The 57,671-nt window shown below is 65.6% G+C and carries 45 protein-coding genes (1 of these 45 cut by a window edge); 17 read left to right on the top strand and 28 right to left on the bottom strand.

Features of this window, described 5'->3' with window-relative positions:
* Window positions 1-56 precede the first annotated feature (56 nt).
* Window positions 57-1,400: an aminotransferase class V-fold PLP-dependent enzyme gene (locus tag A7Q26_RS19140; RefSeq protein WP_066862849.1), complete on the top strand. Its 1,344-nt coding sequence runs from the start codon at window positions 57-59 to the stop codon at window positions 1,398-1,400.
* A gap of 108 nt (window positions 1,401-1,508) precedes the next feature.
* On the opposite strand, the gene A7Q26_RS19135 is transcribed toward A7Q26_RS19140, so the two are convergent.
* Genes A7Q26_RS19135 through A7Q26_RS19125 form a run of 3 tightly spaced genes read right to left on the bottom strand, consistent with a single transcriptional unit; the run spans window position 1,509 to window position 5,817 of the window.
* On the bottom strand, window positions 1,509-2,888 hold the full coding sequence (locus A7Q26_RS19135; protein ID WP_084439210.1) for an amidohydrolase family protein: 1,380 nt from the start codon (window positions 2,886-2,888) through the stop codon (window positions 1,509-1,511).
* Window positions 2,885-4,282 carry an amidohydrolase gene (locus A7Q26_RS19130; RefSeq protein WP_066863006.1) on the bottom strand — a complete coding sequence of 466 codons (1,398 nt, stop codon included), beginning with the start codon at window positions 4,280-4,282 and terminating at the stop codon, window positions 2,885-2,887. The genes A7Q26_RS19135 and A7Q26_RS19130 overlap by 4 nt, the downstream gene beginning before the upstream one ends.
* An 11-nt stretch (window positions 4,283-4,293) precedes the next feature.
* Window positions 4,294-5,817, bottom strand: a complete 1,524-nt coding sequence (locus tag A7Q26_RS19125) for a peptide MFS transporter (protein WP_066862846.1) — start codon at window positions 5,815-5,817, stop codon at window positions 4,294-4,296.
* Between the two features lie 153 nt (window positions 5,818-5,970).
* Between A7Q26_RS19125 and A7Q26_RS19120 the strand changes: the two genes are divergently transcribed.
* Both A7Q26_RS19120 and A7Q26_RS19115 read left to right on the top strand, forming a co-directional pair.
* Window positions 5,971-6,549: a nitroreductase family protein gene (locus A7Q26_RS19120; protein WP_066862843.1), complete on the top strand. Its 579-nt coding sequence runs from the start codon at window positions 5,971-5,973 to the stop codon at window positions 6,547-6,549.
* A gap of 71 nt (window positions 6,550-6,620) precedes the next feature.
* On the top strand, window positions 6,621-6,965 hold the full coding sequence (locus tag A7Q26_RS19115) for a GntR family transcriptional regulator (RefSeq protein ID WP_066862839.1): 345 nt from the start codon (window positions 6,621-6,623) through the stop codon (window positions 6,963-6,965).
* Window positions 6,966-6,968: 3 nt separating this feature from the next.
* Here A7Q26_RS19115 and A7Q26_RS19110 read toward each other — a convergent pair whose 3' ends face one another.
* The 8 genes from A7Q26_RS19110 to A7Q26_RS19080 form a co-directional block, all read right to left on the bottom strand.
* Complete coding sequence (locus A7Q26_RS19110; protein ID WP_066862836.1) at window positions 6,969-9,008, bottom strand: tetratricopeptide repeat protein; 2,040 nt, start codon at window positions 9,006-9,008, stop codon at window positions 6,969-6,971.
* A 3-nt stretch (window positions 9,009-9,011) separates the two neighbouring features.
* A complete protein-coding gene (gene prsR / locus A7Q26_RS19105; protein ID WP_066862833.1) occupies window positions 9,012-10,376 on the bottom strand; it encodes a PEP-CTERM-box response regulator transcription factor in 1,365 nt (454 codons plus the stop codon).
* Window positions 10,376-12,439 (bottom strand): XrtA/PEP-CTERM system histidine kinase PrsK, encoded by a 2,064-nt coding sequence (gene prsK, locus A7Q26_RS19100; RefSeq protein ID WP_066862830.1) that lies wholly within the window; start codon window positions 12,437-12,439, stop codon window positions 10,376-10,378. The genes prsR and prsK overlap by 1 nt, the downstream gene beginning before the upstream one ends.
* A gap of 10 nt (window positions 12,440-12,449) precedes the next feature.
* Window positions 12,450-13,838 carry a TIGR03013 family XrtA/PEP-CTERM system glycosyltransferase gene (locus A7Q26_RS19095; protein ID WP_066862829.1) on the bottom strand — a complete coding sequence of 463 codons (1,389 nt, stop codon included), beginning with the start codon at window positions 13,836-13,838 and terminating at the stop codon, window positions 12,450-12,452.
* Between the two features lie 165 nt (window positions 13,839-14,003).
* A complete protein-coding gene (locus tag A7Q26_RS19090) occupies window positions 14,004-14,264 on the bottom strand; it encodes a hypothetical protein (RefSeq protein WP_066862827.1) in 261 nt (86 codons plus the stop codon).
* Window positions 14,265-14,314: 50 nt separating this feature from the next.
* Window positions 14,315-14,950 carry a sigma-70 family RNA polymerase sigma factor gene (locus A7Q26_RS19085; protein WP_066862824.1) on the bottom strand — a complete coding sequence of 212 codons (636 nt, stop codon included), beginning with the start codon at window positions 14,948-14,950 and terminating at the stop codon, window positions 14,315-14,317.
* Window positions 14,951-15,069: 119 nt separating this feature from the next.
* Window positions 15,070-15,201, bottom strand: coding sequence for a hypothetical protein (locus A7Q26_RS26190; RefSeq protein ID WP_269747274.1), 132 nt, complete (start codon window positions 15,199-15,201; stop codon window positions 15,070-15,072).
* A gap of 77 nt (window positions 15,202-15,278) precedes the next feature.
* A complete protein-coding gene (locus A7Q26_RS19080; RefSeq protein WP_066862821.1) occupies window positions 15,279-16,070 on the bottom strand; it encodes a response regulator in 792 nt (263 codons plus the stop codon).
* An 85-nt stretch (window positions 16,071-16,155) separates the two neighbouring features.
* On the opposite strand from A7Q26_RS19080, the gene A7Q26_RS26075 reads away from it, so the two are divergent.
* Both A7Q26_RS26075 and A7Q26_RS19075 read left to right on the top strand, forming a co-directional pair.
* The gene (locus A7Q26_RS26075) at window positions 16,156-16,581 is read left to right on the top strand and encodes a NepR family anti-sigma factor (RefSeq protein ID WP_232313869.1); all 426 of its coding nucleotides are present in this window, start codon (window positions 16,156-16,158) and stop codon (window positions 16,579-16,581) included.
* Window positions 16,582-16,588: 7 nt separating this feature from the next.
* Window positions 16,589-18,175, top strand: a complete 1,587-nt coding sequence (locus A7Q26_RS19075; RefSeq protein WP_443018171.1) for a sensor histidine kinase — start codon at window positions 16,589-16,591, stop codon at window positions 18,173-18,175.
* Between the two features lie 3 nt (window positions 18,176-18,178).
* Here the strand turns inward: A7Q26_RS19075 and tgt are convergent, their stop codons facing one another.
* Entirely contained in the window at window positions 18,179-19,309 is a 1,131-nt protein-coding gene (gene tgt, locus A7Q26_RS19070; RefSeq protein ID WP_066862818.1) for a tRNA guanosine(34) transglycosylase Tgt, read from the bottom strand.
* Between the two features lie 49 nt (window positions 19,310-19,358).
* Window positions 19,359-19,538: a hypothetical protein gene (locus A7Q26_RS19065; protein WP_066862815.1), complete on the bottom strand. Its 180-nt coding sequence runs from the start codon at window positions 19,536-19,538 to the stop codon at window positions 19,359-19,361.
* A 239-nt stretch (window positions 19,539-19,777) separates the two neighbouring features.
* Here A7Q26_RS19065 and A7Q26_RS19060 point away from each other — a divergent pair, with 239 nt between their 5' ends.
* Window positions 19,778-20,728 (top strand): crotonase/enoyl-CoA hydratase family protein, encoded by a 951-nt coding sequence (locus tag A7Q26_RS19060; protein ID WP_066862998.1) that lies wholly within the window; start codon window positions 19,778-19,780, stop codon window positions 20,726-20,728.
* 19 nt (window positions 20,729-20,747) lie between these two features.
* Here A7Q26_RS19060 and A7Q26_RS19055 read toward each other — a convergent pair whose 3' ends face one another.
* Both A7Q26_RS19055 and putA read right to left on the bottom strand, forming a co-directional pair.
* A complete protein-coding gene (locus A7Q26_RS19055) occupies window positions 20,748-22,730 on the bottom strand; it encodes a putative bifunctional diguanylate cyclase/phosphodiesterase (protein ID WP_066862812.1) in 1,983 nt (660 codons plus the stop codon).
* A 136-nt stretch (window positions 22,731-22,866) separates the two neighbouring features.
* Window positions 22,867-26,469: a trifunctional transcriptional regulator/proline dehydrogenase/L-glutamate gamma-semialdehyde dehydrogenase gene (gene putA, locus A7Q26_RS19050; RefSeq protein ID WP_066862809.1), complete on the bottom strand. Its 3,603-nt coding sequence runs from the start codon at window positions 26,467-26,469 to the stop codon at window positions 22,867-22,869.
* Window positions 26,470-26,568: 99 nt separating this feature from the next.
* Here putA and A7Q26_RS19045 point away from each other — a divergent pair, with 99 nt between their 5' ends.
* On the top strand, window positions 26,569-27,060 hold the full coding sequence (locus tag A7Q26_RS19045) for an Lrp/AsnC family transcriptional regulator (RefSeq protein ID WP_066862806.1): 492 nt from the start codon (window positions 26,569-26,571) through the stop codon (window positions 27,058-27,060).
* On the opposite strand, the gene A7Q26_RS19040 is transcribed toward A7Q26_RS19045, so the two are convergent.
* The 9 genes from A7Q26_RS19040 to A7Q26_RS19000 form a co-directional block, all read right to left on the bottom strand.
* Entirely contained in the window at window positions 27,044-28,270 is a 1,227-nt protein-coding gene (locus A7Q26_RS19040) for an SGNH/GDSL hydrolase family protein (RefSeq protein ID WP_066862995.1), read from the bottom strand. The genes A7Q26_RS19045 and A7Q26_RS19040 overlap by 17 nt on opposite strands.
* Window positions 28,271-28,658: 388 nt before the next feature.
* The gene (locus tag A7Q26_RS19035; RefSeq protein WP_066862992.1) at window positions 28,659-31,523 is read right to left on the bottom strand and encodes a TonB-dependent receptor; all 2,865 of its coding nucleotides are present in this window, start codon (window positions 31,521-31,523) and stop codon (window positions 28,659-28,661) included.
* Window positions 31,524-31,662: 139 nt separating this feature from the next.
* Window positions 31,663-34,344, bottom strand: a complete 2,682-nt coding sequence (gene galB, locus A7Q26_RS19030) for a beta-galactosidase GalB (protein WP_066862803.1) — start codon at window positions 34,342-34,344, stop codon at window positions 31,663-31,665.
* Between the two features lie 16 nt (window positions 34,345-34,360).
* The gene (locus A7Q26_RS19025) at window positions 34,361-35,821 is read right to left on the bottom strand and encodes a mannitol dehydrogenase family protein (protein WP_066862800.1); all 1,461 of its coding nucleotides are present in this window, start codon (window positions 35,819-35,821) and stop codon (window positions 34,361-34,363) included.
* Window positions 35,818-37,239: a glucuronate isomerase gene (uxaC, locus tag A7Q26_RS19020; protein WP_066862797.1), complete on the bottom strand. Its 1,422-nt coding sequence runs from the start codon at window positions 37,237-37,239 to the stop codon at window positions 35,818-35,820. The genes A7Q26_RS19025 and uxaC overlap by 4 nt, the downstream gene beginning before the upstream one ends.
* On the bottom strand, window positions 37,236-38,519 hold the full coding sequence (locus A7Q26_RS19015; protein WP_066862794.1) for an MFS transporter: 1,284 nt from the start codon (window positions 38,517-38,519) through the stop codon (window positions 37,236-37,238). Before A7Q26_RS19015 ends, uxaC begins: the two co-directional genes overlap by 4 nt.
* 148 nt (window positions 38,520-38,667) lie before the next feature.
* Window positions 38,668-39,879 carry a D-mannonate dehydratase ManD gene (gene manD / locus A7Q26_RS19010; RefSeq protein ID WP_066862789.1) on the bottom strand — a complete coding sequence of 404 codons (1,212 nt, stop codon included), beginning with the start codon at window positions 39,877-39,879 and terminating at the stop codon, window positions 38,668-38,670.
* A gap of 70 nt (window positions 39,880-39,949) precedes the next feature.
* A complete protein-coding gene (locus A7Q26_RS19005) occupies window positions 39,950-42,319 on the bottom strand; it encodes a glycoside hydrolase family 3 N-terminal domain-containing protein (protein WP_066862786.1) in 2,370 nt (789 codons plus the stop codon).
* Entirely contained in the window at window positions 42,316-44,643 is a 2,328-nt protein-coding gene (locus A7Q26_RS19000; RefSeq protein ID WP_443018173.1) for a glycoside hydrolase family 3 N-terminal domain-containing protein, read from the bottom strand. The genes A7Q26_RS19005 and A7Q26_RS19000 overlap by 4 nt, the downstream gene beginning before the upstream one ends.
* A gap of 192 nt (window positions 44,644-44,835) precedes the next feature.
* Here A7Q26_RS19000 and A7Q26_RS18995 point away from each other — a divergent pair, with 192 nt between their 5' ends.
* Complete coding sequence (locus tag A7Q26_RS18995) at window positions 44,836-46,980, top strand: alpha-glucuronidase family glycosyl hydrolase (protein WP_066862989.1); 2,145 nt, start codon at window positions 44,836-44,838, stop codon at window positions 46,978-46,980.
* Window positions 46,981-47,048: 68 nt separating this feature from the next.
* Window positions 47,049-48,122, top strand: coding sequence for a LacI family DNA-binding transcriptional regulator (locus tag A7Q26_RS18990; protein ID WP_066862781.1), 1,074 nt, complete (start codon window positions 47,049-47,051; stop codon window positions 48,120-48,122).
* Window positions 48,123-48,140: 18 nt separating this feature from the next.
* On the opposite strand, the gene purB is transcribed toward A7Q26_RS18990, so the two are convergent.
* Window positions 48,141-49,457: an adenylosuccinate lyase gene (gene purB / locus A7Q26_RS18985; RefSeq protein WP_066862778.1), complete on the bottom strand. Its 1,317-nt coding sequence runs from the start codon at window positions 49,455-49,457 to the stop codon at window positions 48,141-48,143.
* 275 nt (window positions 49,458-49,732) lie between these two features.
* Here purB and A7Q26_RS18980 point away from each other — a divergent pair, with 275 nt between their 5' ends.
* Window positions 49,733-50,194, top strand: coding sequence for a calcium-binding protein (locus tag A7Q26_RS18980; RefSeq protein WP_066862986.1), 462 nt, complete (start codon window positions 49,733-49,735; stop codon window positions 50,192-50,194).
* Between the two features lie 202 nt (window positions 50,195-50,396).
* On the opposite strand, the gene A7Q26_RS18975 is transcribed toward A7Q26_RS18980, so the two are convergent.
* Window positions 50,397-50,591, bottom strand: a complete 195-nt coding sequence (locus tag A7Q26_RS18975) for a hypothetical protein (protein ID WP_066862775.1) — start codon at window positions 50,589-50,591, stop codon at window positions 50,397-50,399.
* A gap of 165 nt (window positions 50,592-50,756) precedes the next feature.
* On the opposite strand from A7Q26_RS18975, the gene A7Q26_RS18970 reads away from it, so the two are divergent.
* Genes A7Q26_RS18970 through pyrF form a run of 7 tightly spaced genes read left to right on the top strand, consistent with a single transcriptional unit; the run spans window position 50,757 to window position 56,910 of the window.
* A complete protein-coding gene (locus A7Q26_RS18970; protein ID WP_066862983.1) occupies window positions 50,757-51,890 on the top strand; it encodes a fumarylacetoacetate hydrolase family protein in 1,134 nt (377 codons plus the stop codon).
* The gene (locus tag A7Q26_RS18965) at window positions 51,887-52,642 is read left to right on the top strand and encodes an SDR family NAD(P)-dependent oxidoreductase (RefSeq protein ID WP_066862772.1); all 756 of its coding nucleotides are present in this window, start codon (window positions 51,887-51,889) and stop codon (window positions 52,640-52,642) included. The genes A7Q26_RS18970 and A7Q26_RS18965 overlap by 4 nt, the downstream gene beginning before the upstream one ends.
* A 1-nt stretch (window position 52,643) precedes the next feature.
* A complete protein-coding gene (locus A7Q26_RS18960) occupies window positions 52,644-53,534 on the top strand; it encodes an SMP-30/gluconolactonase/LRE family protein (protein WP_066862981.1) in 891 nt (296 codons plus the stop codon).
* 21 nt (window positions 53,535-53,555) lie between these two features.
* On the top strand, window positions 53,556-54,968 hold the full coding sequence (locus A7Q26_RS18955) for a sugar porter family MFS transporter (protein ID WP_066862769.1): 1,413 nt from the start codon (window positions 53,556-53,558) through the stop codon (window positions 54,966-54,968).
* 17 nt (window positions 54,969-54,985) lie between these two features.
* Window positions 54,986-55,855, top strand: a complete 870-nt coding sequence (locus A7Q26_RS18950) for an aldose 1-epimerase (protein WP_084439209.1) — start codon at window positions 54,986-54,988, stop codon at window positions 55,853-55,855.
* A gap of 33 nt (window positions 55,856-55,888) precedes the next feature.
* Window positions 55,889-56,239, top strand: a complete 351-nt coding sequence (locus A7Q26_RS18945; RefSeq protein WP_066862766.1) for a lipopolysaccharide assembly protein LapA domain-containing protein — start codon at window positions 55,889-55,891, stop codon at window positions 56,237-56,239.
* Window positions 56,236-56,910, top strand: coding sequence for an orotidine-5'-phosphate decarboxylase (gene pyrF / locus A7Q26_RS18940; RefSeq protein ID WP_066862763.1), 675 nt, complete (start codon window positions 56,236-56,238; stop codon window positions 56,908-56,910). Before A7Q26_RS18945 ends, pyrF begins: the two co-directional genes overlap by 4 nt.
* 47 nt (window positions 56,911-56,957) lie before the next feature.
* Here the strand turns inward: pyrF and A7Q26_RS18935 are convergent, their stop codons facing one another.
* Window positions 56,958-57,377: an acyl-CoA thioesterase gene (locus A7Q26_RS18935; protein ID WP_066862975.1), complete on the bottom strand. Its 420-nt coding sequence runs from the start codon at window positions 57,375-57,377 to the stop codon at window positions 56,958-56,960.
* A 170-nt stretch (window positions 57,378-57,547) separates the two neighbouring features.
* A protein-coding gene (locus A7Q26_RS18930; RefSeq protein ID WP_066862759.1) for an outer membrane protein crosses the window boundary here: on the bottom strand, window positions 57,548-57,671 show its 3' end. Its footprint extends 530 nt past the window's final position; the window shows 124 of its 654 coding nt (coding positions 531-654); its start codon lies beyond the right edge, outside the window; the stop codon is at window positions 57,548-57,550.

Here is a 57,671-nt window from a genome sequence, read left to right as displayed (position 1 = left end):
GGGTTTTGACTCACTGTTCGTCATGTTATTTCATAACAATCTGGCAGTGGGGCGTGATGATTACGCGGCGAGGCTTACTGGGACGGGCTGGCGGCATTCTTGGGTCGACATTGGGCAGCGGGCTGATGTTGAAAGCCGCTGCGACAGCCTCTCCGATCGGCGGCGATGGCTGGCCAGACGATCCGCCCTTCCGTTTTGCCGGCGACATGACCGATTTCGAGGCGGCACAGCGGGGGTTGCTGCCGCTCTATGACGTCAATCGCGATGTCGCGACCTTTGACGCAGCCTATTATGGTGCGATGACGCGGCCGGTGCAGGCAAGCTATGAGGCCCATTCCCGCTGGGTAAACCAGAATCATGCGCTTTTCCTGCGCAATGGTGCGCCCGGCCATCCGCGCGACGGGGAGTTGGACCGGTCGCGCGCGGCGGTAGCAAGGCTGCTCGGCGCATCGACCGGGGAAATTGCGCTGGCGGGCGGCGGGACCGAGGCGCTCTATGCGCTGATCGCCAACTATGCACTGCTGAAGGCGGGCGATGCAGTGATTTACGCCGATGTCGACTATGACGAGATGCAATATGCCTGCGACTATCTGGAACAAAGCCGGGGCGTGCGGATCGTCCGCTTCAGCCTGCCCGAACCGCACAACGAAGCCAATATCCTGGCGGCTTATGACAGGGTATTGACGGACACCCCACGCGCCAGACTGCTGCTGCTCACGCACCTGTCGAACCGCAACGGGCTGGTGCCGCCGGTGAAGGCGATCGTCGCCATGGCGAGGGCACGCGGGGTAGACGTGATCCTGGACAGCGCGCAGGCGTTGGGACATATCCCCTTCACCGTTGATGATATCGGCGCGGACTTCATTGGCTTTTCGCTGCACAAATGGTTGGCGGCACCGCTGGGCACCGGAGGCATATATATCCGCGAGGAAAGGTTGCGGGACATAGCGCCCTGGCTGGGCAACCGCATCCATGGGCCGGAGGATATTCGCGCGCGCATCCCGACTGGAACCGTCGATTTCGCCGCCCGGCTGACCGTGCCGCGCGCGATCGAGGTGCATGAGGCGATCGGCGCCGAAGCCAAATATCGCCATCTGCTCAGGTTGCGCGACTACTGGATCGATCGGGTCCGCGACATCAGGGGACTGGAAATCCTGCTCCCGGAGACCGCCGGTCGCCATGGAGCGGTGATGGGCTTTCGCCTGCCCGGCATGACCGGACCTGACGATGCGAAAACGGCAGCCAAACTGTTCCTGGAAAAATATGGGCTGCTACTGGTGGCGAAGGCGGGGCTGGCGTCGGGACCGGTGCTGCGCGTTACACCCGCGCTGTTCAACACCAGCGCGGAACTGGACCGGCTGGTCGCGGCGATCCGGGCGGAGCGCGCCCGGTTCGCCTGAAACGCTGAAGTCCGATGCGCGGACGTCAGGATGAAAACGGGCTGGACGCAGTGATCTGGCGCCGGCTCTTCCTCGCGACAAGAGCGGCAGGCCTGCTCCTCTCGCTCTTCACCATTCATAGGCCTTGGGCAGTGCGCCTTCGGTGGGTGTGGCGTAACGGTCGCGCAGCTTGGTCTGGCGGTTTTCGACCGGCTGCTGGACACCGTCGATCCAGACCGCGACCGGGGCGGAAGTCATTTCGAGCGGATCGCCGTCCCAGATCACCACGTCGCCCGCCTTGCCGGGCTTGAGCGAGCCGATCCGGTCGCCCAGACCCATCGCCTCGGCCGGGGCGGAGGTGATGGTGCGCAGCGCCTGGCCCCAGCTGAGCCCGGTCGCGCCGGGCACTTTGGTCAGCGCGACCATATTGCCCGCCTGCTGCGTCGCGTGACGCAGTTGCAGCGCGTCGTCGCCGGTCAGCATCCCCATCGAAACGCTGACGCCAGCCTTCACCATGCGACCGACATTGCTCTGGGTCGCGGCCAGCTTCTCGAAACTGGAGGGCAGGTCTTCCAGGCCCGCGGTGATGACCGGCACCCTGGCGGCCGCGATCCGGGGGGCGACCATCCAGCCTTCGGTCGCGCCGGCGAGAATGAGCTTGAGCGCCGGAAAGTCTTGGCGCAGCGCCAGAACAGCCAATATGTCGCGCGCGCTTTCGGCGTGGACCATGAGCGGCATCGCGCCGGTGACGACCGGCACCAGCGCCTGCGCGTCGACGCGGTTGAGGAGCGCATCCTTCGAGTAGCCGTCATAGGTGGCGGGCGCTTTCGCATAGTCCTGCGCTTGCGCCAGCATCATGCGGAAGGTGAGGATCATCGCCGCGCGGCTACCCCCCGCCTCGACCGCGCCCGCTTCGCCCATTTCGACATATTGGAAGGCGCGCGCCTTGGTGATCGGATCGAGATCGGCGCCCAGATCGACCACTGCACCCTGGCCGGCGAAGATGTTGGTGCCGGTCGCCGGTGCGACCACCGCGCGGGTGATGCCGGCGGTGCGGCTGACAGCGATGGGGTTGGCGAGCGGGTTGATCGCCGGCGCGACGTCGATCGCGGCGGAGAAGGGCGAGCGGGCGCTGGTGTCGTTGGTTTCCTTGACCGCCGGCACTTCGGCGAGGCCGACGCGCGAGAAGCCCGAGACGAGGCCCGGCGTCACCCATTTGCCGGCGGCGTCGATCGTCTTGGCGCCCGGAGGAACCGCAACGCCCGCGCCGGCCGCAACGACCTTGCCGGCGCTGATGACCACCGTGCCGTTCCTGATCGGTTCGGAGCCGTCGCCGATCGCCAGGGTCGCGCCGGTGATGGCGAGGGATTGCGCCAGGGCCGGATGAGAAAACGCCAAGGCCAACACAGCAAGAGCCGTGCGTTTCGAGCCTGGTCGAGAGACTGGAGAACCGGCCTTGGCGCTTATCGACTTCGCGCGAAGCGAACGGAGGTCTTTTGGCACGTTCATTTCACGTCTCCCGCGCCGATCTGGCCCAGTTCGAAGTCGACCACAGGCCGCAGCTTCGGATCGGCGCTGTCATAGAGCAGGGCGCCGTCGATCCAGACCTTTTCGGGGCGCGTATAGGTGCTGAACGGGTTTCCGTTCCACAGGACGACATCGGCCATCTTGCCGACCTTCAGGCTGCCGGTCCGGTCGGCGATGCCCATGGCACGCGCCGGGTTGATGGCGAGCCAGGTCCATGCCGTTTCGTCGGCTATGTCGATGCCCATGCGCCGTCCGGCGCCCAGCGCCTTGGCCGCTTCCTGGTTCAGGCGCTGGATGCCGTCCTGATCGTCGCTATGGACGATCGCGCAGGCGCCCGCCCGATGCACCAGCGGAACATTCTCCCTAATCCCATCATAGGCCTCCATCTTGAAGCCATACCAGTCGCCCCAAAGCGCCGAGCAGATGCCGTTGTCGCGCAGCAGGTCGGCGATCTTGTACGCCTCGACCGCGTGATGGAAGGTCGACACGCGGTAGCCGAATTCCTTGCTCATATCGATGACATTGGCCATCTCGTCCGCGCGGTAGCAATGATTGTGGACCAGGATCTTGCCTTCGAGCACGTCGGCGAGCGTTTCCATCGCGAGATCGCGGGTCTGGTCCTTCCCCGCTGCACGCTTCTTCTGATATTCCCGCGCCTTGATCCAGGTCTGGCGGTTGACCGCCATATTGCCCATGCGGGTGCTGGGTTCGCGGCCCTTGGCGCCATAGACGCGCTTCGGATTTTCACCGCAGGCCATTTTGAGGCCTTGCGGCGCGCCCGGGAATTTCATCCCCTGCATGGTGCGGGCGGGGACATTTTTGAGCGTGACGCTGCGCCCCCCGAACAGGTTGGCGGAACCGGGCAAGATCTGGAGACTGGTGACGCCGCCATTGGCGAGCGCGCGGGTGAAGCCGGCATCCTGCGGCCAGATGCTGTGTTCGGCCCAGACATGGGGCGTGACAGGCGATGTCGCTTCATTGCCGTCGGACAGCGCATCGACGCCGGGCGAAGGATAGTCGCCCAGATGACTGTGGATGTCGATCACGCCGGGGGTCACATATTTGCCGGTGCCGTCGAACACGGCGATGTCGGCCGGGATCGGCGTGTCCGGGCCGCCGATCGCCGTCACCTTGCCATCCGAGAGGAACAGGACGCCATTGTCGATGCGCCCCCCTTCCCCGTCGAAGATGGTCGCGCCACGGATCACCGTCGGACGACCGGGATAGGGCTTGTAGGTGGAAGGATAAGGATTTTCCGGTTCAGCCGATGACGCCTGCGTGGCGGGTGGCGGATCCTTTTCCTTCTTCGCCGCGACCGGCCCCGCGCTGCCCGCCAGCAGCGCCGCAACCAGCAGGAGCCTGCCGCCCTTGCTCATGCCCCGCTCGATCAATGTTTTTCCTCCGAACCGATGCTGTCGAGATGCATCATGCGTTTGACATAGGGCGAAACGAGCAAGACCAGCCCGCCCACGACGACGGCGAACCAGCCGATCCGCGTATAGATGTCCAGCACCTGGGTCACATTCCCCGCCTCGCCGCTGCCGGTCGCGCGGGCGATGAGGCCCGCGATAAAATTGCCCGCCGCCATGGCGAGAAACCAGGTGCCCATGACGAGGCCGACCATCGACGACACCGACAGCCGCGTCATGGCGGACAGGCCGACCGGCGAGAAGCAGAGTTCCGCCATGGTGTGGAAGAGATAGATGAGGAAGACGAAGAGGACGGGGGTGAGATTTTCCCCCGCCATCGCCGCGCCCGCCACCAGCACGAGGAAGCCCGCGCCGCACAGGATGAGGCCTATCCCGAACTTGGCAGGCGAGGACGGCTCCAGCCGGCGCTTGTCGAGGAAGGTCCAGAGCAGCGCGAAGAGCGGGGCAAGCAGAATGATGAAGACCGAATTGACCGACTGGAACAGCGATGCCGGAACATCCCAGCCCAGGATGTTGCGGTCGACATTGCGATCGGTAAAGATATTGAGCGACGAGCCCGTCTGTTCGAACAGCCCCCAGAAAAGCGGGTTGAGCGCAATCAGGAAAAGCGCCGCGAACATGCGATCGCGGTCCACCTTGCCCAGCGTGCCGAGGGTGCGCCAGAGGATGTAGACGACAGTCAGCGCCGAAAAGCCGAGCAGCGCGTAGCCCAGCAATTCGGCATAGCGGATCACGAGCCAGATGCCGACGACTCCCAGCGCCGCGCCGAGATAGATGGTCCATTCCTGGCTGAGTCCCGTCGCCGTGGGCGCGCGCAACTGCTGCGGCGCGGGCGGCTCGCCCTTGCCCAGCAGCCAGGCCTTCAGCCACACGAACATGACGAGGCCGAGCAGCATCCCCACGCCTGCCGCACCGAAGCCCCAACTCCAGCCCCACAGCTCACCGAGCAGGCCGCAGACGATCGGCCCGAGCATCCCGCCCATGTTGATGCCCATGTAGAAGATAGAGAAGGCCGGGTCACGGCGATGGTCGTCGCGCGGATAGAGTTCGCCGACCAGCACGGAGATATTGGCCTTGAGGAAGCCAGTGCCGACGATGATGCTGGCGAGCGCGAGATAGAAGCCGTTGAGAAAGACCGGGTCCTGTCCGCCCGGCCCTTCGGTGACGGCGATCAGGAAATGGCCGATCGCGATAAAAACGCCGCCGACCAGCACCGCCTTGCGCGGACCGAGGAATCGGTCGGACAGATAACCGCCGATGACCGGCGTGATGTAGACCAGCGACGTATAGGCGCCATAGAGAAGATAGGCCTTGTCCTCGCCGAAGAGGAAATGCTTGGTCAGGTAGAAGATCAGGATGGCGCGCATCCCGTAATAGGAAAAGCGTTCCCACATTTCCGCGAAGAACAACAGAAAGAGTCCACGCGGATGGCCAAGCCAGGTCTTGCCCGCTTGCGCCGTTGCCATGTCCGAGGTCGCCATGAGGCCCCTTTTATCTATTTTGTGCGTCGGGCCGCAGCGGCGCCGATCAGGATGGCGCGCAACCTAGGGCGGAACCGATCATCCTGTCAAAAGCCCGGCCCGCAATAGCTCTGCCCTTGCGTTGAGCGCAGCACCGCGCCATCTGTCGCGGCAATGTTCAACGATCTCTCCTCTCCACTCGCCCTGCTCCAGACCCGTCGCTCCGGCAAGCCCCGCGACCTGATCGCGCCCGGTCCCGACGACGCGCAACTCCGGCAGATATTGGAAGTGGCGCTGCGCACCCCGGACCATGGCAAGCTGGCGCCGTGGCGTTTCGTGATCGTGCCGCAGGACCGGCGCGATGCGCTGGCCGCCTTGCTGGAGCAAGCCTATCGCGCCGAAAAGCCCGACGCCGGGCGGCTGGAGATCGAGGCCATGCACCAGTTCGCGCGTCAGGCCCCGACCCTGGTGGTGGCGCTGTCGGCCCCCGTCGCGGGCAGCAAGATACCCGTTGGGGAACAGATATTGTCGGTCGGCGCCGCGATCATGAACCTGCTGCACGGCGCCCATGCGCTAGGCTATGCAGGCGGCTGGCTGACCGGCTGGCCGAGCTATAATGAGGATGTACGCGCGGCCTTCGGTGGCGAGGGCGAGAATATCGCCGGCTTCGTCTTCATCGGGACTCCGGGCCGGCCGCAGGAAGAGCGCCCCCGGCCAGATTATGACGCGATTGTCTCCACTTGGGACAGATAATTACGCAGGCAAAATAATCTGCGTAATGTCGTGACTTGACCCCCGCGGCTGTATTATGGCACTGATGCACCATGGCCGACGACTCCAAACCCGTCTATCTCCGCCTGCGCGAGATCATTGCCGCTTCCATCCTGGATGGGGAATTTTCCGATGGCGACCTGCTTCCGTCGGTGCGGGCCTTCGCAGCGGCGCAGGGCGCCAATCCGCTGACCGTGGCCAAGGCCTATCAAAGCTTTCAGGATGACGAACTGGTGGTCGTGAAGCGCGGCGTCGGCATGTTCGTCGCCGATGGCGCCACCCGCCGCCTGCGCAGTGCGGAGCGCGAGCGTTTCCTGGAGACGGTTTGGCCGCCGGTCGCGGCGCAGATCAAGCGGCTGGGGCTGCGGATCGACGAGCTCGACCTGGCAAAGGCGTAGATTTTACAACGCGGCAAGCGCCGCAAGCACTTCCTGACGCCCGGCGAATCCTGAGACGACTGCTGCGCGATTAAGCGCGAGCTTCGCTTCGCTCTTGCGTCCCGCTGCGGCATAGGCTTGGCCCAGATGCAATTGCAGCGCCGGCACGCCGGGCGCGAGCGTGACCGCCTTTTCAAGCAGATCGATGGCCGCCGGTCCCTTGTCCCCCGTGCGCAAAAGCACCCAGCCCAGCATGTCGGCGGTCATCGGATTGCCGGGCATCAGGCGATAGCCATGGGCGGCATAGGCGCGCGCAGCGGCGCGATCCCCGCTTTCCAGCGCGGCGCGGGCGAGGTCGGCCATCAGTACCGCGTCATTGTCGCCGATTTGCGCACGCAGGATGCGGAGCATCCGCAGTGCGCCGCGCCAGTCCCCCGCCTGAGCCGCGATGCCGGCGGCCAGGCGCAACGCTTCCCCGTCATTGGGATTTTGCGCGAGGAAGAGCTGCACCACCTGGGCGGCGCGCGCGGTATTGCCGGCGCGGCCCCATGCTGCGGCGAGCCGCAAGGCGGCGTCACGGTCGAAGCGGATGTTGGCGGCGGCCTCATAGGCGCGCGCAGCCTCCTGCGGCCCACCGGCAGCGGCGAGCGTATCGCCCAGGACCAGCCATGCGGCGGGTGCACCGGGATTGGCGCGACTGAGCAGGCGAGCGCGATCGACGGCCTCAGCCGCCCGGCCGGTGCTGAGCAGCGCACGGATATAGGGGATATTGTCGCTTGCCGTTGCGGCATTGGCGGGCGGCGGGCCACCGGCAAGCGCTGCGTCGCGGGGACTGGCGAAGGCATCGGCGGTGGCGCGCATCGGCCAGTCGGCGCGGGCGAGCATGTCGGCTGCCATGGCGCGCTGGCCCATGGCCTCCTGCACACGCGCGGCGAGCGTCAGCACATAGGGGTCGGCGTCGCGCTGGGCGACGATCGGCGCCAGCGTCGCGGCTGCGGCTGCGAAGTCACCGTTCAGATAGTGCGCCCGGCCGAGCAGGGTGCGCGCGGTGCGATTGTCCGGCTGCGCACCGACGAGGGGGCCGAGCGCCTCGATCGCCAGCACCGCATTGCCGCCATCCAGATGCAGCACGCCGCGAAGCAGGCGGGTCGCCGGCTCCTCATCGAGGCGTCCGCCCGCGCGTTCCAGCAGAGTGCGCGCGAGATCGCCCTTCCCGGCCCGCGCCGCCATGACCGCCTGTATCATCCAGGCGCGCGGATTGGACGGATCGAGCGCCAGGATGCGGCGCGTCAGGCTGAGCGCCCTGCCCGCCTGCCCCGCGTCGGCGAGCGTCGCGGCATAGGACTCAAGCGCCGGCACCGAATCCGGGTCGTTCGCCAGCGCCCGGTCGAACCAGGGCAAGGCGGCGGTCAGACCATATTGGGCGCGGGTCAGTTCGCCGCGCAGGGTGAGCGCCTTTGCATCGGTGGGCGCGAGCGCCACGGCCCGGTCGGCGGCCTGGATCGCGCCGCCCTGATCGCCGATCGCCAGGTAGAAGCGGCCGAGGTCGATCCAATTTCCGGGGTCGCCGGGAGCCCGCGTCAGAGCGCGTTGCAGCGCCGCGCGCGCACCACCGACATCGCCCAACGCGAGCGACGCGCGTGCAACCATGCGGGCCGCGGCGGCGGCGGAGGCGGCCGGCACGTCCGGCGCCCGCACTTCCCGCAGCGCCGCAGCGGGATCACCCTGAAGCAGCAGCGCCTGCGCCATCACCACGCGACCTTGGGCGGCGGGCCAGCCGAGCGCGCGCGCGCGTTCCGCCTCCGCCAGCGCGCCGGCGCCGTCGCCCAGTTCCGCCAGCGCACGGGCCTGCGCGGCGTGAGCCTGCGCGACACGCCCATTGCCCTTAATCGCGTTCATCAACTCGATCCGGGCGGTACGGGCGTCGCCCCGGTCAAGCGCAGCAAGGCCACGGGCAAGCGCCGCACTGCCGTCGCGCTCATGCACGCGCCACTGCCACAGACCCGCGACGCCGAGCAGGAGCATCGCCGCGCCGGCGAGCAGGACGAGGCGGGAGCGGCGCATGGATCAGCCCTGCATCTGATATTGCTTGAGCAGATCGTAAAGGGTCGGGCGGCTGATCCCCAATATCTTGGCGGCGCCGGAAATATTGCCGTCGGTGCGGGCGATGGCGCGGCGGATGGCGCGGCGATCGGCCATCTCGCGCGCAGCCTTCAGATTGACGACATCGGTGCCTTCGACGCGATCATCGTCCAGATCGAGATCCGCGGCGGTGATCAACTTGCCATCGGCCATGATGATGGCCCGCTTCATGCGATTTTCCAGCTCGCGCACATTACCGGGCCAGGCCCAGGCATCGAGCGCCGCCAATGCGTCTGGCGCCAGCCCCTTGACCTGCGGGTTCATGTCGCGGGCGAAGCGGGTGAGGAAATGACGCGCGAGCAGCGCCGGATCGCCGGGCCGATCGCGAAGCGCGGGGATGCGGACGACGATTTCGGCGAGGCGATAATAAAGATCCTCGCGGAAAGTGCCGGCGGCGATCATCTCGTCCAGATTCTGGTGGGTGGCGCAGACGATGCGGGTGTCGACGGCAATCGGCTGGCGTCCGCCGATCCGCTCGATCACGCGTTCCTGGAGGAAGCGGAGCAGCTTGACCTGAAGCGGCAGCGGGATGTCTCCCACCTCGTCCAAGAAGAGAGTTCCGCCCTGGGCCTGCTCGATCTTGCCCGGCGTGGTCCTGATCGCGCCGGTGAAGGCGCCCTTCTCATGGCCGAACAGTTCCGATTCCAGCAGGGTTTCGGGGATGGCGGCGCAGTTTATGGCGACGAATCCCTCCTTGCGCCGCGGGCTGGCGTCATGCAGTCCCTGCGCCAGCAATTCCTTGCCGGTGCCGCTCGCCCCGAGCAGCAGAACGGACACGTCGGCATGGGCGACGCGCTCGATCGTGCGAGCGACCTTCATCATTTCCGGCGCGCCGGTGATGAGGCGGCCCAGAACCCGGCCATCCTCCGGCGCGGTTTCGGCAAGACGGGCATTTTCCCGCTCCAGCGCATGGACATGGAAGGCGCGCCGGACGATGAGGCCGAGCTCGTCGATGTCCACCGGTTTCTGGTAGAAGTCGTAGGCGCCGCCCGCGATCGCATCCAGCGCGCTTTCGCGCGCGCCATGGCCCGACGCGACGATGATCTTCGTATCCGGTTTGATCCTGAGCATGTCGGCGAGCGTGGCAAACCCCTCGCTCGTGCCGTCCGGGTCGGGCGGCAGGCCCAGGTCCAGCGTCACCACGTCGGGCGTTTCCGACCGCAACATCTCGATCGCTTCCTGACGGTCGCCGGCGATGAAGAGCTGGTAATCCTCATAAGCCCAGCGCAGCTGCCGTTGCAGGCCCGGATCATCCTCGACGATCAGCAATTTGGGGCGGGTATCGCTCATCAGGCGGCCTTTTCCTGTCTGTCTAACCGAGGCGCCAACGGCAGGCGCAGGGTGAAGCGGCTGCCCGCGCCGGGCTGGCTCTCGACTTCGATGCGTCCACCCATCGCCTCTGCCAGGCTGCGGGCCTCGAACGCGCCGAGACCGAAGCCGCCCGCCTTGCTGGAGGAAAAGGGCTTGAACAGGTCGCGCCGGATGAACTCGGCACTCATGCCGCGCCCCCGGTCGACAATCTCCACGATCGCCTGGCGATCGTCGGCGGACAGGCGCAATTCGACCGGACTGTCCGGCAGGCTGGCGTCGATGGCGTTCTGCATCAGATGGGTCACGATCTGCTCAACGCGCACCGGGTCGGCAACCGCCATCGGCGCGGCGCCGCTGACATGCACGGGATGCAGCCGGGCGCGGGTCCGGGCGACCTGATCGAGCAGGTCGCGCAGAGCCATCGGGCGCGGTTCTTCGGGCCGGGCCTTGTTATGCTGCGACAGGCGGGCGAGCATGTCGTTCATCTTGCCGACCGATTCCCTCAGCGTCAGCACCATGTCCGCGCGAAACTCCGGATTGTCTGCATGACGCTCGGCATTGCGGGCGAGCAGGGACAATTGGCTGACGAGATTCTTCACGTCGTGGATGATGAAGGCGAAGCGGCGGTTGAATTCGTCGAAACGCTGCGCGTCGTCCAGCGCCTGTTGCCCCTGCGCCTCGCTGATATAGGTTGCCGCCTGCCGACCGGCCGCACGCAGCATGTCGAAATCCTCCCAGTCGAGACGGCGGTCCACCGGCGGGCGGGCGAGCAAGATCGCACCGATCAACCGGCCATAATGGATGAGCGGGGCCAGCGCCCAGGCGCGCCGGTCCTGGCGCAGCCAGTCGGGCAGGCGATGGGCCTGATCCGCCTTGCCGAGATCGATGATCCAGGCGCTCTCCTCCAGCCGGGCGACCAGATCGGGCGGCAGCGTGGCTGCGTCAGGCAGGTCGCCGCTCCAGTTCCAGTGGGTTTCGAACGACAGACCGCCGCGCTCGTCGCGCAGCAGCAGGATGGCAGCGGGGGAATCGGTGATATCGGCCACCGCCTTCGCCACGCGCTGGCCCAGCGGCGCCGAGTCTTCGCCCGGACGTCCGATCGTCTCCCCGAAACGCATCCATTCGGTGCGATAGTCATAGCGATGCTGGAAGAAATGCTTGGCGACCTGCACCTTCCACAGCGCCCGCATTTGCGGCGAGGGCAGCAGCACCAGCGCGGTGACGGCGGTGAAGAAGACCGCGCCGATTTCCACAAGCCGGGCATAGGGTCCGGCGATCAGCTCGATCAGGAGCGCCGCGGCGGCCACCAGTATGACATAGAGGGCGATGGCGAAGATCGAGAGCGACTGCACTGCGAGCGCGCGCGACAGTTGCAGGCGGCCCGCCATGTCCCGGCGCATCCCGATTGCGATGACCGGCGCGAGCAACGCCATCAACAGGCCGCGCAGGGCGTAAAGTTCGTCCACCCGATGCGGAACCAGATAGCAGAGCAGATAGAGGTTGAGGTCATAGGTCCACATCGCCGCGAGCGCGCCGAACAGCAGAGCCACCCGCCCCCGCTCCCGCAAGGGCCAGGCGGTGTAGAGCTGGTGCACCAGCAGCAGGCCGCTGATCGCCGTCATCATCCGCAGAAACAGCGAGCCGGTGACGAGCGCATGGTGGATGTCGCTGTCCACCGGCAATTGCCGCCAGGTCAGATCGGTGAAGGTCTGGAGCAGTATGAGGCCGGCCGTTGCGGCATAAACCGCCGCGACCGCACCCATCGACCCCGAGCGGCCGACCGGGCCGCGACGGAGCATGATGAACATTGCGAGCAGCCATGCAGCATTACGGATGCTTTCGCCCAGGCCCGACAGCGGCTTCGACACGCCGCCGAAGGAGACGTAGAGCGCCCAGCAGGAGGTGAGCAGCAGCGCACCGGCGAGCATCCGCAGTTCCACGGCCTCCTCCCGACGCCGCAGCAGGAAGATGCCGAGCGCGGCGAACAGCACCGCCGCCAGCGCATGGCCCCAGTCGCCGACAAATTGGAGGAGGACGCCCACGACCCGGCCCTCAGCGCGCGCCGTCGGGCCAGAGGACGACCCGGACGGTCTGGAGGAGAATCAGCAGATCAAGGAAGGGCGTGTAATTTTTGGCGTAGTAAAGATCATATTCCAGCTTGTGCCGGGCATCCTCGATCGACGCGCCATAAGGATAGTTGATCTGCGCCCAGCCGGTGATGCCCGGCTTCACCATGTGGCGTTCGGCATAATAACGCAGATGTTGTTCCAGATCCTCCACGAACTGGCGGCGTTCGGGGCGCGGGCCGACGAAGCTCATCTCGCCCTTGAGGACGGTCCAGGTCTGCGGCAATTCGTCGATCCGCAGCTTGCGCAGCCAGTAGCCCAGGCGCGTGATGCGCGGATCATCCTTTTCGGCCCATACAGCCTGTCCCGCGACTTCGGCGTCCTGGCGCATGGTGCGCAACTTCACGATCCAGAATTCCTGCCCGTAAAGGCCCACGCGCTGCTGGCGGTAGAAGGCCGGCCCCTTGCTGTCGAGCTTTACCAGCAAGGCGGCGAGCAGGATGACGGGGCCGGTGAGCAGCAGCAGCAGGGAACTGGCGACGATGTCGAACAACCGCTTGGCGATGCTGGAAATGCGCCGCCCCGCCGAAAAACCGTCGGAGAAGATCAGCCAGCTCGGATTGACGCTGGCGAGGTCGACGCGACCGGTCTCACGCTCCAGGAAGCTGGACAGGTCATTGACATGGACCCCCGTGGTCTTGATGCGCAGCAGGTCGGACATGGGAATGGCGTTGCGCCGCTCCTCCAGCGCCAGCACCACTTCGCTTGCGTTCAGACGCACGACGAAATCGGACAGATTGTAGACGGCGTTGCGGTTGATCGCTTCCTCGATCACCTGCGGCCCGTCATTCATCGCGATATAGCCGACGACGAGAAAGCCCGACCCCTTGCGACGCTCGAGTTCGCGAATACGGTTGGCGCGGTTCCCCGCGCCCAGAACGACCAGCCGCCGCTTGAACGCCTCTCCGCCCAGCATCGAACCGAGCATCAGGCGCACGACGAACAGCAGTGCCAGCGCGAGGCCCATGGCGTAGAGCGAGTTGGAGCGCCAGAGCGTCATGCCCGGCAGCAGAAAATAGAGGACGGACAGAAAGATCACGCCCAACGAGACGGCGACGAGCAGGCGCGCAAAGGCGAAGCGAATCGATTGCAGCGCTTCGGGACCATAGACGCCCACGGCGATCATCGCGGTCTGGATCGCAACCGCGAAGCTGAGCAGCGGTCCCATGCGAGTGGCGACATGATCGACGGTCATGCCGATTTGCTGCGCGCGCAGTATCCAGCCCGCTTCCGCCGCGCCGACCAGCAGCATGAAATCGAGCATGCCGAGCAGCAATACTGCGTGCGGCACATAATGTTTGAACAGCCTGATCATCGTCGCGCTTGCTTCCCGCCGTCGTCCGACCGCGAATCCTGGTGGCGTCGGATCGCGCCTTACACTGGCTGTAAGGAAATCCGACGCTGCGCATCCTGTCGGAAAATGACGAAAAAAGTCTGAATCAGGCGATAAGGCCGTGAAAAATGGCGGACGATCCGCGATTTAGTTGCGGTTACGCAACGTATCGGCGGCGTTCCGGGCTGCATCGCCAACGACACCCGCAGCATCATCTACGGCGCCCGCCGCCTCCGTAACCTTGTCGGCGCGGCGATCTTCGCGCCGGTCATTGGTCAGGTAAAAGAAAGCAATTGCCAGGAGCAATGCCAGCGCCACCAACGCAAAGACCAGCCCGCTGCCGTGGGACCGCATTGGCGGCTCCCTGCGTCCCTGTGGCTCTTGCGATGCGAAGGGGTCTTCGACCATGTCGCTTCTCTCCTCCTGCGACCATCACGCGCCCTTGTGAAACGCTCCGGTCAATCTTCCGCCGCGCGTCTCTCGGCCCCGCGGCTCAGCCGATCCACATCCTCCATGATTTCGTCCAGCACGTCCGTGTCGGTCGTTTCCTGACTGCGGCGCGATGGCAGGTCGCCATTTTCCAATATCTGCTCCAGCGCCGCGCGACCCCGCGCGACCCGGCTCTTGATCGTACCGACGGCAACGCCGCAGATTTCGGCAGCCTCCTCATAGGCGAAGCCGCCCGCGCCGACCAGGATCAGCGCTTCGCGTTGCGGCTGGGGCAACTGGAGCAGGGCGCGCTGCATGTCGCTCAGTTCGACATGCTTGTCCTGTCCTGCCGGCGCGGCAAGAATGCGGTCGGCCGTCAGATCGTCCCAGTCTCCCCGGAAACGCGAGCGGCGCATCTGCGAGAGATAATGGTTGCGAAGGATGATGAAAGTCCACGCGCGCATGTTGGTGCCCGCCTGGAAGCGCGCCCGCGCGGCCCATGCCTTGAGCAGGGTTTCCTGCACAAGGTCGTCGGCCACATCGCGATTGCCCGACAGAGAGCGACCGAAGGCGCGGAGATGGGGAATGACGGCGGCCAGTTCACGCTTGAAATCCGTGTCCGACAGCGCGGCCCGTTCAACCGCCTCGCCAACGTCTTCATCCATGGGAACAACCCCCGTGCTGGCTGCCGCCCTCGTCGCATGAATCGACGTCGTCAAAGCCATAAGTGTGCCTGTATCCTAAACCGATTGCCGTCAAAACCTAGTGCCCTGAACCTGCCCCGTCACATCCAGAGCAGAAACAGCATCGCTATGACCACCAGGGCTAAAGAAATGCCAAGAACATATCGAACGACATGTTCGGTGGAACCCGCCCGGGCTTTTTCGGTCGCGATGTGCTGTTCATGATCAACCATGGCACGTCTCCCGATCGTTACGGTTATTTAACGCCACCGCCGACCGGGAGTTCCGTTCCCTCCATAAAAGCTGGGGGTCAGGCAGGCGCGGTCGCTTCGTCGAAGAACAGCGCCTGGGAAATCGCCGCCTTCACCGTCGAGCGCTGGAACGGTTTGGTGATGAGGAATGTCGGCTCTGGGCGTTCGCCGGTCAGCAGACGTTCCGGGAAGGCGGTGATGAAGATCACCGGGACCGAAATCTCGGCGAGAATATCCTTCACCGCGTCGATGCCGCTCGAATCGTCGGCGAGCTGGATGTCGGCCAGCACCAGGCCGGGCGTTTCGGCCATGGCTTCGCGCACGGCATCCTCACGCGTCACGGCGATGGCGGTGACTTCATGACCAAGGTCGCGAACGATGGTCTCTATATCCATCGCGATGATCGGTTCATCCTCGATGATGAGAACCTTGGCGCGGGTCTGCGCCTCGATCTCCGAAAGCGCCTCCTCGACCAGCGCCTCTACATCGTTGCTGTCCAGGCTCATGAGATAGGCGACATCGTCGACCGTGAATCCTTCGAGCGCGGTCAGGAGCAGCGCCTGACGCGGCAGCGGGGTCAGACGGCCCAGCCGCGCCTGCGCGATCAACTCCCGCCCGTCGGCGGACGTCAGCGGCACATCGTCGAGATGCGAGGAGGACCAGATGGCGTGAAAGGTCTTGTACAGGCCCAGCCGGGGATCGACTTCGGACGGAAATTCCTCCGGCGCGGCCACGATCGCTTCCAGCGTCGCGCGGACATAGGCGTCACCATGCGCCTGGCTGCCCGTCAGCGCGCGCGCATAGCGCCGCAGAAACGGAAGATGGGGGTGCAGTTTCTGTCCAAGCGACATCGTCAAATCTTCTCCCTGCCCGATAACAGGCTTGCTTCTCCGGCCCGTGGACGGAGGGAGGGGAGGATGGAATGTCCATGCGTCGATGGCAACCCCCCGCCCTGCTCACCGTCATCCGGCCGTCAGCGTCAAAAAAACGCTTCACTCGTCGGAACCATCGAGTAACGGAATTGTTTCGCAGTCATATGGTTTTTTCAACGATATCGTGAGATTTCGCGACTATCATGGGGGTCAGCGAATTGACGTTCCCGCCGATTATCGCGATTACGGGCAGGCTGGCGTGATTGAGATTGCTTCAGAGGGGCAGATTTTGGTTTCTTCGACAACGGAACGACGGTCAGCGGGAGCAGGCGGGAAAGGCGGCGCGAAATCGTCCTCCCCGCGCAAGGGCCGCAAAGCCAGCCCCAAGGATGAAGGCCATGTGTCGCAGGTGCTTCGCACCGTCTATCAGCGCGCGGTGGATGAAGATATTCCCGCCGAAATGCTGGACCTTCTGAGCAAACTGGACTGACGACATCATGATTGGGGGCAGCCTTCCTCCGGCAGCCCTGTCGCTGACGGAACCGCTCTTCCGCTTCCTTCGCTCGACCGGCGTCAAGATGTTCCTCATCCTGACGCTGGCCTTGCTGCCCCTGGGCCTGATCGCCCTGATCGCCTCGCTCCAGGCGATCCGGACCGCCGATCTGGAAAAGGAAGCCTTGCTGCGCGTCGCCGTCACGCAGAGCGCCCGCAAGCTGACCGCGGACCTGCAATCGGACCGCACCGCACTCCAACTCACCATCAACAGCCTCGGCGCGGCCGACACCCTCATCTGCGACCGGCTTGACCTGTTCCTCAAGTCGAACGACCCGGAGGGCGGCCTCTATTATATCTACGACCGGGCCGGCCGGCGGATATGCGGATCGGACCGGGCCGAGCCGGAAGGACTGGACCGGCGCGAGCGCTTTTCCGGTCCCCACGCCCAGATATTGGGCGGCACGCCCTATCTGGTGAGCCGAGTAAAGAGCCGGGACAACCAACTGGTCGGGCTGATCTATTATTCCCGCGTGCATCTGGAAAGCGTCGCCGATCCGGCGACGGCGCTCCAGAACCGGCAGCTCAGCCTGCGCCAGGGCGACCGGCAGCTCATCATCAGCCGTCCGCGCGTATCGCCAGGCGACGGGCGCACCACCAGCCTGTCCGCCCGGCTGGAACCACCCGACATATTGCTGACGATGACGGTGCGCGATCCGCCGGCGACGGTGGCGCGCACCCTGTCGCTTTTCCTGCCACTGGTCATGTGGTTCGCCGCCGCCGCTATCGGCTGGTTCGTGGTCAACCGCTTGCTGATCCGTCCGCTGGTGCTGCTGCGCCGCGCAGTGGCCAGCTACCATCCCGGCGAGGTGCTGGAACCCATGCAGCGCGTGCGGACGCCGGCGCAGGAAATCGTCGCTCTGGGCGAGACATTTCGCGAAATCAGCGAGGATGTCGCCACCCATGAGGCGGAGATGGCGGAAAGCCTGGAAACGCAACGCAAGTTGACGCGCGAAGTCCATCACCGGGTGAAGAACAACCTCCAGATCATCGCCAGCCTGATCAACCTGCACGCCCGGTCGGCGCATGATCCCGAAGCGGTCGAGGCCTATGCGTCGATTCAGCGACGGGTCGATGCCTTGTCGGTCGTCCATCGCAACCACTTTGCCGAGCTGGAGGAAAATCGCGGTGTAGGCGTGCGCCCGCTGATCAGCGAACTGTCCGCCAGCCTGCGGGGAACGGCGCCGACCCAGGCGCGCCGCTTCGGCATCCAGATCGACAGCGACGACCTGCATATCAGCCAGGATGTGGCGGTTCCGGTGGCCTTCCTGGTCACGGAACTTGTCGAACTGGCGATGCGGCTTGACCCGCAGGGCAGGATGCACATTTCGGTGCAGTTGCAACCGGGCAGCGCAGATCGCGGCCTGCTCCATATCCATTCGCCGGCCCTGCGCGCCTCCGAAGACCTGGCCGGCCATATGGAGGATCGCTACGGCCGGGTGCTGACCGGCCTGTCGCGCCAACTGCGCGCGCCGTTAGAGCAGGACGGCGACGCGGGATCGTTCGCGATCGCCATCAATGTGCTTCCCTGACGGTCAGACCCGACGATAATCCCGCCGGAAGTCGGAAGCGAAGCTCGCGAGGCGACCAGCGGCGATGCTGTCGCGCAGACCCTGCATAAGTTCCTGGTAGAAATGGATATTATGTTGGGTCATCAACATCGCCCCCAGCATTTCGCCCGCCTTCACCAGATGATGGAGATAGGCGCGGCTCCAGGTCGCGCAGACGGGGCAGCCGCAGCGCGGATCGAGCGGCCCCATATCCTCCGCGAACTTGGCGTTGCGGATGTTCAGCGGCCCGGCCCAGGTGAAGGCCTGGCCGTTGCGGCCCGATCGGGTCGGCAGGACGCAGTCGAACATGTCGATGCCCCGTTCGACCGCGCCTACGATATCGTCGGGCTTGCCCACCCCCATCAGATAGCGCGGCTTGTCCACCGGCAGCATGTCGGGCGCGAACTCGAGTGTGGCGAACATCGCCTCCTGCCCCTCGCCCACCGCGAGGCCGCCAACGGCATAGCCGTCGAATCCGATTTCGACCAACTTTTCAGCCGAGATACGGCGCAGATTTTCATCGAGCGAGCCTTGCTGGATGCCGAACAGGGCGGCGCGTTCCGCATGGTCGCCGCCGGCGTCGAACCCGTCGCGCGAGCGCTTCGCCCAACGCATCGACCGTTCCATCGACCTGGCCGCCTCCTCATGGGTGCAGCCGTTCTTGGTGCATTCGTCGAAAGCCATGACGATGTCGCTGTCGAGCAGCCGCTGGATCTCCATGGAGCGTTCGGGCGTCAGCATATGCTTCGACCCGTCGATATGGCTGGAAAAGGCGACGCCCTCCTCGCTCATCTTGGTGAGGGCCGACAGGCTCATCACCTGATACCCGCCACTGTCGGTCAGGATCGGCCGGTCCCAGCCCATGAAGCCGTGCAGGCCGCCGAGCCGCGCCATGCGCTCGGCGCCGGGGCGCAGCATGAGATGATAGGTGTTGCCCAGGATGATGTCGGCGCCGGTCGCGCGCACTTCGGCAGGGCGCATCGCCTTGACCGTGGCGGCGGTGCCCACGGGCATGAAGGCGGGAGTGCGGATTTCGCCGCGGCGCATCTGGATCGCGCCGGTGCGCGCCTTGCCGTCGGTGCCGTGGATCGAGAAGGAAAAACGAGGCTTGGTCATCGCCGCCCTCTAGGAGCGAACGCGCCCGCGCACAAGGATCGCGGGGGTATCAACCGGCCCTGCGAACCCCGTCGAACAGCGCCATCGCGTCGATATTGAAACCCCTGACGCGGCGATAGGGACCGATGAAGCGCAGGCAGTCGGCCGAAACGCGCAGCGGCCAGGCAGAGCCGGCCTCATCATGCAGCATCAGCGTGACCTGTTTCCGCGAGGGGGAGCGTCCGTTCATGGAAAAAGCAGTAAGAAACAAAGGTTAACAAAGCCCTTTACCGGCCCCGCCAAGACCTCCGCCAGAGCGACGCTTGTGGCAATTGCGCCACATTATCTCCGATTTGGCGGCATTTGGGGCTGCCCCTTTGCAACAGTTCGGAATAAAAATGGTTAACGCACTATTCAGCCTACGCCGGTTGATTGCATCCTGCCATCCAGCCTGTTCAGTTCATGCTTGATGAAAAAACGGGGGCGCAGATGATTGATTCAGGACGGTTTAATCCTTCACGCGAGGCGTCCGAAATGACCGCGGGCGACTATGCGTCAGAGCGCTTTCCGGCAGACATTTCCGCTGCGGAAACCTTGCTTCCGGACGACAGCGCCCAGTCGACCTTGTTCGATCTGGGTCAGATCGACGTTCGCTGGGATGCGGATCTGGCGACGCTCTGGGCCTTCATGACGCCGATCGAACGGCCCAATTCCAACCTGGGCCTGATTCGCGACACCATGGCCTGGCAGCGCGAGAGCCGCCGCGTGTTCGGCGACAAAGGCGGAATGCTCAAGTTCATGGTGCTGGGATCGCGCTTTCCCGGTGTGTTCAACCTGGGCGGCGACCTGGAGATGTTCGCCGAGTGCATCCAGCGCCGCGACCGCGAGACGCTGCTGAAATATGGCGTCGCCTGCTGCGAGATCGTCGACCGCATCTGGCACTGCAACGACATGAACATCATCAATATCGGCCTGGCCCAGGGGGACGCGCTGGGCGGCGGGCTGGAGGCGCTGATGTGCTTCGACGTCATCATCGCGGAACGGCAGGCCCGTTTCGGCCTGCCCGAAGTGCTGTTCGGACTCTTCCCCGGCATGGGCGCCTATTCCATCCTGCAACGCCGCGTGGGACCGGTGCTGGCGCGGCAGATGATCGCCGATGGACGCATCTACACCGCCGACGAGATGTACGACATGGGTATCGTCACCCAGGTGGTCGAGACCGGCGAAGGCGAAGCCGCGACGGCCCGCTGGATCAGGGACCATATGGCGCATCATGCCGGCTATGTCGGCATCAACCGCGCCGGACGCCGGGTCAATCCGATGACTCTGGCCGAATTGACAGACATCGTCGAGATGTGGACGGAAACGGCGCTGTCGCTGTCGGATCGCGACCTGCGCATGATGCGGCGGCTGGCGGCTGCGCAGACGCGGTTGCGCTGAACAGTGAGGCCACGCCGCTTCAGGCGCGGCGGCGGCGCGTCTGGACGATCGGATCGGGGCGCTCTGCGCCCTCCAGCGGGCCGGCGGCGATCATCTCTGCGATGCGTTCGCTGGGCACGGGGCGGCTGAACAGATAGCCCTGGACATTGGTGAAGCCGGCTTCCCGAGCGTGGTGCAACTGATCCTGCGTCTCGATGCCTTCGGCCACCGTGTCCATCGACAGGTCGCGCGCCAGATTGCCAATGGCGCGCACGATCGCGCGATCCTCTGCATTGGCGCTGACCCCGGCCATGAAGCTCTGATCCACCTTGAGCGTGTCGAACCGATAGGACCGCAGATAGGAGAGCGAGGAATAGCCGGTGCCGAAATCGTCGAGCGCCAGGCGCAGGCCGATGCGCTGCAATTCGCGCAATATCGCATTGGTCTGACCGCTGTCGTCCAGGAAGATCGACTCGGTGACTTCCAGTTCCAGTCGGCGCGCCGACAGCCCTGTTTCCAGCAGCGCCGCGATCACATGATCGGGCAGCTCCTCCGACTTGAGCGATGCGGGGGAGATGTTGATGGCGATCCGCGCCTCGCCCGGCCAAGAGGCGGCGGCAATGCAGGCCTGACGCAGCACCCAGCCGGTCATCGCCTCGATCATGCCGATATTCTCCGCGATCGGGATGAATTCCGAGGGCGGGATCGGGCCGAGCACGGGATGGTCCCAGCGGAGCAGCGCTTCGCAGGCGTCGATTTCCCCGGTCGCCAGGTCGACGATCGGCTGGAACAGCAGCTTCAGTTCGCCAGCGTCGAGCGCGCGGCGCAGGCCCGTCTCGATCTCATGGATGCGGTTGAACCGTTCCTTGAGGGACCAGTTGAAGCTGGCCGAGCGGTTGCGACCTTCGCCCTTGGCTTCGTAGAGCGCGAGATCGGCGTGCTGCATCAGCTCGTCCATGTCGCGCCCGTCCTGCGGCGCGACGGCATAGCCGATCGAGGCTGTCACCTGGAGATGATTGTCGCCCAGGTCGAAGCCATGGGCGAAATAGGTGATGAGTTCCTGGGCGATGCCGGCGGCCGTCACCCGGTCCGTATCGGGGCAGATGATGACGAATTCGTCGCCGCCGAAGCGCGCGATCCGTCCCCTTTCCTGCACGACCTCGTTCAGTCGTTCCGCCACGGCTCGCAACAACTGGTCGCCCACCATATGGCCCAGCGAATCGTTGATTTCCTTGAACCGGTCGAGGTCCATCCACAGGATCGCGACCGCATCGTTGCGCTTCTGGCTGGTCTGGAAGATTTCGCGCAGGCGCATCTGCATCGCCATGCGGTTTTCCAGGCCAGTGAGGCTATCGAACCGGGCGAGCCGCTCGAACTTTTCGGCCAGCAACGACTTGTCGCGCTTGCCCAGCAGCGCCTGGACGACGATGCGATGGGTGGTCGAGCTGATCTCCGCGAGGCCCAGCACCATCATCACCATCGCCACCGACAGGACGCGATAGCCGGTCGATGCTTCGAGCCAGAGGCCGGTGGCCGTGGGGAGCAGGGTCAGGCAGACCTGCCCGATCGCGATCTGGACACGGCCGGCATTTCGGCCGGAAATGCCGCCGGCATAGCCGGTCGCCATGGATACGGTGAGCATGTGGATGACGCTGTTGTCCGATCCGATCAGCGTCACGAAAGCCATGAGGCCCAGCAGCCCGGCATAGGCCCAGGCGCCCAGTTCATAGGCAAGTTCCCAGCCGCGCGAGGCGACGGCCGTGCCACGCACCAGTTGGCGATGGAAGAAGACGGCGGAGATGACGCGCAGCGTGGCGACGATGCAGAGCAAGGTGACGACGCCATGAATCGCCGCGCCGTCGGACAGGCTGGCGACGACCAGTCCCACCGCCACGCCCGTCACCGCACCGATCGTCAGCGAGGCCGGCGACGCATAGAGCGATTCGATCAGGCTGCGACGCACGTCCGCATCCTGCGCCGGTCGCTGCACCCATTTTTCCAGCAATGTCTTCAGGGCGCGCAAATCGGCAGGTCTCCAATTCCACCCGGTCTTCGCATTTTCCCTTTATTTTTTCGTTAACCGGAACGGCAGGGCGAAAAAACCGACACCGAACTGGACAGGTAAAACGACCTCGCCAAGGCTTTACGCGCCGCCTGGTTCACCCAATCATCATCAGGCTGGCATTGCCGCCAGCGGCCGTGGTGTTCACCGACGTCGACTGCTCTTCCAGTAGCCAGTCGAGGCAATAGCCATGGCCATGATCGTCGGCATGGACCGATACGATCGGGCCGGGCAGATCAGCGACGCACTGCGCGGTCGCCGCGATCTTGGCAGCGTCGCCCTCGACCAGCGCGGCGGCATAATGGCCGGTCGCGTCCGTGCCGAAACAGGCTGCAACCTCGGCGGGCAGGCCCGGCGGGATGGTCATGCCCTGCACCACGCCATGATTGCCGGTGGCGAGGACGGCCGCCATCTGGCGGAACAGCCCCTGCCGCGTGGCGGGGCGCAGCAGGATGCGGCCGCGCGGATGCAGCGCGTAGAGATTCCTTTCCCCCACCGGACCGGGCAGCGCCAGTTCGACGCCGAGCGCCGACGCATCGCCGGTGCGGCGGGCCTGGATGGCGGCCTCCCCCTCCCCCTGTGCGTCGAGCCAGTCGGCGAAGGCATGGAGCGGGGAGCGCAGATGGCTGACGCGCTCCGCGAACACCGGGGGGGTGGCGACCAGACGGCCGAGATAGAGCGGCCCGCCCGCCTTCGGCCCGGTCCCCGACAGGCCACAGCCGCCGAAAGGCTGGACGCCGACGATCGCGCCGATCACATTGCGGTTCACATAGATGTTGCCGACCCGCACCCGGCTCGTCACGCGGGCGACCGTCTCGTCCAGCCGGGTATGGAGGCCGAAGGTCAGGCCATAGCCCGTGGCGTTGATCTGATCGACCAGTGCGTCCATCCGGTCGCGCCGGAAGCGCAGGACATGGAGGACGGGACCGAAGACCTCGCGGCTCAGGTCCGCGATGCTGTCGATCTCGATGATCGTCGGCGGGACGAAGGTGCCGTGCCTCGCCTCGGCGGGCAGCACGCTCTGCTCCACCTTGCGACCGAGCGCCGCCATGGCGTCGATATGGGCGTTGATCGCATCGCGCGCTTCAGCGCTGATGACCGGGCCGATATCGACCTTGAGCGCGTCGGTGCGGCCGATCCGCAATTGCGCCAGCGCGCCCTTGAGCATGGTCAGCGTCCGGTCGGCGACATCCTCCTGCAGGCAGAGAATGCGCAGCGCCGAACAGCGCTGGCCCGCGCTGTCGAAGGCAGAGGCGATGACGTCGGCCACCACCTGTTCCGCGAGCGCGGAGGAATCCACGATCATCGCATTCTGGCCGCCGGTCTCGGCGATCAGCGGGATCGGCCTGCCGGCCTGCGACAGGCGGGTCGAAAGCTGGCGCTGAATCAGGCGGGCGACCTCTGTCGAACCGGTGAACATGACGGCGGCGGTCTGCGGCGCGGCCACCAGCGCGGCGCCGATCCGCCCGTCGCCGGGGAGCAGTTGCAGCGCGTCGGCGGGCACGCCGGCTTCGTGCAGCAGGCGGACGGCTTCGGCGGCTATCAGCGGGGTTTCCTCGGCCGGCTTGGCCAGCACCGGATTGCCCGCAACCAGCGCGGCCGCGACCTGACCCGTGAAGATGGCGAGCGGGAAGTTCCAGGGGCTGATGCAGGTCACGGGGCCAAGCGCGACCTGCGCGGGGCCGAAGGTGCTGCGGGCCTGCGCCGCATAGTAGCGCAGGAAGTCGATCGCCTCCCGCACTTCGGCGATCGCATTGGGCAGCGACTTACCGGCTTCGCGGACGATGAGCCCAAGCAGGACCGGCATCCGCGACTGCATCGAGTCGGCGGCGCGATCCAGCGCGGCGGCGCGATCGGCGACCGGGCTGTTGGGCCAGCGCGACGCGGCGGCGCAGATGGCCGCGGCGCGCGCTTCCTCCGCCGTTGCTTCGGTGACGCGCCCCACCACGTCGCGATGATCGGCGGGATTGAACACGGTGTGCGACGGGTGCATGCGGCCTTCCGGCGCGGCGGTCCAGGCGATCGTGGCGCTATGCCGCAACGCTTCGCCCAGGGTGGCGAGCGTCGTTTCATTGCTGAGGTCGAGGCCGTCCGAATTGCGGCGGTCGGGATAGAGATGGGCCGGCAGCGCGATCTGGTCGTGGCGATTGCCGGGATGGGCCATGGCGCGCACGACATCGACCGGGTCGGCGATCATCTCCTCCACCGAGACTTCGGGATCGGCGATGCGGTTGACGAAGCTGCTGTTCGCGCCATTTTCCAGCAGTCGGCGAACGAGATAGGCCAGCAACGTCTCATGCGTGCCCACCGGCGCATAGATGCGGCAGGGGCGGTTCAGCTTGCCCGCGCCCACGACCTGTTCGTAGAGCGGCTCGCCCATGCCGTGCAGGCACTGGAATTCATAGTCGCCGATCGCGAAATCGGGGCCGGCGAGATGGTAGATGGTGGAAAGCGTCTGGGCATTGTGCGTCGCAAATTGCGGGAAGACGGCGTCAGACGCGGCCAATAGCTTTTGCGCGCAGGCGACATAGGCGACGTCGGTATGGACCTTGCGCGTGTAGACCGGAAAATCGGTCAGGCCATCGACCTGTGCGCGCTTGATCTCCGCGTCCCAATAGGCGCCCTTGACCAGCCGCACCATGATGCGGCGATCGGCGCGGCGGGCGAGATCGATGATCCAGTCGATGACGAAGGGGCAGCGCTTGCCATAGCCCTGCACCACGAAGCCAAGGCCGTTCCAGCCGGCAAGGTCGGGATCGGTGGCGAGGCTTTCCAGCAGATCGAGCGAAAGTTCGAGCCGGTCGGCCTCCTCCGCGTCGATGTTGAGGCCGATGTCGTAGCCTTTCGACAATAGCGCCAGCTGCTTCACGGCGGGGAGCAGCTCGCCCATGACACGATCCGCCTGCGCCCGGACATAGCGCGGGTGGAGGGCCGACAGCTTGATCGAGATGCCCGGCCCGGCATAGATGCCGCGCCCGGCCGATGCCTTGCCGATGGCGTGGATCGCCTGTTCATAATCGGCATAATAGCGCTTCGCGTCAGCGGCGGTGGTTGCCGCCTCCCCCAGCATGTCGTAGCTGTAGGCGAAGCCCTTGGCCTCCATGTCCTTCGCGCGCTTCAACGCTTCCCTGATCGTCTCGCCGGTGACGAACTGTTCGCCCATCATCCGCATGGCAAGGTCCACCCCGCGGCGGATGACCGGTTCGCCGGCACGGGCGACGAGGCGGGTCAGCGCCGCGCCCAGGCCGCGATCATCGACGCTGCCGACCAGCTTGCCGGTGACGACCAGCCCCCAGGTGGCGGCGTTGACGAACAGCGACTTGTCGCCGCCCAGATGCGAGCCCCAGTCGCCGTCGGCGATCTTGTCGCGGATCAGCGCGTCGCGCGTCGCGGTGTCGGGGATGCGCAGCAGCGCTTCGGCAAGGCACATCAGGGCGACGCCCTCCTGGCTGGAGAGCGCATATTCCTGCACCAGCCCTTCCACGCCGCTACCCTTGTGATTGGCGCGCAGCGCGGTGACGAGGGTGCGGGCGGTATCCGCAATGGCAGCCCTCGTCGTTTCCGGCAGGGTCGCTGCGGCGATCAGCGGCGCCAGCGCCTCCGCCTCGTCGCGGCGATAGGCGGCAGTGATCGCCTCGCGCAGCGGGGTGGGCTGGCGGATGGCGGGGGCGAAGGCGGCAAAGGGGGGCTGGTCGGTCATGCCGGTCAGAATAATCCAACTTCTTATGTCGTTCCGCCTTATCCAGACCCATGAATCGGACGAAGTGACTTATTACATGGCCCCTGCTAGGCAGATGGCATGGAAAATATGCCAAAATCCGTCGAACTGGATGATTTCGACCGGCGGATCATCGCCGCGCTGGTCGATGACGGCCGCATGACCGTCACCGATCTGGCCGCCCAGGTCGGCCTGTCCAAGACGCCCTGCCAGGTCAGGCTGAAACGCTTGCAGGAGGCAGGCGTCATTCGCGGCTTTCGCGCGATCGTCGATCCGGCAAAACTGGGGATGGACCATATCGCCTTTACCGAGGTGAAGCTGTCCGACACGCGGGAAGCGGCGCTGGGCGAGTTCAACGCGGCGGTGCGGCGCATCCCGGAGGTCGAAGAATGCCATATGCTGGCGAGCAATTTCGACTATCTGCTGAAGGTTCGGACGGCGGACATCCGGCGATACCGCATCGTGCTGGGCGAAAAGATCAGCGCCCTGCCCCATGTCGCCAGCACATCCACCTTCGTCGCGATGGAGACGGTGCTGGAGGCGGGGCACAAGAGGGTCAGTCGAAAAGGCTGAGCGGAATGGCATCCCCCATCGCCCGATAGCCCCCCGGCGAGGGATGGAGCGCATCGCCGCCGTCAAAGGCGGGCAGCAACCGGTCGGGCCGCGCCGGATCGCGGGTCACGCGGTCGAAATCCACTACCGCGTCGAAATGGCCCGGCGTCCTGATCCACGCGTTCACCGCCTGCCGGTCCGCCTCATTGCGGGCATCAGCATGATAATAGCCGTTGCCGACGAAGGGCATGACGGTGGCGCCGATCACCTTCACGCCCCTGCCATGGGCGCGGGCGATGATCTGACGATAGGCGCCGATGATGCGGGCGACATGCGCCTTGTGCGCGCCCTCGCCAACCGGCGCGTCGCGGGTCAGGGTGCCAAGGTCGTTGATCCCTTCCAGCAGGATCAGGTGGGTGACGCCCGGCTGGGCCAGCACGTCGCGGTCCAGCCGCGCCAGCGCATTGGGACCAAGCCCGTCGTCGAGCAGGCGGTTGCCGCCGATCCCTTGGTTGACGACGGCGATATCGCGGCGTTTGGGATCGGCCTGGAGCCGCTCCGCCAGCCGATCGGTCCAGCGATCATTGCCATTGGTGGTGGACCCCTTGCCATCGGTGATGGAATCGCCGAGCGCGACGATCAGCTTCGAGGGTAAGCAGCGTTCGACTTCCAACCCGGCGAGATGGAACCAGTGATCGAAGCTGACGGCCCCAGCCATCGCCGGATCGGTTAGATGATCGCCCGGCAGATGCCAGGAGGTGGCGCGCGAGCCGGGATGCGCGGTCTGTTCCGGCTCGCCATCATAGCGGATCGAGACGGCGATATGATCGAACGCCCTGGCCGGCAGCGCGACCGGATCGGACAGATAGTCGGCGCCGGGCGGGATGATGACCTCCGGCGCGCCGTCGAAGCGGAGCGAGATGAGCGTCGCGGGATCGACCGTCGGCGCGGCAGCGACCTTGGCGCGGGCGATGCTGGCGCCGGCGATGCGGAGCGGCCTGGTGCCGGCCAGGTTGGAGAAGCGGACGCGGAGCCGGTCGCCCGACACGGAGGGACGGACGATCTGGCGCAATGTCCTGTCGGCCAGCGTCCCGGCGGGCAGTTCCGCGTCGCCGGTCGGGCGGAACTGCGACGAGGCCCAGCCCGCCACCCAGGCCGGCGTGCAGGTTCTGGCCTGAGACGGCGCGGCGAGGAGGACAAGCGGCAGACAGAAGAGAAAAGAGAGACGCATCGTCGCCTTCCTTTGCAGGGTCATCAGGGGGTCATGGCCACGAAGTTCACACCGTCGCTGGCTTCGCATTTCCGGGCTTTTCCCTGGAAATGCGGCGGCGGCGCGGCGGCGACAGGCCAGGGACGTCACGGCCACGCGCCCCCGAGGCGCCTTGCGGGTCAGGGCGACGCGACAGCGACGCGCCCCCAGGGTCACGCCGACGCGCCGCCCAGGTCACGGGGCGGGTCGCCGCCGCGTCTATCGGGCCAGCAGAGAGCCAGAATTTGATGGAGCCATGCCGGGTCATGGAACGGGACAGATCAGATAAAATCCAACATTGGAAGCACTGTCCTTTCAAGAAAAAGGGCCGGCGTTGCGGCCGGCCCTGTCAGGTGTCCCTGGGGGAGGATCAGAAATTGGCCCGGATGCCGGCCATGATCGTGCGGCCGGGATAATAGACCGAATAGGCGGCATTATCATATTCGAAGGTGGTGCGGATCGGCTCGTCGGTGATGTTGAGCGCATCGAGCGTCAGGCGCACGCCATTGTTGAGGAAGGGCAGCTGATAGCCGGCCGACAGGTCGAGCTGGCCGCGGGCGTCGGACCGCAGCGACGCATTCTGGATGCCGTTCTGCGGCCGGTTGACCGCAATCGACTTGTCGTTCCAGACATAGTTCAGGCTGACCGACAGCCCGCCATTTTCATAGAAGCCCTGAAGATTGTAGGAATATTTCGACACGCCGGTCGCCACGAGGCCCGACGAGGAGGACTGGTCGAGATAGGTGCCGTTGGCCGAGAAGCCGAGCCCCTTGACCAGGAAGTCGAGCGGCTGGACCCAAGTCAGTTCCAGACCCTTGATCTTGAGATCGCTCAGGTTGACCGGCCGGTTGACGGTGATCGGCAAGTTGCTGACCGAAACCCCCGTCGCCGCCGCGCGATCGTTCAGGGCATTCTGCTGGGTCGACAACAGGCTGTCGAACGGAATGTTGAGCGAGCCGAACGACACTTCGTTCGAGGTGGTGACGGTGAAGCCCTGGATATTCTTCATGAATGCCGAAAGGCCGACATAGCCGATGCCGCCAGTGTAGATTTCACCACCCAGATCGTAATTGTCCGACGTGTAGGGCTTCAGGTCGGGGTTGCCGGCGGTCGCCATCAATGCCGAAGGATCGGAGAATGTGATGCCCGGCAGGATCTGGCCCGCGTCGGGACGGGTCATCGTCCGCGACGCCGACGCGCGCAGCTTGACATTGTCGGCGACATCATAGGTCAGGTTGATCGATGGCAGGAAATTCTCGTACTTGGACCGCGACGTGATATCGACGATGGTGGTGCCGACCTGGCTTGGCCCCACCACTTCCTGATCGGTGCGGGCGTAGCGCATACCGGTGTTGATGTGCAGATCGCGACCCGCGATGGTGGTGACGCCGTTCAGCTCGAAATAGGCCCCCCACACCTTTTCATCCATGTCGCCCGTGGCGCCGCCAGTGACCGCCCCGCGCGTTTCCGGCGCACTGTCGCGATAGCTGGCATAGTTGGTCGCCTGCTTGATGGCATTGAAGTCAGGCACGATGAAGCCGGCTGTCGAAGAGCTTTTGAGATATTGGGGAATCTGGCTGGTGGTGATCGAGCCGGTGGCGCCGGTGCAGCCGGTGCCACAGACGGACAGCTGATAGGGCGAGCTGTTGTCATAGGCGCGGATCGAGCGGGTCGCCTGGTCAAAGGCCGCGCCGACCTTCACGTTGAACAGATCGTCGCCATAGGTGACGTCCAGATGCGCGCCCTTGGTTTCCGTCTTGCGCCGCACCAGCTGGATATTCTGGCGATACCATTGCCAGCTGCCGTTGTTCGGATCGTTCAGGTCGAGATTGGTGGTGATCGACGGGTAATCGCCGCCTGTATTGTCATAATAGACGTCCACGCCCGACTGCGGCGTCGTCTGGAACGCCCAGGTCGGCTGTTCGCGGAAGAAGCGGCTCTTCGAATAGTTGGCGGAAAGATCGACCTTCAGATCGTCGGTCGGCTGCCAGCTGAGGCTGGGGTTGATGTTCCAGAATTTCGTCGTCTGCTTGAACAGGCTGGCTTCGAGGAAGAAGGACGAATTGGCGAAGGTGCCGCTGGTCACAACTCCATTGTCATCGACGGTCAGGTCGATCGGGATCATGCCGCCGGTCGACTGCGCGCTGGTGCCTGGGCCGGAATTGCGGACCTGCCAGTTCATGTTGACCTTGGTATAGTCGCGCTGCGACCTGGCCCAGATGCCGTCCAGGGCAAAGTGCAGTTCGTCACTGGGGCGCCATTCGAGCGACGCCAGGGCCGAGATGCGCGAGCGGGTGCCATCGGTCAGGCTGGGGCGGCCGAGGCGGGGGATGAGCGCGGTGCTCAGCTGGTCGCGGGTCAGGCCCGAGGTCGCGACCACATCGACCGGCTGGCCGGCGACGAGGCCATGGCCCGCGCTGCGCGGAACGACCGACGCCCAGGAGAAATTATTGCCGCCCGGATCGCCGGCACCGAGATTGCCGTCGGTCCAGCCGACCGATTCAAAGCCGTTGACGCGGGTCTTGGTCTTGACCCCGGCGACACCGAGCAGGATGCCGAACGTGTCGGTGGTGTGGCTGGCGACGATCGCGCCGCGCGGGGAAATCTTGTCGTTATTGTCGGTATACTGGCCCTGCGCCACAACGGTGACATGGGTGCCCGGCTTGTCGAAGGGACGCGCGTTGCGCAGGTTGACGGTGCCGGCGATGCCGCCTTCCAGCGTCGAAGGCGACGGGCTCTTGGCGAGGTCGAGACGGGTGAAGAGTTCGGACGGGAAGAAGTCGAGATCGACTTCGCGGTTGGCGCTGCCGCCGTTGGTGCCGCCGTCCGACGCGACCTGAAGCTGCGAGCCGTTGAGCAGGACGCGGGTGAAGCTGGGGCCGAGGCCGCGGATGGCGACCTGCGTGCCTTCGCCGTTGATGTCGCGGTTGAGGCGGACGCCCGGCATCCGGTTCAGCGTTTCCGCAAGGTTTGTGGCGGGCAGCTTGCCGATATCCTCGGCGAAGATGGAGTCGCCGAAGGCGACCGCGTCCTTCTTGGCATTGGTCGCGCTCTGGAGCGATCCGCGGATGCCGGTCACGACGATGTCGGCGACGTCGCTATCCTGCGGGGCGGCGGCGACGGCATCGGCCTGCGGCGCGGCATCCTGCGCGACGACGGCCTGGGCCAGCGTCAGCGAACCGAGCGCCGAAGCGGCGAACAACGCAATACGAAAATGATGGTGGCGTGAAGACATGGTCATTCCCTCTCCCTGAGCGCCGCCCCCGACTCTCCGGTGGGCTCCAACTGGTAGCGCTATCAATTTCACTTCATTAAACGCCGCGTGCTTTTTGTCAAGATATGCGCATGGCGTTTATGGTAACGGTATAGTCCGGTTATCGGCCCCGGCGTGCGGCGGCGATCTCGACCTGCGCGTCTGCCAGCCCGGCGCTGCGGGCGCGCACCACGATACGGCCGGATCGGGCGGGATCGCCCTTCACGATCACCATGGCGAGTCCGTTGAACGCATCCCGCTGATGCGAGGGGAAGGCGGTCATGTCGGTCGGATCGCCATTGTCGGTGGCGACGATCTCGCCCGGCCCCTCGATCGAAAAGTCGATCTTCTGCTTGGCGGCGGGGACGACATGACCGTCCTTGTCCAGTATCTTGAGCGTCACGAAGCTGAGGTCGCGGCCGTCGCTGGCGATGGCGGACCGGTCGGCGGTCAGCGACAGCCTGGCCGCTGCGCCCACCGTGCGGACGGTCTCGGTCGCCCAGGGCTGACCCTTCTTCCAGGTGACGACCTTCACCTCGCCAGGTTCGTAGACGACATAGTCCCAGCGGAAGCGATATTCATAGTCGCGCTTCTTGACCTTGCCCTGCGACTTGCCGTTGACGAACAGTTCCGCCTCGTCCGCAGAGGAGAAGACATGGACGGGGGTGATGTGGCCGACACGATCAGGCCACGTCCAGTGCGGCAGGATATGGGCGAATTTCAGGTCCGGCCGCCAGCGCGCCTGATAGAGCCAGAAACGGTCCTTGGGGAAACCGGCGAGATCGACGATGCCCGAATAGCTGCTGCGCGAGCTATAATAGGGCGTGGGTTCGCCGAGATAGTCGAACCCGGTCCAGACGAATTCGCCCGCGACGTAAGGGTTCTGGTCATCGGCCGCCCAGACGCGATCGGGCGAGGAGCCGAAGTCGGCGGCGTGCATCTCGTAGGCGGACACCTGATGCGTGTCGGGATCGCCGCCCGACCAGGGGCGCACCGGACCGCTGATCGCGCCTGCGACGGGAAACATATATTCGCCACGGCTGGAGAGAGCGGAGGCGCTTTCGGTGGACAGGATGACCTTGTCCGGGAATTTCGCGCGGAAGGCCGGATATTGACCCACTATGCCGCGTATCCCGGCGCCCTGATAGTTGAGGCTGATGACGTCCATTTCGGCGGGCAGCGGCATGTCGGCCTTGGCGAAGTTCATTGCGCTGGTGGCGGGACGGGTCGGGTCTTCCTCATGGGCGATGGCGACCAGTTCGCGGCCGATCTTCGCGCCGGCCTCCCCGTCATATTGTTCGCCGACCTCGTTGCCGATGCTCCACAGGATGATCGAGGGGTGGTTGCGGTCGCGACGCAGCATGGCGCGGGCGTCGGCCTCATGCCAGTCGGGGAAGATCAGGTGGAAATCGTGCGGCGTCTTCTTCTTTTCCCAGCTGTCGAACACTTCGTCCATCACCAGGAAGCCCATCCGGTCGGTGAGTTCGAGCAGTTCGGGCGCCGGCGGATTGTGGCTCATACGCACGGCATTGGCACCCATGTCGCGCAGGATTTCGAGCTGGCGCTCGGCGGCGCGGGCGTTGAAGGCGGCGCCCAGCGCGCCGAGATCATGATGATTGTTGACGCCGCGCAGGGGGATATGCTCGCCATTGACGATCACGCCCTTGTCGGGATCGAACCGGATGTCGCGCACGCCGAAGCGGGTTTCATAGCTGTCGATGACCTTCCCGCCCTGGGTCACGGTGGAGATGGCGAGATAGCGGTTGGGCGCCTGCGTGGGTGGCGGTCCCCAAAGGCGCGGATTCGACAGGATGGTGGAGCCGTTCAGCACCGCCTTCGCCCCGGGGGCGATGGTGGCGGACTGGCGGGCGATGCTGGCGACAGGGCGGCCGATGCGCTTGCCCTTCGCGTCGAGCGCGTAAAGGGCGGTCGCGACCTCGACCTGCGCCTGGGTGTCGCCGTCATTGTCGAGGGTCAGGCTGAGGTCGACAGTCGCCTGCTCCTTGCTGACTCTGGGCGTGCGGACGATGCTGCCCCACTGGCCGACATGAACCTTGTTCGTGGTGGTCAGATAGATGTCGCGATAGAGGCCGCCGCCCGGATACCAGCGCGCCGAGGCGGCCGGATTGTCGAGGCGGATGGCGAGCTGGTTCCTGGCCCCCGGCAACGCATAGGGCGTCAGGTCGAGGCGGAAGCTGTTATAGCCATAAGGCCAGCCGCCGACGAGCTTTCCGTTGAGCCAGACGGTGGCGTAGGACATGGCGCCTTCGACATCGAGGAAGATCGACTGGCCTTTCGCGCTGGCGGGAATGTCGAGCGTCTTGCGATACCAGCCGATGCCCCAGCTGGGCAGGCGACCCATGCCGCCATAGGGGCCTTCGGTGATGAAGGGGCCCGTGATCGCCCAGTCATGCGGCAGGTCGACAGGGGTCCATGCGCTATCGTCGAAATTCGCCTGCACATAGGACACGTCGCCGCCGGGATTGCCTGCGGGGCGGACATGATGCTTGGCCGGATCGTTGATGAAGGGATTGGCGCTGGGAAGGATCCAGGGCTTCAGGACTTTCGCGCCGCTGTCGTCCACCTTCACGGCGGCGTCGGGGCGCGCGTCGGCCAGCTTGCCGTCGCCCGTATCCTCGATCGGTGGGCGCACGTCATAGCGCAGGTCGGTGGTGAGGCCCGCCGGGTCGCCTTTGGTGAAGCGCCAGTCCTTGCTGATGGACATGCTCTCGCGCGGCGACGTGGCGGAGGCGACCGGGGTCAGCAGGCAGGATGCCAGCAGGAGCGTGCGGATGGGCTTCATGGCGCGCCTTTCGCTTTCAGAGCCGGGCGAGCGCCGCGCGCGCGCCTTCGGTTTCGAGGATGGCGAGCCAGCGAACGAGTGCCGCACGGAACGGCGCGCTGGTCGCGAGGTCGGGCGGCACGACCGCGTCGAAGGCGAGAATTGCCGCAACGCGGTCCTCGGTCGATGCGGCTCCGGCGAGTGCGGCGGCGATGGCATCGGCCAGCGGATCGTCCACCTTGTGCGCCGCGCCTTGATCGTCCACGCCCGCCTGCCAGCGGACCCAGGCGGCGACGGCGAGCGACAGGGCGTCGATCCCCTGCCCTGCCGCCAGCCGCGCGGCGATGCTGTGGAGCAGGCGCTGGGGCAGCTTCTGCGAGCCGTCCATCGCGATCTGGCGCGTGCGGTGGCGCAGCGTCGGATTGTCGAAACGAGCCATCAGCTCGCGGCGATAGGCGGCGACGTCCAGCTCCGGCGGGGGCGACAGGGTGGTTTCCGCCTCGTCCCACAGCGCCTCCACGAACCGCCGCGCCTCGGGCAGGGCCAGCACTTCATGGACATGGTCGATGCCAGCGAGGCCGCCCAGATAGGCGATGCCGCTGTGCGATCCGTTGAGGAGGCGCAGCTTGGCTTCCTCCCACGGGGCGACCGCCTGCGTCACCTGAACCCCGGCGCCGAATTCGGGGCGCGGGCCGCAGAAACGGTCCTCGATCACCCATTGCAGGAAGGGCTCGGTCTTGACCATCGCCTGATCCTCGACGCCGATGCGCGCGGTGAGCGTGGCGATGGCCTCCGCCGTGGTCGCCGGGACGATTCGGTCGACCATGGTCTGGGGGAACGCCCCCTCCCCCGCGATCCAGTCGGCCAGCCCGGCGTCATGGCGACGGGCGAGCGCGATCACCGCGTCGCGCAGCCGCGTGCCATTGTGCGGCAGGTTGTCGCAGCTGATCGCAGTGAAGGGCGGCAGGCCCGCCGCGCGGCGCATGGCCAGCGCCGCGACCAGATAGCCGGGCGCGGTCTGCGGGCTTTCCAGCGAGGCGATATCGGCAACGAGTTGCGGGTCGCTTTCTATCAGCGCGCCAGTCGCAGGGTCGAGCTTATAGCCCTTCTCCGTGATGGTCAGCGTCACCATATGGGTGTCGGGCGACGCTAGCGCGGCGAGCAGCGCCTGCGGCTCTTCCGGCGCGACGATGACGCGCTGGACCGCGCCGATCACCCGCGCCTGCTCGGCTGCCCCGTCGCGCACCAACATGGTGTAGAGGCCGTCCTGCGGCGCCATCTGGTCGCGCACGGCGGGCGAGCGCAGCGACGCGGCGGTGATGCCCCAGCGCAGGTCGCCCGCGTTCAGGGCATCGTCGAAGACGACCGCCTGATGCGCGCGATGGAAGGCACCGATGCCGATATGGACGACGCCGCATGTCACGGCGGCGCGGTCATAGGCCGGGCGGACGACATCGGCCGGCAGCCCGGCCAGTGTGGCGGAGGACAGGCGGGTCACAGCTTGTAGGCCGCTTTCACAAGGTCATAGGCCAGCGCGCGCGCGACATCGAACGCCTCATCCTCCTCCAGCCGATGTTCGGCGACAAGCTGGGCGAGCCAGCCGCAATCCATGCGGCGTGCGACGTCATGGCGCGCCGGAATGGAGAGGAAGGCGCGGGTGTCGTCGTTGAAGCCGACCGTATTGTAGAAGCCGGCCGTCTCCGTCGCGCGCTCGCGGAAACGGCGCATCCCTTCGGGACTGTCGTTGAACCACCAGGGCGGTCCCAGCTTGAGCGCGGGATAATGACCCGCCAGCGGCGCGAGCTCGCGCGAATAGACATCCTCGTCCAGGGTGAAGAGGATCAGGGTCAGGCGCGGATCATTGCCATAGAGATCGAGCAGCGGCTTCAATGCCTGCACAAACTCGCCGGCGGTCGGTATGTCCGCCCCCTTGTCCCTGCCGAAGCGCGCGCGCACCGCGTCATTATGGTTGCGGTGGACGCCGGGATGCAGCTGCATCACCATGCCGTCGGCGATCGACATGCGCGCCATTTCGGTCAGCATATGGCCGCGAAACAGCTCCGCTTCCTCGCGCGTCGCCGGGCCGGTCGTCACCCTGGCATAGAGCGCCTCGATCTCCGCGCGCGGCAGGTTCGCCGTGAAGGCGGACGGGTGGCCATGGTCGGTCGAGGTCGCGCCCGCCGCGCGGAAATCGGCACGGCGCTTTTCATGCGCGCGCAGATAGCCCGCGAAGCTGCCGGCATCCTCGCCGGCCATGGCGCAGAAACGCTGCACATTGTCGATGAACTTCGGATCATCCGGGTCGAGCACCGGATCGGGGCGATAGGCGGTGACGACCTTGCCGCCCCAGCCGGATTGCCGGATCGCGCGATGATGGTCGAGCGGATCGAGCGGCCCTTCGGTCGTGGCGATCACTTCGATATTATAGCGTTCGAACAGCGCGCGGGGACGGAAGGCGTCGGTCTTCAGCGCGGCGTCGATGATGTCGTAATAATGATCGGCGGTTTCCGGCTCCAGCCGCACGTCTATGCCGAACGCCTCGGCAAAGACCCAGTCCAGCCACATGCGCGAGGGCGTGCCGCGGAACAGGTGATAGTTGGCCGCGAAGCGATGCCAGATGGCGCGCGGATCGCTTTCGGTCGCACTGCCGTCGATGGTTGGCACGCCCAGTTCGTCCAGCCTCACGCCCTGGCTGTAGAGCATACGGAACACATAATGGTCCGGCACGATCAGCAGGTCGGCGGGATTGGCGAAAGGCTCGTCATAGGCGAACCAGCGCGGATCGGTATGGCCATGGGGGCTGACGATCGGCAGATCCTTGACCGTGGCATAGAGCCTGCGGGCGATGTCGCGCGTGGTCGGGTCCGACGGGAACAGGCGATCAGGGTGAAGGCGAAGCGGTTTGGTCAAGATCATGCTCCTTGGCCGGCTGTGCCACCGGTGGCAACGACCTGATAGCGCGGAATTATGAGATGAATAGTCAAAAGTGCGACGAGATAGGCGCAGGACGCCACCGCGAAGATCGGACCATAGCTGCCGACCGTTTCCAATATGGTGCCGGCGAATTTCGCCATCAGCATCCCGCCGATCGCACCGGCCAGGCCGCCAAGCCCCACGACCGACCCGGCCATCCAGCGCGGGAAGACGTCGCCGGGCAGCGCATAGAGATTGGCGGAAAAGCCCTGATGCCCGGCGCAGGCCAGGCCGATCAGGCCGACCGCCACCCACATGGACGGCGCATGGGTGGCGAACGCGATCGGCACGGCACAGAGGGCCGCGAGCAACATCGCGCTCTTGCGCGCGCGATTGACGCTCCAGCCCCGGCCCATGAAGCGTGAGGAGGCCCAGCCGCCCGCCACCGAACCGACATCGGCCAGAAGATAGACGGCGATCAGCGGCGGACCGAAGTCCAGCATCTTCACGCCATATTGCTTGTTGAAGAAATCGGGCAGCCAGAAGAGGAAGGTCCACCAGACCGGATCGATCAGGAAGCGGCCGGCCATATAGGCCCAGGTCTGGCGATGGCGGAACAGTGTCGCCCATTTGACGGGGCGGCTTTCCTCGACCGGATCGGTTTCGATCCAGGCCAGTTCCTCGGCCGTCAGGCTCTTCTTTTCGCGCGGACGACGGTAGAAGGTCAGCCAGGCGGCGAGCCAGACCACGGTCAGCAGGCCGGTCAGGATGAAGGCCCAGCGCCAGCCCATGGTGACGGCGATGATGGGGACGACCAGAGGCGTCAGGATCGCGCCGACATTCGACCCGGCATTGAAGATGCCGATGGCGAGCGCCCGTTCCTTCTTGGGGAACCATTCATTGGTCGCGGCGATGGCGGCGGGGAACGTCCCCGCCTCCCCGATCGCCAGCGGAATGCGCGCGAACAGCATCCCGGCGGTCGAGGTGAAGAAGATGTGCGCGACATGCCCGAGCGTCCACAAGGACACGGCGATGGCATAGCCCGCCCGCGCGCCGACCCGGTCGATCAGGCGACCGAAAAACACATAGGCGATGCCATAGCCCGCCTGGAACCAGATGGCGAGGTCGGCATAGCCGCGCTCGCTCCAGCCATAGCGGGCCTGAAGATCGGGCTTCAGCGTGGGCAGGACGAGGCGGTCGATATAGCTGAGCACCACCGCCGCGAACAGCAGGCCGCAGACGATCCAGCGGACTTTTCCGGAGGGTTTTGAGATGGTGGTCATAGCCCGCTCCTCCCAGGAGAGGGAAGGGGCCCGCGGCCGCAGGCCGTGGGAAGGGTGAGGAGGAGGTGCAGATCGCCCTCACCCTCCCGCCGCTGCGCGGCTCCTTCCCTCTCCCGTTGGGAGAGGGACAGTAGGCCCAACATATCCATCACCAATTATACATGGTGCCGTCTTCGAGCCGGTTCACCGGCAGGAAGGCGCGCTTATATTCATATTGGGCGGCCAGTTCCTCATCGAGATCGACGCCCAGCCCCGGCTTGTCACCCGGATGCATCATGCCGTCGGCGAATGTATAGGCATGGGGGAAGACCGCGTCCGTCTCCTCAGTGTGGCGCATATATTCCTGGATGCCGAAATTAGGCACGCTGAGGTCGAAATGCAGCGCGGCGGCCATGCACACCGGCGACAGGTCGGTCGCGCCGTGGCAGCCGGTGCGGACCTGATACAGGTCGGCGAGGTTGGCGATCTTGCGCAGGTGGCTGATGCCGCCGGCATGGACCACAGTGGCGCGGATATAGTCGATCAGCTGGTTCTGGATCAGTTCGCGGCAGTCATGGATCGAGTTGAAAATCTCGCCCACGGCCAGCGGCGACGTGGTGTGCTGTCGGATCAGCCTGAAGGCTTCCTGATTTTCCGCCGGGGTCGCATCCTCCAGCCAGAAGGGACGATAGGGTTCGAGATCCTTGCCGAGACGCCCCGCCTCGATCGGGGTCAGGCGGTGGTGGATGTCGTGCAGCAGATGAACGTCCCAGCCCAGCGCCTCGCGCGCGGCCTTGAACAGTTCGGGAACGACCCGCAGATATTTGCTTGTGTTCCAGACATTTTCGGTCGGCAGGTCGGCGTCGGCCGGCTCGTAGAAATATTTGTCCTTCGACACGCCATAGGTCGATGCCATGCCGGGGACGCCGCACTGGAGGCGGATCGCCTTGTAGCCCTGCCGCTGATATTCCAGGGCGACATTCACCGTATCCTCGATCGTCGTGCCGTTGGCATGGCCATAGACCATGACGCCTTCACGACTCGCGCCGCCCAGAAGCTGATAGACCGGCAGGCCCGCTACCTTGCCCTTGATGTCCCAGAGCGCGGTGTCGACGGCGGCGATGGCCGACATGGTGACGGGGCCGCGACGCCAATAGGCGCCCTTGTAGAGATATTGCCAGATATCCTCGATCCGGTGCGCGTCCCGGCCGATCAGGCAGGGAATGACATGATCGGTCAGATAACTGGCGACGGACAGTTCGCGGCCGTTGAGCGTCGCGTCGCCCAGGCCGTAAACGCCTTCATCCGTCTCGATCTTCAAGGTCACGAAATTGCGGCCGGGCGATGTGACGATCACCTTGGCGCCGGTAATGATGGGCATCGGACACTCCGTAAATTGGTAAAGCCAATATCTATGCAATCTGCCTTTTCGTCAATACTGGCCTGACCAATCAGGCGATTTCCAGCGTGACAGACTGGAGCGCGGCGCTGTCCGGCCCGACCATGATGTCGAACAGGCCGGGTTCGACCGCCTCCTCCATGTCGAGATTCCATAAGCTGAAGGCGTCGGGGCCGAGCGCCAGACGCACGGTCCTGCTCTCGCCCGGCGCAAGCGTGATGCGTTCGAAGCCCTTCAATTCCTTGATCGGCCGGGTGACGCTGGCGGTCTGGTCGTGGACATAGAGCTGGACGACTTCGTCCCCTGCCCTTGTCCCCACATTGCGGACATCGACCTCCACCGTGACGGTCCCGCCCACGCCGATGCGCGGCGCGGAGAGACGTGGCTTTCCGATCTCGAACTTCGTGTAGCTAAGGCCATATCCGAAGGGGAAAAGCGGCGAGATATCCTCGAACACATAGCCGCGCCGGGCCGATGGCTTGCGGTTGTAGAAGATCGGGATCTGGCCTGCGTCGCGGGCGACGGTGACGGGCAGCTTGGCGCCGGGGTTGACGTCCCCGAACAGGATGTCGGCCATGGCGGTGCCGCCCTCCTGCCCCGGATACCAGCATTCCAGCAACGCGTTGGCGCCATCGACCACGGCGGGATAGCTGGGCGGCCGTCCGTTGATGGCGCATACGACGACGGGCTTGCCGGTCGCCTTGATCGCCGCGAACAGGTCATTCTGTTCGCCCACCAGATCGAGGCTGGTGCGGTCGCCCAGATGGTTGGCGGCAAAGCCTTCGCGGCTGGTCTGTTCGGTGTCGCCGATGGCGAGGAGGACGATGTCGGCGGTTTTCGCGACCGCGACGGCTTCGGCGATCAGCGCGCGGTTCTTTTCCGGATCGGCGAGGAACACCTCGTCCACCGAGCGATCCTCGCTCTGGGTGATGAAGACGCCCTGGGCATGGACAACCTGCGCCTTGCCGTTCAGCTTCGCCTGCACCCCTTCCAGCAGCGACACGTCCTGGCGCGGGATGGAGGAATAGCCGCCCAGCCGCGCGATGGCGGCGTTGGGACCGATCACCGCGACCCGCTTGTGCGCGCCGGGGGTGAGCGGCAGGATGCCGTCATTCCTCAGCAGGGCGATCGATTTGTGCGCGGCTTTCAGGGCCAGCGCACGCGCCTCCGCATTGCCGGTCAGCGCGTCATAGTCACGACGCGGCCATGGATTTTCGAACAGGCCCGCGCGGAACTTGAGCGTCAACATGCGCGTGCAGGCGATGTCGACCGCTTCGAGGGGCACTTTTCCGCTGCGGACCTGTTCCACGAGCGTCCGATAGGTCATGCCATCGGGCAGCTCGCAATCGACCCCGGCGCGAAGGGCGGCGCGGGCCGATGCCTCCGGGTCGGGCTGGACATGGTGGATGGTGTCGAGTTCGTGGACCGCGCCATAATCGCTGACCACCGCGCCGTCGAAATGCCATTCGCCGCGCAATATGTCGCCAAGCAGCCATGTGTTCTGATGCGAAGGGACGCCGTCGATTTCATTATAGCTGGGCATGACGGCGGCGATGCCGGTGCGCTGCACCACGGCGCGGAAGGGCGGGAAGAAATTTTCGCGCAATTCGCGCTCGCTGATCGGCGCGGGGGCGATATTCTCGCCGCTCTGGGGCTGGCCATGGCCGGTCATATGCTTGAGCGTGGCCATGACCTTGTCCGGGCCGAGTTGCTTGCTCTCGCCCTGGAGGCCGAGCACGGCGGCGACGCCCATTTCGCCGCAGAGATAGGGGTCTTCGCCGAACGTTTCCTCGATCCGGCCCCAGCGCGGATCGCGGGCGATGTCCACCACCGGCGAGAGCGCCAGATGGACGCCGCGCGCACGGACTTCGCGGGCGATGACCGACTGGACATCCCGCATCAATTGGCGGTCGAAACTGCCCGCCAGGCCGATCGCCATCGGGAACATCGTGGCGTCGGTCGCCATGTAACCGTGCAGCGATTCTTCGTGGAAGAGGACCGGGATGCCGAGGCGCGTTTCCTCGATCGCCCATTTCTGGACGGCGGTGACGAAAGCGACCGTGTCGGCAGGCGTGCGCCAGCGCGCGCCGACGCCGCCCGCCTGATTGGAGCCATTGGGCGCGCCGCGTCGGTCCGACGGGCGGGTGATCTGGCCGAATCCGGCGGGATAGGCCTGGCTTGCCTTGCCCGGCGAGAAGGTGAGGTCGTCCATGATGTCGGCCTTGGTCGCCCAGAGCGCGATGATCTGGCCGACCTTCTCCTCCAGCGTCATGCGCGCGAGCAGGTCGCGCACGCGCAGGTCGATGGGCGCGGACGCATCCTTGTAGAGCGGACCGCCCTTCCCCTTTGCGACCGCCGGAGCCGCCGCGAAGAGCGACGTGGAGGCGAGCAGGCCGAGCGCCTGGCGGCGGGCAAGACTCATGGCGTCACCGTCAGCGTGGCGGACTTGAGCGCGACCGAGCTGTTGCCGGTCATGATCTCGAAATCGCCCGGCTCGACCACGCGCTGCATATGGTCGTTCCACATCCACAGGCTTTGCGGGCTGATCGTGAAGGTGACGGTGCGGGTTTCGCCGGGTTTCAGGGTGACGCGCTGGAAGCCTTTCAATTCCTTGATCGGCCGGGTCACGGAGCTGACCTTGTCGCGGATATAGAGCTGGACGACCTCGTCGCCCTCGCGCTGGCCCGTGTTGCGGACATCGACCGAGACCGTCGTCTTGCCGCCCGTGCCGATGCGGGTCGCGGCCAGACGCGGGGCGGACAGGTCGAAGTTCGTGTAGCTGAGGCCGAAGCCGAAGGGATAGAGCGGGTCGGTGGTGTCGAACAGATAGCCGCGCCGCGCCGAGGGCTTGGCATTGTAGAACATCGGCAGTTGCCCGACCGAGCGCGGCACGGTGACGGGCAGCTTGCCGCCGGGGTTAACATCCCCGAACAGCACATCCGCCACGGCATTGCCGCCCTGCTCGCCCAGATACCAGCCTTCGAGGATGGCGTTGGCCTGCTCGCTGACCTTCACGGTCGAGGCCGGACGGCCGTTGATGAGCACGACGGTGATCGGCTTGCCCAGCGCCTTCAGCGCATCGAACAGTTCCTGCTGCTCGCCGACCAGATCCAGGCTGGGTCGGTCGCCCAGATGATTGTCGGCCCAGCCTTCGCGGCTCGACTGTTCGGTGTCGCCCAAGGTCAGGACGATGCGGTCGACATTGCGCGCGGCCTCCACCGCCTGTGCGACCAGCTTGCGGTTTTCGGCGGGATCGGACTTGGTGACGCTGTCTTCCCACCAGTCGTCATTCTCGGTGATCTTCACGCCCTGCGCGAAGACGATGTTGGCTTTGCTACCGACCTTCGCCTTGATCCCGTCGAGGATCGACACCGTATGCGGCGGCTGGCCATAATAGCCGCCCAAACGCGCGACGGCGGCGCTGGGGCCGATGACCGCGATCGTGCCTTCGGGCTTCAGCGGCAGCATCCCGTCATTCTTGAGCAGGGTGATGGAGCGCTGCGCCGCCTTCAGCGCCAGCGCGCGCGCCTCCGCATTGTTGGTGATCTTCTCCGACGCGGCGGCGTCGGCATAGGGATTCTCGAACAGCCCGGCCCGGAATTTCAGTTCCAGCATCCGGCGCACGGCCAGATCGACCTTCGCCTCGCTGACCTTGCCCTCGCGCACCAATTTGCCCAGCGTCGCATAGGAGAGGCCATCGGGCAGGTCGGCGTCCACGCCCGCGTCGAGCGCACGGATCGCGGCCTCCTCCAGATTGGCGGCGATATGGTGGATGCTCATCAGCTGGTCGACCGCCGAATAATCGGACACGACCGCACCCTTGAAGCCCCATTCCTCGCGCAGCACGTCTTCGAGCAGCCAGCGATTGGCATGGCTGGGAACACCGTCGATTTCGTTATAGGAGGCCATGACGGCCTCGATGCCGGTGCGCTTGACCACCTGTTCGAAGGGCGGGAAGAAATTCTCGCGCAGTTCGCGCTCCGATACGGGCGCCGGGCCGACATTGGTGCCGCTTTCGGGCTGGCCATGGCCGGTCAGATGCTTCAGCGTGGCGAACACCTTGCCATCGCGCAGGTCGCGACTGCGGCCGACGCCCTGCAAGCCTTCCACAGCCGCAACGCCCATCTCCCCGACCAGATAGGGATCTTCGCCATAGGTTTCCTCGATCCGGCCCCAGCGCGGATCGCGGGCGATGTCGACCACCGGGGACAGCACCATCGGCACGCCACGGACACGTATTTCCCGCGCGATCACGCTGTTGACCTCGCGCAGCATGTCGGTGTCGAAGGAGGACGCCATGGCGATCGACTGGGGGAAGCTGGTCGCGCCGACGGCCGCATAACCGTGCAGCCCTTCCTCATGGAAGAGGATCGGGATGCCGAGCCGCGTCTGCGTCGTCGCCCATTTTTGCAGGGCGTTGACGAGTGCGACCGTCTGGCGCGGATTGCGTCCTGGTGCGACCCGAGGACTGACGGCACCCTTCGCGTCGGAAGGACGGGTGAAATGACCCATGCCGTTGGGATATTGCGCGGCGAGCTTCGCGGGATCGAGTTGCAGCCGGTCGTCGAAAATCTTGACCTTGTCGAGCCAGACGGTGGTGATCTGCGCGATTTTTTCGTCCAGCGTCATGCGCGAGAGCAGATCGTCCACGCGCGCCTCCACCGGCGCATTGGCGTCCTTGTAGATCGCCCTGGCCGATGCGGCGGCAGTCGGCGCGGCCTGAACCGGCGCGCAGGGCAGCGCCACGCCAAGCGCCAGCGCCGATACGGCGCAGAGGATTTTGCTGCTATGGTTCACGAAACCCCTCTCCATTTTTCCGGTGCGGCGATCTTTATGCTTGCCGCGACCAAACTGATAGCGTTACCATTGCTCGGACAAAGAGACTTGTCAATGCCCGTCGAACGGGCTTTTGACATCGAAGCCAAGGGAGAGGGTCGAGTGATAGCGCGCCTGTTTTGCTGGATGATTGCCGTGACCGGGGCGCTGCTGTCGCCCATGGCGCAGGCCGAGGACGGCTATGATCTGTGGCTGCGCTATGCGCGCGCGGATCAAGCCCGCAGCGCCGATCTGGCGGCCCATGCGACCGCCATCGTCGCCCCCGGCAACAGCCCGACCCTGACCGCCGCCACCGCAGAATTGCAGCGCGGCGTCGCCGGTATGAGCGGCGCGGCGCCCACCCTGTCAGCAATAGTTCAGCAAGGTGCGCTCTGGCTGGCGACCCCCGCCTCCTCCCCTGCCCTGCCGATCCGGACCGAGGGGCTGGGCAACGAAGGCTATGCGATTCGCTCGACCCAAATGGAGGGCAAGGCCGTCACCCTGATCGCTGCGAACAGCGACATCGGCCTGCTCCACGGCGCCTATCACTGGCTGCGGCTGGCGCAGACCGGCGCACGACTCGACGCGATCGACATCCGCAGCGCGCCCAGAATCGGGCTGCGCCTGCTCAACCATTGGGACAATCTGAATGGCACGGTCGAACGCGGCTATGCCGGCGCATCGATCTGGGACTGGTGGCGCCTGCCCGACTGGAAGGGGCCGCGCTATACCGACTATGCCCGCGCAAACGCCTCGATCGGCATCAACGGCACCGTCCTCAACAATGTGAATGCCAAGGCGGACAGCCTGACCGCGCCCTATATCGCCAAGGCGGCGGGGCTGGCCGATGTCTTTCGTCCCTATGGCATCAAGGTCTATCTGTCGGTCAAATGGACCGCGCCGATGGAACTGGATGGCCTGAAGACCGCCGATCCGCTCGATCCGGCGGTCGCCGCCTGGTGGCAGGCGAAGGCGGACGAAATCTACAGGGCGATCCCCGATTTCGGCGGCTTTCTGGTGAAGGCCAACAGCGAGGGCCAGCCAGGGCCGCAGGATTATAACCGCACCCATGCCGATGGCGCGAACATGCTGGCGGCGGCGGTTAAGCCGCATGGCGGCATCGTGATGTGGCGCGCCTTCGTCTATGCCCATGACAATCCCGACGACCGCGCGAAACAGGCATACACCGACTTCAAGCCGCTCGACGGCCGGTTCGCGGACAATGTGATCGTCCAGGTGAAGAATGGCGCGATCGACTTCCAGCCGCGCGAACCCTTCCATCCGCTGTTCGGCGCGATGCCGAAAACGCCGCTGATGATGGAGTTCCAGATCACCAAGGAATATCTGGGCCAGTCGACGCACCTCACCTATCTCGGCACCCTGTTCGAGGAGACGCTGGACGCGGACACTTATGCCAAGGGCAAGGGATCGACGGTCGCCAAGGTCATCGACGGATCGCTGGACGGGCATAAACTGACCGGGATCGCCGGCGTCGCCAATATCGGCGCGGATCGCGACTGGAGCGGGTCGATCTTCAACCAGGCGGACTGGTACGCGTTCGGACGCCTCGCATGGGATACCAGTCTCTCGGCGGAGAGCATCGCGAAGGAATGGGCGGAGATGACCTTCTCCCCCGATCCGAAGGTCGTGCAGCCGGTCGTCACGATGATGATGGGATCGCGGGAGGCGGCGGTGGACTATATGACACCGCTCGGCCTCACCCATGTCATGGATACCGGCCATCATTATGGTCCCGGGCCCTGGGTGTCCGATCTGGCGCGGCCAGAATGGAACCCGGTCTATTATCACAAGGCGGATGCGAACGGCATCGGCTTTGACCGCACGAAGACGGGCAGCAATGCCGTCAGCCAATATGCGCCGCCGGTCGCGAAGATGTGGGGCAATGTCAAGACCACGCCGGAGCGCGACCTGCTCTGGTTCCACCATCTGTCCTGGGATCATCGCCTGCGATCGGGCGAGACGCTGTGGGATGGTCTCGTCCATCGCTATGACCGGGGCGTCGCCTATGTCGCCGACATGCAGACGCGATGGGCGGCGCTCAAGCCCCATGTCGATGCGGAGCGTTTCGCGCAGACGCAGACCTTCCTGACGATCCAGCATCGCGAGGCGCTATGGTGGCGCGACGCCAGCATCGCCTATTTCCAGTCGCTGTCGAAGCGCCCCCTGCCCACCGGATCGGCCGCGCCCGCCCATGACCTGAACTGGTACAAGGCGCAGCGCTTCCCCTATGCGCCGGGGCATAACTGATATTTTGCTTCCATCGGCTGTTGTCGCTACCATTTCGATAACGACATCACCCCGCAGAAGGGCCGACATTGACCGATACGCGAACCTCCCGCCGCCAGCGCAACGCCCCCACCATCAACGATGTCGCCCGCCATGCAGGCGTGTCCCCCATGACGGTGTCGCGCGTCATAAATGGCGAGCAGGTGGTGAAGGCCGAAACCCGCGCCAAGGTGGAGGAGGCGATCAAGGCGCTCAACTATGCGCCCAGCGCCGCCGCGCGCAGCCTGGCGGGGGGGGACGAAACGCGGATCGGCCTGCTCTACAGCAACCCGTCCTCGTCCTACCTCAGCGAGTTCCTGGTCGGCAGCCTGGACCAGGCGAGCCGCAGCGGCATCGACCTGGTGGTCGAGAAATGGGACGAGCAGACATCGGTCCAGTCGGTGGTCGACCATCTGCTGCGTGGGCGGATCGACGGCGTCGTGCTGCCCCCGCCACTCTGCGACCTGGAGGAGATGGTGGAAGCGCTGGCCGCCGCCGATATTCCCGCCGTGGCGGTAGCGACCGGCCGCCCACCATCGGATCTGTCCGCCGTCAGCATCGATGACCGCCAGGCCGCCTATGAAATGACCCGGCATCTGATCGCGCTCGGCCATGCGCGCATCGGCTTCATCAGGGGCAATCCCAACCAGACCGCCAGCGCGCGCCGCTTCGAGGGCTATGTCGCGGCTTTGCAGGAAGCCGGGCTGGCCATAGAGGACGAACTGATCGCGCAGGGCTATTTCACCTACCGGTCAGGACTGGACGCGGCCGAGCATATTTTGTCGCTGATCGATCCGCCGACCGCGATCTTCGCCAGCAACGACGACATGGCCGCCGCGACCGTGGCGATCGCGCACCGCAACGGGCTGGACGTGCCGGGCGACCTCACCGTCTGCGGTTTCGACGACAGCTCGCTGGCGACGACGATCTGGCCGGAACTGACGACGATCCGCCAGCCGATCAGCGCCATGTCGCGCGCGGCGGTCGAACTGCTGGTGCGGCGGGTGAAGGGCCGCCGGGGTCAGAAGACTGGCGAGGCCGAGCATCTGGTGCTCGACCATGCGCTCATCCGCCGCCAGTCCGATGCCGCGCCGAGGGTGCGGCCGCGGATGGGCGGCAGGTAATTCCGCCCGTCTTGCGGCTTACGCCTCGCCGAATACGCGCCGGAAGATCGTATCGACCTGCCGGAAATGATAATCAAGGTTGAACTTGTCCTCGATCTCCTGTGCGCTGAGCGCGGCGGCGACATCCTCGTCGGCCTTGAGCAATTCCATCAGCGACAGCTGGCCGTCCGACTCCCAGACCTTCATCGCGTTGCGCTGGACGTAGCGATAGCTGTCCTCCCGGCTGACGCCCGCCTGGGTCAGCGCCAGCAGCACGCGCTGCGAATGGACGAGGCCGCCCATCTTGTCCAAATTCTTCATCATCCGCTCAGGGTAGACTAGCAGCTTGTCGATGACGCCGGTCAGACGGCCGAGCGCGAAGTCGAGGGTGATGGTCGCATCGGGACCGATGTAGCGCTCGACCGACGAGTGCGAGATATCGCGCTCATGCCACAGCGCCACATTCTCCATCGCGGGCATGGCATAGCTACGCACCATGCGGGCGAGGCCGGTCAAATTCTCGGTAAGCACCGGGTTGCGCTTGTGCGGCATGGCCGACGACCCCTTCTGGCCGGGCGAGAAATATTCCTCGGCTTCCAGAACCTCGGTGCGCTGGAGATGGCGGACCTCGACGGCGAGGCGCTCGATCGAGCTGGCGATCACGCCCAGCGTCGCGAAGAACATCGCATGGCGGTCACGCGGGATAACCTGCGTCGACACCGGCTCGATCGCGAGGCCCAGCTTTTCGGCGACATGTTCCTCGACGCGCGGGTCGATATTGGCGAAGGTGCCGACCGCGCCCGAAATGGCGCAGGTCGCGACTTCCTCGCGCGCCGCGATCAGGCGCGTCTTGCAGCGGCTGAATTCGGCATAGGCTTCCGCCATCTTGAGGCCGAAGGTGACCGGCTCGGCATGGATGCCGTGGCTGCGACCGATGGTCGGGGTCAGCTTGTGCTCGAAGGCCCGGCGCTTGATGACCTCCAGCAGCTTGTCGAGGTCGTCGATCAGGATGTCGGCGGCGCGGGCCAGCTGCACGGCAAGGCAGGTGTCGAGCACGTCGGAACTGGTCATGCCCTGATGCATGAAGCGCGCTTCGTCGCCCACCTGTTCGGCCACCCAGGTGAGGAAGGCGATGACGTCGTGCTTGGTGACCGCCTCGATCGCGTCGATCGCGGGCACGTCGATGGCCGGGTTGGTCGCCCACCAGTCCCACAGCGCCTTGGCGGCGGACGGCGGCACCACGCCCAGTTCGCCCAGCTTCTCTGTGGCGTGCGCCTCGATTTCGAACCAGATTTTGAAGCGGGCTTCCGGTTCCCAGAGGGCGGTCATTTGCGGGCGGGCGTAACGGGGGACCATGGGCGAATCCTGATTGGCTGGATGGGAGTCGCCGCGCCGACTAGCAGCACCTTCCGGCGCTAGCAAATCGCGCACGCCCTGCCGTGCGCCCGCACCGTTTCTTCGCAATTAGCCCAAGCAAAAAAGTCGAACCGAGCCATTTCGCAAGATGAATGGCGCCAGATGAACGAGCGTTCAGGAACAATAGCAGGGACTCGACTATTATTCCGTAACGAATTCAGGAGTCGGGCATGAATGCTCTGCTTCGCAAGAAGGTCGCTCAACAGGAGATCGCAATGATCCGCACATTTTTGTTCACGACGGCTTTGGTCATTGCAGCGCCCGCCATGGCGCAGCAGACGCCGAGTGCCGATCAGGGCGCCACCCCCAACGCCCCGCAATCGGCGCAGCCGGCAGTGCCCGCAACGCCCGCGCAACCCCAGTCGTCCGCGCCGGCAACCCCAGCCACGCCCGCCCAGCCCGCGACACCCGCCAATCCGGCCGGCTCGGTCGCGTCGATAGTGGACAGCGAATTCCCGGCCTATGACGCGAACAGCGACGGCCAGCTCGACAAGTCCGAATTCTCGCGCTGGATGCTCGCGCTCAAGGACCAGGAAATGAAGGCTACGGGCAAGACGCTGCCGGCGGACCAAGTGACGGCCTGGGCCGACGGCGCCTTTACCAGCGCGGATTCGGACAAGAGCACGACCGTCAGCAAGCCGGAACTGATCAGCTATCTGAGCGGCGGCGCAGCCTGACGCACAATGGAATAAACCCGCCTGTCACGAAGGGCGGATGAAGAGCCCGAAACGGGTCGCATCATGGGATGGCATGGACCGGACAGGGCCATGCCATCCCTTTTTGTGTCGGGATGACGCGAAAACCGCCATTCACCGCCCCCGGCACCGGGGCGCAGCGATCATGCGATATTCGCAGATCCCGCGGGTCGTCCGGCGGGAATCAGCCCTTCTTGCGGGCGTAGAGCAAGGCAGCGACGATCGCGGCGGAACCGATACCGACCGCAGTACCCATCCATACGCCCTTGCCCGCGGACTTGCGTGCGGCGACGGCGAGATCGGCCTTTTCATTGGCGGGCGTTGCGGGAGAAGCGGCGTCTGCGCCGGTTGCCGGCGCGCTGTCTTCGGTCTTGCTCATGGTCCTTGTAGCTATGCCCCAAAGCGGCGCCCCGGAAAAGACCGAAGGCGCGCCGGGCCTACGACTTTCCGCTGACGCGCCTTTTACGCAACACCCCTTGACTCCGCGCCCGGTTCCATGTTGGTAGCGCTATCAATTTACAACCATTCGCTTTAGGAGTTGATGATGCCGGGCGAAGTCTCCCTGCTCGATTGCCTGCCTGCCGACTGGCGCGGCGGCCTGTTCATCGGCCGCGTCCAGACCGCCGCCGGTCCCAGCCCGATCCTGGTGGCGGACGGAATCGCCCATGACATGAGCCGCGTCGCGCCCACCGTCGCGCAACTGGTGGAGGCGCTGCCGCTTTCGCCGGACGCGGGGGAGGCGCTCGGTCCGCTCGAAACGCTGGGCCTGCCGCTGCTCAGCCCGGTCGACCTGCAATGCGTCAAGGCGTGCGGTGTGACCTTCGCCCTTTCGGCGCTGGAACGCGTGATCGAGGAACGCGCGCGCGGTGACGCCAGCGCAGCCGCCGGGATTCGCACCCGGCTGGAGGAACGCGTGGGCGGATCGATCCGCGCGGTCGTGCCGGGCACGCAGGAAGCCGCCGCATTGAAGGCCGCGCTGATCGAGGATGGCCTCTGGTCGCAATATCTGGAAGTGGCGATCGGTCCCGACGCGGAAGTGTTCACCAAGGCGCCGGTTCTTTCGACCGTGGGCCTGGGCGCGGAGATCGGCATCCGCTCCGATTCCACCTGGAACAACCCCGAACCCGAAGTGGTGCTGATCGTGAGCGCCAAGGGCGAAGCTGTGGGCGCGACGCTGGGCAATGACGTCAACCTGCGCGACTTCGAGGGACGCTCCGCCCTGCTGCTCGGCAAGGCCAAGGACAATAACGCCTCCTGCTCGCTCGGCCCGCTCATCCGCCTGTTCGACGGTGATTTCACCATCGACGATGTGCGCAACGCCGAAGTCGGGCTGACCATCGACGGGCCGGAAGGCTATCGCCTGGAAGGCACCAGCAGCATGAACCAGATCAGCCGCGATCCGCTGGAACTTGTGCGCCAGACCCTGTCGGAGCATCAATATCCCGACGGCTTCACCCTGTTCCTGGGCACCCTTTTCGCGCCGGTGCAGGATCGGGACGAGCCGGGCCGCGGCTTCACCCACAAGGTCGGCGACGTGGTGGCGATCTCGACGCCGCGCCTCGGCAAGCTGATCAACACGGTGGTGACGTCGAAGGACGCCGCGCCATGGACCTGGGGGCTGTCCGCCCTGATGACCAACCTCGCAACGCGCGGCCTCCTGAAAGAGACTGCCGCATGACCGCCATATATCCGAGCCTGAAGGGCAAGCGCGTCTTCATCAGCGGCGGCGGCAGCGGCATCGGCGAAGGCCTGGTCGAGGCGTTCGTCGGCCAGGGCGCCCATGTCGCCTTCTGCGACATCGCCGTGGAGCCGAGCGAGGCTCTGGTCGCGCGCCTTTCCGGCGCGGCCTTCACGCCGATCTTCCACGCGGTCGACCTGCGCGACATCGATGCGGTGCAGGCGATGATCGGCACGGTCGAACGGCAGCTGGGCGGGATCGACATCCTGATCAACAACGCCGCCAATGACGATCGCCACACGATCGAAGACGTGACCCCCGCCTATTGGGACGAGCGGATGGCGGTCAATCTTCGGCACCTGTTCTTCGCGGCGCAATCCGCGGTTCCGGCGATGAAGCGCGCGGGCGGCGGCGTGATCCTGAACTTCGGTTCGATCAGCTGGCACCTCGCCCTGCCCGAACTGGCGCTCTACCAGACCGCCAAGGCGGCGATCGAAGGGCTGACCCGCAGCCTTGCCCGCGACCTTGGCCGCGACAATATCCGCGTCAACACCATCATCCCCGGCAATGTGAAAACGCCGCGCCAGGAAAAATGGTACACGCCCGAAGGCGAGGCAGAGATCGTCGCGGCGCAGTGCCTCGACGGTCGCATCCTGCCGCAGGATGTCGCCGCTCTGGCGATGTTCCTGGCGTCGGACGACGCCCGCTACTGCACCGCCCATGATTATTTCATCGATGCCGGCTGGCGCTGACATGCCGACCGCCGATCCGCAGAGCGTCCTGTCGGTCGGCGCGATGCTGGGCGAAGGGCCGGTCTGGGTGGCGCGCGACGCCGCCCTCTGGTTCGTCGACATCAAGGGGCACCGCATCCACCGCTACGACCCTGCACTGGACGTCGGGCGAAGCTGGGCGGGGCCGGAACAGGTCGGATGGATCCTGCCCACCGCCGACGGACTGTTCGCGGTAGGGCTGCAATCGGGCGTGCATCGCTTCGATCCCGCCCTGGATTTGACGGAGGGGGGCAGCTTTGCGCTGATCCACGCCCCCGAAGCGCATCTGCCCGGCAATCGCCAGAATGATGCCACCGTCGCGCCGGACGGCGCGCTCTGGTTCGGGACGATGGACGATGCGGAGAAGGCCGACAGCGGCTATTTCTACCGCTTCCATGACGGGCGCTGCATCGAAACCGGTCTGCCGGCGGTATCGATCACCAACGGCCCTGCCCTCTCCCCCGATGGCCGCATACTCTATCACACCGATACGCTGGGCAAGCGCATCTGGCGCACGCAGCTGGCACAGGACGGCACGGTCGGCAACACCACCTTGTTCGCCAAGGTCGAGGAAGGCGCCGGCTATCCCGACGGGCCGACGGTCGATGCCGAAGGCTGCCTGTGGACGGGCCTGTTCGGCGGCTGGGCTGCGCGCCGCTACGATCCGGCGGGCAAGCTGATGCGGGAAATCCGCTTCCCGGTGGCCAATATCACCAAGATCGCCTTCGGCGGCGAAGACCTACGCACCGCCTATGCGACCACCGCGCGCAAGGGGCTGGACATGACAGCGTTGACAGAACAGCCCCTGGCAGGCGATCTGTTCGCCTTCGACCCCGGCGTCGCCGGGCTGCCGGGGCATGTCGCGACGATATAAGAAAGCAGGAAGGAACAGGATATGACAGAGGGGAGCGCCGAAAGGGTCAATATGGCCTTCATCGCCGCGATCGTGGCCGTGGCGACGATCGGCGGCTTCATGTTCGGCTATGATTCGGGCGTCATCAACGGCACGCAGAAGGGGCTGGAAAGCGCCTTCGACCTCGGCAAGCTGGGCATCGGCGTCAATGTCGGCGCGATCCTGGTCGGCTCCTCGATCGGCGCGTTCGGCGCGGGCCGCATGGCCGACATCATCGGCCGGCGCGGCGTGATGATGCTGGCCGCCATCCTCTTCCTCGTCAGCGCGCTGTTGGCCGGCGCGGCCGGTTCCTCCGCCCTCTTCATCATCGCCCGCATCATCGGCGGCCTGGGCGTGGGCGCGGCGAGCGTCATCTCGCCGGTCTACATCTCCGAAGTCACGCCGGCCAATGTGCGCGGCCGACTGTCGAGCGTGCAACAGGTGATGATAATCTCCGGCCTCACCGGCGCGTTCGTCGCCAACTTCGTGCTGGCCCGCTATGCCGGCGGCTCGACCGCGCCGCTGTGGCTCGACTTCCCGGCCTGGCGCTGGATGTTCTGGTTGCAGGCGATCCCCGCCGCCATCTATTTCCTGGCGCTGCTCGTCATTCCCGAAAGCCCCCGCTACCTCGTCGCGCGGGGTCAGGAGGATCGCGCCCATGCGGTGCTGACCCGCCTGTTCGGCGCCGACGCCGCGACGCGCAAGGTGGCCGAGATCCGCGCCAGCCTGGCCGCCGACCATCACCGCCCCAAGCTCTCCGACCTGATCGACAAGGCCAGCGGCAAGGTGCGCCCGATCGTCTGGACCGGCATTGGCCTCGCCGTCTTCCAACAGCTCGTCGGCATCAACGTCGTCTTCTATTATGGCGCGACCCTGTGGGAAGCCGTCGGCTTTTCCGAGGACAACGCCCTCCAGATCAACATCCTCTCGGGCGTGCTGTCGATCGGCGCGTGCCTGGGCACGATCATGCTGGTCGACCGGATCGGCCGCAAGCCGCTGCTGCTGATCGGCTCGGCGGGCATGGCCGTGACGCTGGCGGTGGTCGCCTATGCCTTCTCCACCGCCGTTACCGGTGCGGATGGCGGCGTCACCCTGCCCGGCCATAATGGCCTGATGGCGCTGATCGCGGCCAACCTGTACGTGATCTTCTTCAACCTCAGCTGGGGTCCGATCATGTGGGTCATGCTGGGCGAAATGTTCCCCAACCAGATTCGCGGCTCCGGCCTTGCGGTCGCGGGCTTCGCCCAGTGGATCGCCAATGCCGCCATATCGGTCAGCTTCCCCGCGCTGGCCGTGTCGCCCGGCCTGGTGGTGACCTATACCGGCTATGCGCTGTTCGCGGCGATCAGCTTCTTCTTCGTCCGCGCCATGGTGCATGAGACCAAGGGGCGCGAGCTTGAGGACATGGTCGGCTGAGCACAGACATCATCCTGTTGCGGGCGGGGGCGCTGGAAGCGGCGCTCTCCCCCGCTGTCGGCGGTTCGTTGCTGCGTCTGGCGCTGGACGGGGTCGACCTGCTGCGCCGCGCGCCGGACGGCGCGGGCGATCCGCTGGCGATGGCCAGCTTCCCGCTCGTCCCCTACGCCAATCGCATCGCGGACGGCCGGTTCGCCTTCGACGGGCAGGACTATCAGCTGCCGCGCAATTTCGGCGATCATCCGCACAGCATACATGGCTTTGGCTGGCAGGCGACATGGACAGCGAAAGCGACAGCCCCCGCCTCCGCCCGACTGGTGCATGAGCATGGCGGCGACGCCGGCTGGCCCTGGCCCTACCGCGCTGAACAACAGGTCGCGCTCACCCCGTCACAACTGTCCATGTCGCTGTCCATGACCAATGTCGGCGACGGCCCCATGCCGGCGGGACTGGGTTTCCACCCCTATTTCCTGGCCGATGGGGCCACGACCTTGCGCTTCGATGCGCGCAGCCTGTGGCTCTCGACCACCGACATGCTGCCCGCGCGCCAAGTTCCCGCCGATGCGCTGGGCGACTGGTCGCGGCCCGCGCCGGTGCACGGCAACAGCCTGATCGACAATGTCTATGGCGGCTGGACCGGCATCGCGACGGTCGAGCGCGGGGATGGCGTGCGCCTGACGCTGTCCGCCACCGGCGCGGACTGGCTGCATGTCTATCGACCGCCCGACAGCGCCGATTTCTGCCTGGAGCCGGTCAGCCACATGCCCGACGCGATCAACCGGGGCGGGATGGCGACGCTGGCGCCGGGCGACACCGCGCATCTTGCCATGACCATCGCCATCGACAAAATCGACCAGACGCTTCCGAAATGGGACGGGATCGCCTAAGCTGCCTCAAACCAGCAGCAAAGGGTCTAGCCTATGCAATTTCTGCGGACAGCCTTCTGGGTCGTCATCGCCGTGGCGCTCGCCTTCTTCTGCATGGCGAATTATGTCCCCGTGACCGTGCGTCTGTGGGGTGATCTGGTGATGGAAACCAAGCTGCCCGTCCTGCTGATCGGCGCCTTCCTGCTGGGCGCGCTGCCCTTCTGGGTCATGGCGCGGGCCACGCGCTGGCGGTTGAAGCGCCGGCTCGACAGCACCGAGCGAGCGCTGGTGGCGGCCACGGCCGCCTCCGCGCCGCCGCCCGCCCCCGCCCTTTCCGATCCGCCCGTGGTCACGACCGTTACGGACTCCCCCATCCCCTCTTCCAATGTTACAGGACCAGCATGAGCAGCCCCATCTATGTCGCCATCGACACGCCCGACCTTGCCAAGGCGCAGACGCTCGCCGGGCAGGTGCGGCATCATGTCGGCGGGCTGAAGCTGGGCCTCGAATTTTTCTGCGCCAACGGCCATCATGGCGTGCATGAGATGATGAAGTTCGGCCTGCCGATCTTCCTCGACCTCAAGCTGCACGACATTCCCAACACCGTGGCCAAGGCGGTGCAGGCGCTGCACCTGCTGGAGCCGGCGATCCTGACCGTCCATGCCGCCGGCGGCCGCGCCATGCTGGAGGATGCCAAGGCGGCGGCGGGCGTCAACACCAAGGTGGTCGCCGTCACCGTGCTGACCAGCCTCGACAATGGCGACCTCCTCGACATCGGCGTGGGTGGAAAGGCCGAAGATCAGGTCCGTCGCCTCGCCGACCTGGCGCAGAGCGCGGGCCTCGACGGCATCGTCTGTTCGGGCGAGGAAGTGGCGCTGGTCAAGCAGGGCTGGAATGATGGCTTCTTCGTCGTGCCGGGCGTCCGTCCTGCCGGTGGCGCGCTGGGCGACCAGAAGCGCGCGGTGACGCCGCGCCAGGCGCTGGACCGGGGGGCGTCGATCCTGGTGGTCGGCAGGCCGATCAGCCTGGCGGAAAATCCCGACCTGGCGGCACGGGAGATCGAGGCGACGCTTTAGGAGGATTGCGAGCAGAGGCAGACAGTTGAGCGCGGTGCGACGCGGGCCTACCGTCCCTCTTCGACCTCATCCCCGGCAAAGAAATGCTGGATCACATCGCGCGCCAGTCGCGCGGGGCGCAGGGTGTCGGCGTCGATGCAGCACCAGCTGGACTTGACCTCCGCCAGGACTTCCTCCCCGCGGCGGATCACCGTTTCATAGAAGGCGCGCGCGCCCTGCACCTTTTCCAGCAGGACGGTGGCAATCACCTCGTCATCGAGGAAAGTGGGCTTGCGATAGGTGATCTCATGCTTGAGCGCGACCCAGAGATGCTGGGCGACCGCCTCCGCCGGGGCCAGCGCACGCCAATGGTCCAGAACCGCATTCTGCACCCATTTCAGGTAGCTGGCATTGTTGACATGACCCATGAAGTCGATGTCGTCCGGCTCGATGCCGACCGGGTAGAGATGGGGAATCGCGTTACTCACAAGGATGTAAATAACATTGCCGCAAGCAGGCTGATAGAGGGGATCGGCGCCTCGCGCGCAAAAAGGCGGCCGATCCGACGACCGGCCGCCTCTTTCCATCACAGCCTCCGTTCGCTTCGTGCGAAGCCGGAAAGCGGCCAGGACAGTTCTACCTGCCCCGGCCGGGCAGATCAGAAGCGCCAGCCCACGCTGCCGACCACCTGGTGGCGATCGGTATCGATGCCGAATTCATCGCTGGTCGCGCCATTGGCGAAGTCGATATGCGCGTCCTCATATTTGGAATAGCGATATTCG

It is taken from the genome of Sphingobium sp. TCM1 (assembly GCF_001650725.1).
Classification (GTDB): Bacteria; Pseudomonadota; Alphaproteobacteria; order Sphingomonadales; family Sphingomonadaceae; genus Sphingobium.
Note: the sequence above shows the minus strand (reverse complement) of the source record. Positions and strands in the feature narration are given on the sequence as shown.

Coding starts and splice junctions, on each gene's coding strand:
- uxaC (WP_066862797.1), bottom strand. CDS start 37,239: ATGATCTTGACCAAACCGCTTCGCCTTCACCCTGATCGCCTGTTCCCG.
- A7Q26_RS19130 (WP_066863006.1), bottom strand. CDS start 4,282: ATGAGCAAGGGCGGCAGGCTCCTGCTGGTTGCGGCGCTGCTGGCGGGC.
- A7Q26_RS18960 (WP_066862981.1), top strand. CDS start 52,644: ATGCCGACCGCCGATCCGCAGAGCGTCCTGTCGGTCGGCGCGATGCTG.
- A7Q26_RS18955 (WP_066862769.1), top strand. CDS start 53,556: ATGACAGAGGGGAGCGCCGAAAGGGTCAATATGGCCTTCATCGCCGCG.
- A7Q26_RS19040 (WP_066862995.1), bottom strand. CDS start 28,270: ATGCGTCTCTCTTTTCTCTTCTGTCTGCCGCTTGTCCTCCTCGCCGCG.
- A7Q26_RS19110 (WP_066862836.1), bottom strand. CDS start 9,008: ATGCGCCGCTCCCGCCTCGTCCTGCTCGCCGGCGCGGCGATGCTCCTG.
- pyrF (WP_066862763.1), top strand. CDS start 56,236: ATGAGCAGCCCCATCTATGTCGCCATCGACACGCCCGACCTTGCCAAG.
- A7Q26_RS19005 (WP_066862786.1), bottom strand. CDS start 42,319: ATGAGTCTTGCCCGCCGCCAGGCGCTCGGCCTGCTCGCCTCCACGTCG.
- A7Q26_RS19120 (WP_066862843.1), top strand. CDS start 5,971: ATGTTCAACGATCTCTCCTCTCCACTCGCCCTGCTCCAGACCCGTCGC.
- A7Q26_RS19080 (WP_066862821.1), bottom strand. CDS start 16,070: ATGTCGCTTGGACAGAAACTGCACCCCCATCTTCCGTTTCTGCGGCGC.
- A7Q26_RS19060 (WP_066862998.1), top strand. CDS start 19,778: ATGATTGATTCAGGACGGTTTAATCCTTCACGCGAGGCGTCCGAAATG.
- A7Q26_RS19125 (WP_066862846.1), bottom strand. CDS start 5,817: ATGGCGACCTCGGACATGGCAACGGCGCAAGCGGGCAAGACCTGGCTT.
- manD (WP_066862789.1), bottom strand. CDS start 39,879: ATGCCCATCATTACCGGCGCCAAGGTGATCGTCACATCGCCCGGCCGC.
- A7Q26_RS26190 (WP_269747274.1), bottom strand. CDS start 15,201: ATGGTTGATCATGAACAGCACATCGCGACCGAAAAAGCCCGGGCGGGT.
- A7Q26_RS18975 (WP_066862775.1), bottom strand. CDS start 50,591: ATGAGCAAGACCGAAGACAGCGCGCCGGCAACCGGCGCAGACGCCGCT.
- A7Q26_RS19035 (WP_066862992.1), bottom strand. CDS start 31,523: ATGTCTTCACGCCACCATCATTTTCGTATTGCGTTGTTCGCCGCTTCG.
- putA (WP_066862809.1), bottom strand. CDS start 26,469: ATGACCGACCAGCCCCCCTTTGCCGCCTTCGCCCCCGCCATCCGCCAG.
- A7Q26_RS19015 (WP_066862794.1), bottom strand. CDS start 38,519: ATGACCACCATCTCAAAACCCTCCGGAAAAGTCCGCTGGATCGTCTGC.
- A7Q26_RS19135 (WP_084439210.1), bottom strand. CDS start 2,888: ATGAACGTGCCAAAAGACCTCCGTTCGCTTCGCGCGAAGTCGATAAGC.
- tgt (WP_066862818.1), bottom strand. CDS start 19,309: ATGACCAAGCCTCGTTTTTCCTTCTCGATCCACGGCACCGACGGCAAG.
- A7Q26_RS19090 (WP_066862827.1), bottom strand. CDS start 14,264: ATGGTCGAAGACCCCTTCGCATCGCAAGAGCCACAGGGACGCAGGGAG.
- purB (WP_066862778.1), bottom strand. CDS start 49,457: ATGGTCCCCCGTTACGCCCGCCCGCAAATGACCGCCCTCTGGGAACCG.
- A7Q26_RS18980 (WP_066862986.1), top strand. CDS start 49,733: ATGATCCGCACATTTTTGTTCACGACGGCTTTGGTCATTGCAGCGCCC.
- A7Q26_RS19085 (WP_066862824.1), bottom strand. CDS start 14,950: ATGGATGAAGACGTTGGCGAGGCGGTTGAACGGGCCGCGCTGTCGGAC.
- A7Q26_RS19095 (WP_066862829.1), bottom strand. CDS start 13,838: ATGATCAGGCTGTTCAAACATTATGTGCCGCACGCAGTATTGCTGCTC.
- A7Q26_RS19140 (WP_066862849.1), top strand. CDS start 57: ATGATTACGCGGCGAGGCTTACTGGGACGGGCTGGCGGCATTCTTGGG.
- A7Q26_RS19045 (WP_066862806.1), top strand. CDS start 26,569: ATGGAAAATATGCCAAAATCCGTCGAACTGGATGATTTCGACCGGCGG.
- A7Q26_RS19115 (WP_066862839.1), top strand. CDS start 6,621: ATGGCCGACGACTCCAAACCCGTCTATCTCCGCCTGCGCGAGATCATT.
- A7Q26_RS19075 (WP_443018171.1), top strand. CDS start 16,589: ATGATTGGGGGCAGCCTTCCTCCGGCAGCCCTGTCGCTGACGGAACCG.
- A7Q26_RS18965 (WP_066862772.1), top strand. CDS start 51,887: ATGACCGCCATATATCCGAGCCTGAAGGGCAAGCGCGTCTTCATCAGC.
- A7Q26_RS26075 (WP_232313869.1), top strand. CDS start 16,156: ATGGCAACCCCCCGCCCTGCTCACCGTCATCCGGCCGTCAGCGTCAAA.
- A7Q26_RS19065 (WP_066862815.1), bottom strand. CDS start 19,538: ATGAACGGACGCTCCCCCTCGCGGAAACAGGTCACGCTGATGCTGCAT.
- prsR (WP_066862833.1), bottom strand. CDS start 10,376: ATGAGCGATACCCGCCCCAAATTGCTGATCGTCGAGGATGATCCGGGC.
- A7Q26_RS18945 (WP_066862766.1), top strand. CDS start 55,889: ATGCAATTTCTGCGGACAGCCTTCTGGGTCGTCATCGCCGTGGCGCTC.
- galB (WP_066862803.1), bottom strand. CDS start 34,344: ATGAAGCCCATCCGCACGCTCCTGCTGGCATCCTGCCTGCTGACCCCG.
- A7Q26_RS18970 (WP_066862983.1), top strand. CDS start 50,757: ATGCCGGGCGAAGTCTCCCTGCTCGATTGCCTGCCTGCCGACTGGCGC.